We start from the raw sequence: 57,671 nt of genomic DNA, 5'->3' as shown, positions 1-57,671 counted from the left end.
TATAGTCGAGTAATGGAAATTGGTGGTATTAAAGATGATTTAGAGTATGATCTTGAAACGATTAAATCTAATATTGATAAAAATGATGTCCGTGTTATTAATGATGATATCGCTCAACAAATGAGAGATAAAATTGATGATGCTAAAAAGGCAGGAGATACTATTGGTGGTGTTGTGCAAACTGTTATTGAAGGTGTGCCAATTGGTATCGGCAGTTATGTCCATTATGATCGTAAATTAGATGGTAGAATTGCTCAAGGTGTCGTAAGTATCAATGCCTTTAAAGGTGTGAGTTTTGGAGAAGGATTTAAAGCGGCTGAAAAACCTGGTAGTGAAATACAAGACGAAATACTATATGATACAACCAATGGTTATTACAGAGGATCAAATCATTTAGGTGGATTTGAAGGTGGTATGTCTAATGGTATGCCTATTGTCGTCAATGGCGTTATGAAACCAATTCCAACACTATATAAACCTCTAAATTCAGTAGATATTAACACTAAAGAATCATTTAAAGCTTCTGTTGAACGTTCTGATAGTTGTGCTGTTCCAGCTGCAAGTGTTGTAGTAGAAAATGTTGTTGCATTTGAACTTGCAAAAGCACTATTAGAAGAATTCCAATGTAATCATATTGATCAATTAAAATCACAAATTGAAGAACGTCGCTTGTTAAATATAGAATACTAAGTTTTATTAAAATTTTAAAATTAGCCAGGTGATATCTATGAAATTACAAACTACGTATGAGACAAATAATTATCCCATCATCATAGAACATAACGCATTAAAGGATCTACGTCATTATATTGAAAATTATAAAGATATTATACTTGTTGTTGATAGCGAAATCGCAAACAAATGGGATGACACATTAGAATTTATTACATCTGAATACGATGCACACAAGCTGATGGTTCCATCAGGTGAAACCACAAAATCTCTAGCTTATTATGCCGAAAGTATTGAAACATTATTGAATAAAAATTTGACCAGAAATACGTGTATCATTGCAGTAGGAGGGGGAGCTACAGGTGATTTCGCTGGATTTATAGCTTCTACCTTATTGAGAGGCGTTGATTTTATTCAGGTACCTACGACGATATTAGCACACGATTCTAGTGTTGGTGGTAAAGTGGGCATCAATTCGAAACACGGTAAGAATTTGATTGGTGCATTTTATAGACCAAATGCGGTTATCTATGATTTGAATTTTCTTTCGACACTCCCTTATACAGAAGTATTGAGTGGTTATGCTGAAGTATATAAACACGCATTATTAAATAGTGCGAACGCAGTACGGGATATTGAAGCGCATTTTTATAATAAAGCTACGTTAGCCTCATTAGATGAAATTGAATATTATCTTTTTAAGGGCATAGAGACTAAGTTAAATATCATTGTAAAAGATGAAAAAGAATCAAACGTTCGTAAATTTTTAAACTTAGGACATACTTTTGGTCACGCCGTTGAATATAAATTTAAAATACCACATGGTCATGCAGTAATGATTGGCATCCTCTTCCAATTTATTGTGTCAAATCATATTTTAAATCAAAATTTTAATATTTCACATTACATCAGTTATTTAAATTCTCTAGAGTATCCATTAAATATTATCAATACCTTCGATTTTGATCCACTTTATGAGTTGATGTTAAGAGATAAAAAGAATGATCAACAAGGGGTGCAGATGGTTTTATTAGAAGGATTAGGTAACCCTGTGGTTAAACATGTTGATAAATCCATATTATTAGAGAGTTTTAATGCATTACAAACATATATTAAAAAGTAGGTGGCATATTTGGTTATTAGTAAAACAATTGATATAAAAGGTCCTCTGATTGGAGATATAGAAGTTCCTGGAGATAAATCAATGACACATAGAGCTATTATTCTTAGCTCATTAGCATCTGGCAAATCAACGATATATAAACCATTACTTGGTGAAGATTGTATTCGTACAGTTGAAATTTTCCGTCTGCTTGGTGTGGAAATAGATATATTAGAAGATAAAATAGAAATTAATTCACCTGGATATAAATTTTTCCAAACACCACATCAAGTACTCTATACTGGTAATTCCGGAACAACTACACGCCTAGTTGCTGGATTATTGTGTGGTCTTGGTATTGAAACAGTGCTATCAGGTGATGCTTCAATTGGAAAAAGGCCTATGGATCGAATTATGAAACCCTTAACCTTAATGAATGCAGATATTTCAGGTGTGAATAATAATTATACACCTTTAATAATCAAACCTGCTCAAATTAAAGGCATAGCATACCAAATGGAAGTCGCAAGTGCTCAAGTTAAAAGCGCAATATTATTTGCAAGCTTATTTGCAAACGAACAAACGACTATTTCTGAAATCGGTATTACGCGTGATCATACAGAAACGATGTTTGAACATTATCAAATTCCAATCACTACCAATGATAAAACGATTGAATTACCAGCAAATAGTATCGAACATATTACTGCCACTGATTTTCATGTACCTGGTGATATTTCTTCAGCTGCATATTTCATTGTTGCTGGCTTGATAACACCAGGCAGTGATATTACAATTCACAATGTTGGCATAAATCCAACACGTTCAGGTATTATTGATATCGTGACACAAATGGGTGGAAATATAACTTTATTCAATCAAACTAATGGTTCAGAACCTACCGCTTCAATACGTATACAGTATACGCCAAACATGAAACCTATTCATATCGAAGGTGATTTAGTACCTAGAGCAATTGATGAATTACCAGTTATTGCCTTACTTTGTACTCAAGCAAATGGCACAAGTATTATAAAAGAAGCGGAAGAATTAAAGGTCAAAGAAACAAATCGTATTGATACTACAGCAAACATGTTGAATTTATTAGGCTTTACATTGCAACCAACAAGTGATGGTATGATTATACATCCATCAAGATTGGAACAAACTGCCACAGTGGATAGTTTTACTGATCACCGTATTGGAATGATGCTTGCTGTAACTTCTTTATTAACCGATGATACATTAACGATTGATCAATTTGATGCAGTCAATGTTTCCTTCCCAGGTTTCTTAGCTAAATTTAAACAATTAGAAAAAGAGGGATAAAGTATGGAAGATATCTATAAACTTATAGATGATATCAACTTACAAAAACTAGACAACTTAGATACACGTGTAAATGACGCGTTAAGTTCTCCAAAAGATGATGCACTCTTTATACTTGGTGAAACACTATATAATTATGGATTAATGCCGCAAGGCCTTGAGGTGTTTCGTACACTTTATCATAAATATCCAGACGAAAGTGAACTGTTAATTTATTTTATTGAAGGGCTGATTGCGGAAGATCAAACGGATGAAGCATTAGAATATTTAAGTACTGTTGAACTTTCTACGGAACGTTTGATGTTAGAAGCAGATTTGTACCAACAATTAAATATGCTAGAAGTAGCTATTGATAAATTAGTAGAAGCTATTGATATTGAACCGAACGACCCAATCATCCATTTCGCATTGGCAGAATTACTTTATTTTGATGGACAATATTTACGCGCTACTTCGGAATATGAAACGGTACTAGAAACGGGAGAATATCAGATCAATAATGTTAATTTATTCTCACGTTTAGCTGATTGTAGCTTGCAAAGTGGAAATTATAGCGATGCAATTACGATGTTTGATGAAATCAGTGATGATGAAATGGATTCAGAAAGTTACTTCAAAAAAGCGATTGCTTATGAAAAAAATGATTTAACACAAGAAGCGATCAAATTAGTACAAACGCTATTATCAAAAGATCCAGATTTCCTACAAGGCTATTTTTATCTACAACAATTGTATGAAAACGAGCACAATCACGCGGATGCCATTGAAATTGGTAAAGAAGGGCTGCGATTGAGTCAATTTTATAAAGAATTAATGGTATCAACAGGGAGTATTCAAATCGAACACGGAGATGCTAATGAAGGTGTTCAATTACTACTACAAGCCTTAGATGTAGACAATGCTTATCAGGAACCACTTTTAATCTTAAGTGATTTCTATAGACAAGAAGAAGATTACGATTCAATTATTGGCTTACTACAATATGCAGATGAAGAAGATTTAGATCCAGTATTTATGTGGCATTTAGCACATGCACTAGGCCAAGAAGAGCGAGATAAAGAAGCCCAACATTTCTTTGAATTAGCTTATCCAACTATGAGAACGCAATCAGCATTTTTAAGTGATTATTATTTCTATTTAGTTGAAATTGGTTATATAGAACAAGCTCAACAAATCTTAAAACAATTACTGGAAATAGATCCATCTAATGAAACATGGCATGATGAAGCTGAGAGATTGCAATCATTCTAAAAAGTAAGGAAGGTGAGCACATTGACTGATACCTTACAACAAGTAAAAGCAAGTTTTATAGAATACGTATTATTCCAATATCGATTTAAATCTCGAATTAGTGTATGGGTATTAAATTTGATAAAATCCTCACCTGAATTATTACAAAAAATATACTTTGTAGATGAGCAAATTCCTAGTCATAATACTTTAGAAATTTCTGCAGTGAATACAGACAATATCGCCATAAAACTTAAAGTGCAGAATCAACAATATATTAACAATGAAAAAATATTTGACTATATCGCAAATCAAAACATCTATTTTGATATCAAATTATATTTAAATAATGAAGGTTCAAGAGATACAAGATTAGATGAATTATTGTTAACACAATTACTTCATTCTCCTTATTATGCTATATATATTCAAGACATTTATGGCTTGCCATTATCAAAACAAAGTGAATCATCTATTATCAAATATTTACAAGACAATATTGACTTAAGTTTACAATTACAAGATAAAGCTTTATTTTATCAATTATCTCAAATCCTTAATACATTTAAGTTGAGGAATCTTAATACATTATCGAAGGATTGACTATATGAACATTTATTCGCTTTGGCAACTTATCATTTATAATAAAGGGATGCTATATTTCTTATTAATATGTAATTTATTGGGAACGATTTATGGGTATATTTGGTATGGTTCACAAATGAGTCTTACACCATGGTATTTTATACCTTTTGTACCTGATAGTCCGACTGCATCATTATTTTTATGTATTGCTATTCTAGGGTTAATTGTTAACCAAAACATACCAATCATTGAAGCACTTGCTTTTGTCACATTAATCAAATATGGTGTATGGGCTGTAATTATGAATATTATTCTATTTATCCAATATGACATGATTACAATTACAGGTTGTATGCTGATACTTTCCCACGGCATTATGGCCATTGAAGCTTTTATATTTTATCCAAGATTTAAAGTGACTATGTTTTCGTTTTTCGTAGCGATGATATGGGTGTTCCATAATGACATTATCGATTATGTATTCATGCAATATCCATTTTATGATTTTATTGAAAGTCACATTGGGGCAATTGCATACTTAGCATTTTGGTTAAGTGTCATACCTTTAGTTTTATATTTAAGTTTAACTCTATTTAAAAAAGATAAAATATTTGACCATTATTAACGTCCACAGTAAAATGTTTATAAAGGAGTGAGGATTTTTGTCTTTTATTTATATGATTATATACTTTGTTATCTTAATGGTTCTGCCTCTATGGGCACAACACAAGGTTAAATCTAACTATGAAAAGTATTCTCAAGTAAGATCAACAAGTGGAAAAACAGGGCGTGAAGTAGCGCTTGAAATACTCCATTCAAATGGAATTTATGATGTAGATGTTGTCGAAGGTAAAGGATTTCTAACAGATCACTACGATCCTAGTAAAAAGGTACTTGTCTTATCACCAGCGAACTTCAATAGACCTTCTGTAGCTGGAACAGCAATAGCTGCCCATGAAGTAGGTCATGCTATCCAGCATGCTCAGGGTTACTTCTTCTTAAGGTTTAGAACATCATTAGTACCTTTAGCAAATATTGGTAGTTCTTTAGGTTACATGGCAGTGTTTGCTGGTATTGTTTTAACTAGTTTACAGAGTACATTGGGTTCAACTGCACTTTGGATTGGCGTTGCATTAATGTCATTTGCAGTACTTTTCTCAATTGTTACCTTACCAGTCGAATTTGATGCCAGTAGTAGAGCAATGAAACAAATCAAAAGTTTAGATATTGTTAATGAAAAAGAATATCGACATGCGAAAAAAGTATTATCTGCTGCTGCAATGACATACGTTGCATCAACTGCTGTAGCATTAGCAGAACTTGCACGTTTCATTTTAATCGCTAGATCAAGTGAATAATTTGGCCATGGGCATAGAACAGGAATCTAATTGATTTCTTCTTTTACTGTGGTAAGAATGACAATATTAGCAAAAGAGGTTGAGACAATAAATTTGTCCAGCCTCTTTTTTATGCTTGCAATAATTATCTTTTAATATAAATATTCATTATGTTCATTTTTTGTAAGGTTTATTATTATATGCTTTATGTGTATCATATTATCATTATATTCAATGCTCAGTTAACAATGAATAGCGTATAAAGGTTGCAGGAATAATGCATGAATCATAGAATTAGTCTATACTATAAAAGAAACTGTAAGAATGAGAGGCGTTTATCATGAAATCAATGAAAGATATGCAAATCGAAGTAGATGACTATATAAATCAATTTAAAACAGGCTACTTTTCACCTCTAGCAAATCTCGCAAGGTTATCAGAAGAAGTGGGCGAATTATCAAGAGAAATTAATCACTTTTATGGTGAAAAAAAGAAAAAAGATAGTGAAGCAGCAAACACAGTAAAAGCAGAACTTGGAGATAATTTATTTGTGCTACTATGTATTGCTAATTCTTTAGATATAGACATGACGGAAAGCTTTAATGAAACAATGGATAAATTTAATACACGTGATAAAAATCGTTTTGAAAGAAAATAGATTGACATTGATTAAGAAAGGATGTGCCACCTATGAAAATAGGAATTACATGTTACCCATCTATGGGTGGTTCTGGTATTATCGCTACTGAATTGGGTATCAAGTTAGCAGAAAGAGGACATGATATCCATTTTATAACATCAAATATACCTTTTAGAATTAGAAAACCATTACCAAATATTACATTTCATCAAGTTGAAGTGAATCAATATGCTGTGTTCCAATATGCACCTTATGATATCACCTTAAGTACAAAAATCGCTGAAGTAATCAATGAGTATGACTTAGATCTATTACATATGCATTATGCGGTACCACATGCTGTTTGTGGTATCTTAGCAAAACACATGTCAGGTAAAGATATTAAAATAATGACCACTTTACATGGCACTGATATTACTGTATTGGGATATGACCATTCATTAAAAAATGCGATTAAATTTGGTATAGAAGGTAGTGATATAGTAACAAGCGTAAGTAAATCACTAGCCGAACAAACAACTGATATTATTGAAACTGATAAAGCTATTATTCCAATTTATAATTTCGTTAGAGAAAATGAATTTCCTACAAAACATTCATTACCGACTGAATCTGATATCAAATTAAAAGCTTGTTACGGGATAAAACCTGAAGAAAAAGTGGTTATTCACGTTTCTAATTTTAGAGCCGTCAAACGTATTGATACAGTTATTGAAACTTTCGCAAAGATACACCAGCAATTGCCATCAAAACTTATTTTATTAGGTGATGGTCCTCAATTAATGGATATGAAAACAAAGGCACGTGAATTAAATATTGAAGATTCCGTGCTATTTTTAGGTAAGCAAAATTGGGTAAGTGAATTTTATCAAATATCAGATATAGTATTATTATTAAGTGAAAAGGAAAGTTTTGGTCTTACATTACTAGAAGCAATGAAATCAGGTGTACTTCCAGTGGGCTCAACTGCTGGAGGCATCAAGGAAGTAATTAAACATAATCAAACAGGTTTTCTAGTAGATGTCGGAGATAGTGAGAAAGCTAGTACGTATGCCTTACAATTGTTGAAAGATGATCAGCTTTATAAAAAAATGCAGCAGCAAATGTTGAAAGATGTTGCTGAACGTTTTTCTTCAGATTTAATTGCTGATCAATATGAATATTATTATAAAAAAATGTTAGAGGGTAATCATGACTAAAACATTATTCGAACAAGCAAAACCAATTTTAAAAACTTTACAATCTAATCAGTATCAAGCGTATTTTGTTGGGGGATCTGTCAGAGATTATCTAATGCATAAAACAATACACGATATCGATATTACTACGAGTGCAACACCTGAAGAAGTAGAAGCTATTTTTGAAAAGACAATTCCTATAGGTAGAGAACATGGTACAATCAATGTCGTTTATAATGGGGAACATTATGAAGTAACGACTTTTCGTGCAGAAGGTGATTATGATGATCATCGTAGACCTAACGAAGTATTTTTTGTGCGTGAATTATATGAGGATGTTAAAAGACGTGATTTTACAATGAATGCAATAGCCATGGACGCCGATTTTCATATTCATGACTATTTTAATGGGCAACAAGATATAAAAAATCGCATAATCAGAACTGTAGGTAATGCACAAGAACGTTTTAATGAGGATGCATTAAGAATCATTCGAGGGTTACGTTTTCAATCACAATTAGGATTCTCACTAGAAAATGAAACTTTTTACGGTATGCAATCACACATCAATGATATTGAACATTTATCCATTGAACGTATCGTGGTTGAGTTAAAGAAACTTACTTCTGGTAAGTATGTAGCCAATAGTTTTGAAAACTTACAACGTTTGAATGCATTTAATTACATTCCTTTTTTTAAACATTATAATCTAAATAATTTTATTTTGGATGAAGCCATTCCTTTCACTTTACTAGTAGCGTTATTGAAAGTACAGCAACCTTCAATAAAAGGCAATCTTAATGATCTGAAAATCAGTAATAATGACAAAAAATATATAAGCAAGTTAGAAAAGTTACTCAATCAATTACCCAATATTAAATCAAAATCAGACTTTAAAATACTTATTTATGATTATGGGGAGCAAGATATACAATCCATATTAAATTATATGGATTTACACATAAAAAACCATTTACCCTCTTTTTCACCACTCATTATAAATACACAGTCTGTAAAAGAAGTATCAAAACAACTACCAATTCAATCGAGAAAAGATATTGATATTAATGGTAAAGTTATCCTTGAGACAGTGAATAAACAAAGCGGTCCTTGGCTAAAAACGATATTGAGAGATATTGAGCTTGCGATTATCGATGGAGATGTTCAAAATATTAAATCAGAACTCATTAGGTGGGTGAAATCACATGTCGAAATACAGTAAAGACGTTATTCAAATCTTATATACAAATCAAGATGAATATATTTCTGGTCAATTTATCGCTGAACATCTTGCAATTTCTCGCACAGCAGTCAAAAAAGTAATCGATCAACTTAAGCAAGAAGGATGCGAAATTGAATCAATTAACCATAAAGGACATCGCTTAATTGAACTACCTGATAAATGGTATAGTGGGATTGTAGAACCTTTAATCGATGAACAAAAAATGTTTGATCATGTAGAGGTAATAACGCAAATAGATTCCACACAGTTACTCGCTAAGCAGAAATTAGTTGGCAATACAGATACTTTTTTAATTTTAAGTGATGAACAAACGAAAGGAAAAGGCCGTTTCAACAGGCCGTGGGATTCATCACGTGGTAAAGGGTTATGGATGTCTATTGTGCTGCGACCAAAAGTGCCATTTGAAATGATAACGAAATTTAATTTGTTTATGGCATTGGGTATCAGAGATACAATGCAACAATTTAGTAAAGAAAGCGTTACTATAAAATGGCCGAACGATATTTACATTGATGGAAAAAAAGCTTGTGGCTTTTTGACAGAAATGGTGGCTAATAGTGATGGTATAGAAGCGGTTATATGTGGTATAGGCATAAACATGAATCACTTGGCTGAAGACTTTCAAGGCGAGTTACAGTTAAAAGCTACGAGCCTGAGAATACATGCTAACCAAAAAATACATCGTTATCATTTTTTAGAACAATTAATAAATCAAATTGAAAAACGTTATCACCAATTCTTAACCCAGCCATTTTCTACTATACGAAACGAATATATTGAAGCTTCAAATATTTGGAATAGAACTCTAAAATTCACTGAAAATGCGCAACAATTTCAAGGTAAAGCTATAGATATTGATGAAGATGGCTATTTGATCGTCATAGATGACCAACAGATACAACACAAACTCATGAGTGCAGATATAGAACTTTAAATTATAAGAAAAGGAGGAATGAATATGACACAACCTTGTTACGCTGTTGTTGATTTAGAAACGACGGGTAATCAATTAGATTATGATGAAATTATTCAAATTGGTATTACTTTCGTTCGTGATAATAAAATAATTGGCACCTATCACTCTATGGTGAAAACAGATTTAGAAATTCCTCCTTTTATTCAAGCATTAACCTCAATTGAAGAAGAAATGCTAAATCAATCACCATATTTTCATGAAATTGCTGACGATATCTCTAAGCAACTTGAAGGTTGCATCTTTGTAGCACATAACGTGACTTTCGACTTAAATTTTATCAAAAAATCGTTTAAAAATTGCAATATCAAATATAAGCCTAAAAAGGTATTAGATACATTAGAGTTGTTTAAAGTCGCTTTCCCAACAGATAAAAGTTACCAATTAAGTGAATTAGCAGAATCGCATGGAATTACATTAAATAATGCTCACCGTGCAGATGAAGATGCTGCAACGACGGCACAACTCATGATCCTTGCTTTTAATAAATTTGAAGCGCTTCATTTAGACACTTTAAAGCAGCTTTATTATTTAAGTAAAAATTTAAAGTATGATTTACATGATATTCTTTTTGAAATGGCTCGAAACCATAATCATGAACCTCTAAATGAAGACTTCGACCAATTTGAACAGATTATTTATAAAAAACAAAAAGATTTTAAGGCACCTACTGCAAATTTTGATGGAACCTTAAAAGATCTATATACAGGTATTACTGAAAAATTAAATTTAACATATAGACCACAACAATTATATTTAGCCGAAATTATATTAGAACAATTGATGCATAGTGAAAAGGCTATGATTGAAGCGCCGTTAGGAAGTGGCAAATCATTTTCCTATCTATTAGCATCATTAATGTATAATATACAAACAGGGAAACATGTAATGATTTCTACAAATACAAAATTATTACAAAGTCAATTGTTGGAAAAAGATATACCTGCTCTAAAATCAGCTTTAAATTTTAAAATAAATGCTTCATTAATCAAAAGTAAAAGAGACTATATTTCTTTAGGATTAATCAGTCAAATTTTGAAAGATGAATCTAATAATTACGAAGTAAGTATTTTAAAAATGCAATTATTGATTTGGATTACAGAAACGCATACTGGAGATATTCAAGAGTTAGATTTAAAAGGCGGTCAGAAAATGTATTACGAACAAAAGTTAGAAACTTATGTTCCAGTGCGTAATGACATTAATTATTTTAACTTTATTAAACGCAACGCAAAAAATATTCAAATCGGTATTACTAATCATGCGCATTTAATTCACGCTTCACATGATAATACAATTTATCAATTATTTGATGATTGTATTATTGACGAAGCACATAGATTACCTGACTACGCTTTAAATCAAGTTACGAATGAGTTAAGCTATTCTGATGTTAAGTATCAATTAGGACTGATAGGTAAAACTGAAAACGAAAAATTGCTTGCAGCTATCGACTATTTAGAACAACAACGTATACTTGAAAAGTTAGATATACCACCAATCGATGTTTTTGGTCTTAAAACAAATATCAATGAAATACATGATTTAAATGAACAATTGTTTAGCACTATGTTTAATAGCATCCAACAATCAGAAATACATGATGATGAAGTGCATAAAGTTCATTTTGTATATCATTTCGATGTAACGCCGATTTTGAATGATTTGCATGCCATTATTCATAAATTAAATATGACTTTAGAATTCTTTAATGGTATGAGCCATAAAACAATTAAAACAGTAAGAAAACAATTACTTTATATCAATGATAAATTTAGAGCAATTGAAACTAGTTTGAAAAATAATCATATTAGTTATTTGTCTATTAAAAATATTAATCAAAAATCTACAATAAAATTAAATGTCAAAGATTATGATGTGAAGGAAATACTAACAAAACAAGTATTAGATAAATTTAATGCGCTAACATTTATTTCAGGTACATTAACCTTTAATCATTCATTTGAAAAGTTCAATCAGTGGTTTAATAAAGATATCGATTTTAATACTTATGAACTTGATACTAATACAGTATCTTCAAACCAGACAACAGTATTTATACCAAATGATATCGCTTCATATAATTATAAAAATATCGATGATTATGTGAGTTCTATTGTTAATTATGTTATAGAATATACAACAGTCGTTGAATCAAAATGTTTAATTCTTTTCACTAGTTATAAGATGATGCATATGGTACAGGAACTCTTGAATGAATTACCTGAATTTGAAGATTATGTAATACTCACGCAACAACAAAATCAAAACTATAAAATAGTTCAACAATTCAACAGTTTTTCTAAAGCTATATTATTAGGGACTGGAACATTTTTTGAAGGGTTTGATTTTCAATCAAATGGTATCAAATGCGTGATGATCACAAAACTACCGTTCATGAATCATAATAATACCAAATATTGGTTAATGGAATCTGAATTCACCTCCACATTCAAAGATTTTGTATTACCCGATGCTGTTACGCGTTTCAGACAGGGGTTAGGTAGACTTATTCGAAATGAACAAGATAAAGGCATAATCGTATCCTTTGATGATCGTTTAATTAAAAGTAATTACAAACAATTCTTTGAACAATCATTAGAAAGTTATCGCCAAAAAAAGGGTGATATAAAACAATTTTCAAGCTTACTTAAAAAAATTAAAAAAGAGACAATACATCATTAAAAGTTAACGCGCGCAACTAGAAGTTGTATCTTGATTTTGTTAAAATGTATAAGGATTAATAAAAGAAGACTACAAAAATATTAGGAGTTTGGTTATGAAAACAACGATAAAAGAAGCAAAACATTATATTAACCAAGAAGTAACGATAGGTGCTTGGTTAACGAATAAACGTTCAAGTGGTAAAATTGCATTCTTGCAGTTAAGAGATGGTACTGGCTTTATGCAAGGTGTCGTAGTAAAAGCTGATGTAGACGAAGATACTTTTCAATTAGCTAAGGATATTACGCAAGAAACTTCATTATATATTACTGGCATTATCTCAGAAGATAATCGTTCTGACTTAGGTTATGAAATGCAAGTAAAATCTATTGAAATCATCGCAGAAGCACATGATTATCCAATCACACCTAAAAACCATGGTACAGAATTCTTAATGGATCACCGTCACCTTTGGTTACGTTCAAAAAAACAACATGCAGTTATGAAAATAAGAAACGAAATTATTCGTGCAACTTATGAATTCTTTAATAATACTGGTTTTACCAAAATAGATCCACCTATTTTAACAGCTAGTGCACCAGAAGGCACAAGTGAACTATTCCATACTAAATATTTTGATCAAGATGCCTTTTTATCTCAAAGTGGCCAGCTCTATTTAGAAGCAGCTGCAATGGCTCATGGTAAAGTATTTTCATTTGGACCAACATTCCGTGCAGAAAAATCTAAAACACGTCGTCATTTAATTGAATTTTGGATGATAGAAGCTGAAAAAGCATTTTGTAATCATAACGAAAGCTTAGAAATTCAAGAGCAATATGTAGCTCACGTTGTTAAATCAGTACTTGAAAATTGCAAATTAGAATTAAATATTTTAGAACGTGATACTGAAAAGCTAGAAAAAGTTGCAACTCCTTTCCCACGCATCACATATGATGATGCAGTTGAATTCTTGAAAGAACAAGGTTTTGATGACATTGAATGGGGCGAAGATTTCGGTGCACCTCATGAAACTGCAATTGCAAATCATTACGATTTACCTGTATTTATTACAAATTATCCAACAAAAATCAAACCATTCTATATGCAACCAAATCCTGATAATGAGGATACTGTGTTGTGTGCAGATTTAATCGCACCTGAAGGATATGGTGAAATAATTGGTGGTTCTGAACGTATTAATGACCTTGCATTATTAGAACAACGTATCAATGAATTTGAATTAGATGCTGAAAGTTATAGTTACTATTTAGATTTACGTCGTTATGGCAGTGTACCTCATAGCGGGTTCGGATTAGGACTTGAAAGAACAGTTGCATGGTTATCAGGTGTAGAACATGTTCGTGAAACTGCACCATTCCCTCGTTTATTAAATCGTCTATATCCATAATATTATCAATACAAGTAACTACCGAAGCTACGTCCAGTCTATTTTATGGCTGGACTTTTTTATAATATTTATACAAGATAAGGAGGGGTGTATTTGAATATAGATATGCTAAAGAGTAGACCTGTTGTAATTCACAAAGAATTACTAGATCACTATAATGAATTAGGTATCAATGAGCGTGAATTAGTAATTTTGATAAAATTGATTCATGCCTCGGAAATGACCAATAAACAACCATCCATTGAATCTTTACAAAAAGGAACTTCACTAGATTCCAGAGAAATTACTGCCATTATACAAAACCTTATTCAACGCGATTTATTAGAATTAAACGTTAACAAAGATGAAGAAGGCAAATTCACTGAATATATGAATCTCGATCAGTTTTATTATAAACTAAATGATATTATGCAACATGTTAATGATAATAATGATCAAAAACAAACTGAACTTGAATTCAATAAGCTTTTTCAACAAATTGAACAAGCTTTTGGTAGACCGTTATCACCATATGAAATTGAGACATTAAACCAATGGTTAGATGTAGATAAACACGACTTAAGTGTGATTCAAGCAGCTTTAGACGAGGCAGAAAGTCAAAACAAAATGAGCTTTAAATATATTGATAAAATTCTATTAAATTGGAAAAAAAATAATGTGAAAACCATTGAAGATTCCAAAAAAATAAGCCGACAGTTTAACCAACCTAAAATGAAACACACAGTAAAAAAAGTGCCTAAATTTGATTGGCTAAATGAGGAGAATCAAGATGATAAGTAATAAAAAAGCTTTAGAAATGATTGACGTCATTGCGAATATGTTCCCAAACGCTGAATGCGAACTTGTACATGATAACCCATTTGAATTAACAATTGCAGTGTTATTATCAGCACAAACTACAGATATTTCTGTAAATAAACTCACTAAAAATCTTTTTAAAAAGTATAAAACACCTGAAGATTATCTAAATGTAGATATCTCAGAATTAGAAAATGATCTTCGTACTATTGGCTTATATAGAAATAAAGCTAAAAATATCCAAAAATTATGTGCATCATTATTAAATAAATTTGATGGCGTAATTCCTCAAACACATGCAGAACTTGAAAGTCTAGCTGGAGTGGGGCGTAAAACAGCAAATGTAGTGATGAGTGTTGCTTTTAATGAACCTTCGCTTGCAGTAGATACACATGTAGAACGTGTAGCTAAACGATTAGGTATTTGTAGGTGGAAAGATAATGTTAGACAAGTTGAAGATAAATTATGCAAAGTAGTACCTAGAGAACGTTGGAATAAAACGCATCATCAACTTATTTTCTTTGGACGCTATCACTGTTTAGCACGTAGCCCTAAATGTGATATATGTCCCTTATTTAATGAATGTAGAGAAGGGCAAAAAAGATATAAAGCCAGTTTGAAAGAAGTGTGACATAATTGATTTCAAAAGAAGATTTTATAAAATTAGAAGAACAAATAGATTTATTCTCGAAACAAAAAAAATTAAATTCTGAAGAAGCAAAGGTATTAATTGATGAATATTTTGATATGATTGAAACGTTTTTTAAACAAATCAATCACATTCACACTATTGATTTTGAGCGATTAACCGATTATCCAGTTGTACCAATGAATTTTAAAGAACGTTATCATTATATGATTGAGCGTAAATATCATTTTATGGGTTATAGTCAAATGAAGACACTTAAATCAGAATTAATTAAAATGAATGCATCATACCAAATACGTAGCAAAAATAAAGGCCATTAACACAAAAATTTAGCGTTAAAATGGAGTTACAAAACAATTTTGTGATGTCATCACAATCATATAGCAATATTTCAAACACAATACGTCATGAAACATCATTAATTCGTCTAGACTTATTCATAAGGTCAATAGATAGTAGAACTGAAATTAAAAAATCCCACTTCTCAATTTATTGAGTAAGTGGGATTTATGCATGAGCTACAATTCAGATAATCCTCTTATACTTTTTTCGATTATGGTCATCCTTGTCGAAATGTACGACGAAATCGTTTTAATAAAACTAGATTTCTGTCTCATTCTTTTTATTTAATTTCCAAAGCTTTTGGTGCACTTTGCTTATTAAATTTTTACTTGATATTTAATTTCTTATTCATACAATTCCATAAGATGTAAATCAGTAAAAAAACTCTATAAAATAAAGAAAACGCCAATTTCTATATAATTTCAATAGAAATTGGCGTTTATGTGTTCATAAGCAATGATGATAACTAAGCGCTTCTTGAGCATTGAAATAGATACTCAAAACTTAATTTAATAGTTATTGTGCTCTTGATAAACCAGTAGAATTATTTGCATTATTACTGCTTGAGCTAGCTGATGATGAATTGTTGTTATTATTGCTACCACCACTATTATTACTACTACTACTGCTGCTTCCACCTTGTCCTCGAGGCTTATTACTTGTTGTGTTGTCATCAGGATGTCCTGCAACAGATAGGCTATCTTTACTATCACCATTTACTGAGTCAGGTTTACTAAAGTCCTTGCCATCTCTTGGTGAGATATTGCTCATTACATCCTCGAATAAATATTGAGGATACTCTTGTTCGTCATGTCCAACAAATGAATTCACGCCGCCTTGTTTAACTTCTTTGAAGCCCATCCACACAGACATGCTGTATTTTGGCGTGAAGCCATTCATCCATACATCTTTTGCAGCATCATCAGGCAAGCCATATTGTTGGTAAGTTTGGTCACCATAAGTACCTGTACCAGTTTTTGCTGCAACGTTCACACCAGATATACCGTGGCCATATGCAGAACCATATGCTTCAAATGTACCTTTAAGTACTTCTGCTAACATATAAGAAGTGGAATCTTTCATTGCTTTCTTACTTGTATGATCGTAATTAATTGTTTCTCCATCTTCTTTTTCTACTTTTTTAATAGAATGTGCATTATTATATTCGCCACCATTTGCTATAGATGCAAATGCAGATGCTAATTGTGTAGGTGAGAATTCTGATGATGAACCACCTAATACTTCAGAAGGTCCTATATCTCCTTCATATTCTAAACCAACTTTATTAGCGAAATCTTTTGGTGCGTCATTTCCAGCGTTCTCTTTTGAAGATTGCCAAGCTTTTAATGCTGGTATATTGAAACTTTGACGTAAAGCGTCATACAATTTAACTTCGCCATGACCTTTAGTATCATAGTTTCTGAAAGTGACACCATCAACTTGATACGCTTCTTCATCTTGAATTGCGTGATTCGTAGCCCAATTCATATTTTCAATGGCAGGGCCATATGCTAAGAATGGTTTTAATGATGAACCAGTAGGGTGAGCATCTGTAGCTAAGTTTCTATCAACAATATCTTTATAATTTCTACCGCCAGATATTGCAACTAAACCACCAGATTTACTGTCTACAATAGAAGCACCAACTTGTTGGTCTTCATTTTTATAGTAACCACCATTATCTACACGATCTTGTAGTGTTTGTTGGACATCTTTGTCCATATTTGTGTAGACTTTGACACCACTATTAAGAATTTCACCTAAATCTTTACCTTTGAACACTTTATTATTCATTAATTCAGATTTTACGAAGTTAACGTAAGAATCATATTCAGGATTTGAACTTTTATCACTCACTTGACGATCTTCTGAATCACGTTTTACTAAGTTATCTTCTAATGATGTATTTTGTGCTTCTTCTTTTTGTTTCTTAGTAATACGATTATGATATTCCATTAAATATAAAACAGTATCTTTACGTGATTCTGCTTCTTTTGGATGATCATAAATATTATAAGTATTTGGAACTTGCGGTAAACCAGCTAAATATGCCGATTCAGCTAAATTTAAATCTTTCAAATCTTTATCAAAGTAATATTTAGCTGCAGCTTTCACACCATAAACACTGTCAGAATAGTAAATTTTATTTAAATACATCTCAAAAATTTCATCTTTACTATATTCTTGTTCGAGTCTATATGATAAATAAGCTTCTTGTGCTTTACGTGCTATTGATTTTTGATCCGTTAAGAACGAACGCTTAACTACTTGTTGAGTTAATGTTGATGCACCTTGCGAACCAAATCCACCCGTAAAGTTTTTAGCCACTGCACCAAACAAACGTTTATAGTCAAGTGCACCATGGTCATAGAAACGATTATCTTCTGTAGCTAAGACAGCTGATTTCATGCTTTTAGGTACTTCATCTAAATCAACATGTTCACGTCTTTGCCCATTATCAATCGTTTTAATCAAATCGCCATCTTTATCATATATTTTAGCAGGAATTGGATCTTGTAATTTTGATTCTGTAAATGCAGGTGCTTTCCAAGCATAATATGCAAATAACAAAATACCAATTAACGCTAGAACAATGAAGGCTATGATGAGAAACCCGATTATCTTAATAATCGTTCTTTTTATATTCCTATTCTTTTTTTCTCCGGACTTATCATTCTTATTTGAATCGGAAGTCCTTTTTTTCTCCGTCATACGCGGTCCTCACTTTCATCTAATATCAACTTATCAACTGCTTTGAGGTAATTCAATCTTGGTTGATACTGATAAGGAATATAGTAACCATTTTTTCTAATTTCTTCAACCGTAATCGACTTTTTAATTTCTTTTTTGTACCGATGCCAATAATATTTAAATTTGCTATAAGGCAACAAATAAACTTCATCTAATAATTTAAAGCGAATTAATAAAAAAACAATTCCTCCTTGGTCATAGCAAGCATTCATATGCACCACTTGGTGTTCATGCATGTTATTCAATGGAAAAGAAGTTTTATTTTTAGTTTCTTTCGCTTCAAAATCTAAATAGTGGGCTTTGTAAATACCATTGTAATCAGTAGTCGAAGGCGTTCGGAAATAAGCCTCATTAATTACCGCCTTACTTCTCATAGGATAATGAACATTAACTATTTGAACGGGGGTGGGCTTTTTATGTATAACAGCTTGTCCAAGTTTCAAATAGTGTGTGTTAGATAATTCAATATCACTTTCAAGTGACATGCCTCTGCCACCATAGTTTATTTTACTCTTTTCATCCTTATAAGTTCGTCCGACTTGAGACTTATTTCCGTAAAATGGTTTCCCATTTGGATAATTCATTGTTTTTCACCACTTTAATTTGGTTTCAAAAACTTTTTTCATTATACATGAAAATAATCTTTTTTTCCAAACTATGAAATATAAAGCAATGTATCTGTACATACATCAATATTTATTTTAACGTGCTTTTCTCAATTAAACAATAATTCCCTATAAATATACCTAGAATATGACATAAATGTTAGATGATTGTTTCACAAATGACTATCAAATTTATTTGTGGTAAATTTAATGTGTAGGAGGAAACTTCATGCAACAATTAATTACCCAGCTATTAAATGACGTCCAAATGATGCAAGATAGATATGAATCAGTCAAATCGAAAGATATAGACTATGATTTTTACAAAGATGTTGTGCCGTTTACGAGTTACATAGATAAGCTGTTAGAAACACTTAGCACATTTGAGCCTAAAATACTACAACTATCTTATATGAATAAGAAAAAATTTGATTTACTTATTTCAAATATTGAATCATTGTCAGTAGAATGTCATTTTAAAAGAACTAGCCGTAAATTATTCACAGAAAAAGTTAAAGCAGTACAATACGATTTAAGTTATATACAAAGAAGTGATGTTACATTATGATAAAGACAATTTATGTGACTGGCTATAAGTCATTTGAACTTAATATCTTTAAAGATGATACACCTGAAGTTTCTTATTTGAAAAAATTTATAGCACATAAATTAAAATCATTGATTGAAGAAGGACTTGAATGGGTATTAATACAAGGACAGATGGGTATAGAATTATGGACTGCTGAAGTAGTAATTGATTTAAAAGAGACCTATCCTGAACTTAAACTCGGTGTGGTCACACCATTTTTTGGTCATACTGATAGATGGAATGAACAAAATCAAGCAAAATATAATCACATCGTACAACATGCTGATTTTGTAGATAGCGTATTTCATACATCATATGTAGGGCCACATCAATTTAAACAAACAGATCAATTTATGCTCGATCATACGGATCAATCATTACTGATATATGATGAAGAACAAGAAGCTAGTCCAAAATACTTTAAACAAATGTTAGTTGATTTTATGGAAAAAACAAATTATACTTGTGACATTGTTTCGTTCGATGAATTAACGGAATTTATCAACGATTTGCAGTGGTCTCAAGAACAAAGTTTCGAATGAGGTGGAAAAATATGTCAGATGTTTCATTAAAACTATCAGCTAAAGATATTTATGAAAAAGATTTTGAAAAAACTATGACACGTGGTTATAGAAGGGAAGAAGTAGATGCTTTCTTAGACGACATCATTGCAGATTATCAAAAGATGGCAGATTTAGATAATGAAGTTGTTAAACTTTCCGAAGAAAATAACAAATTAAAAAAAGAACTAGAAGAATTGAGATTGCGTGTGGCTACTTCAAGACCACAAGAGAATAAAAACTTTTCAACAAACGGTAATGCTACAAGCAATACTACTAATAATAACAACGTCGATATTCTAAAAAGAATTTCAAACCTAGAAAAAGCTGTTTTCGGTAAATAATATAACTAGCTATCATAACAAATAACGATGTTTGCGTAGTTGTTATTGCGTACATAAAGATAAGTTTTGGTTTTTCCAAAACTTATCTTATTTTTATTTGTTCTAGTCTTTGAAAAATGATATACTCTTAAAGATGGTGTTTTGGGTAATCGCTATAGCGATATAGAGGAAAGTCCATGCTCACACAATCTGAGATGATTGTAGTGTTCGTGCTTGATGAAACAATAAGTCAAGGCATTAAATTGACGGCAACGAAATAACCTAAGTCTTTAGATATGGTTAAAATAGTTTGAAAGTGCCACAGTGACGTAGCTTTTATAGAAATATAAAAGGTGGAACGCGGTAAACCCCTCGAGTGAGCAATCCAAATTAGGTAGGAGCACTTATTTAACGGAATTCAACGTATAAATAAGGTATACTTTTAAAGTATATAGACAGATGGTTACCACCAGCGTACGAGTGTAACTAGTACACGTTGGCAGTACAAAGGTACAAAACATGGCTTATAGAAACATCATTACTAGACCCCAAGCTCTCCCACTTAGGAGAGCTTTTTTAATGTTTAAAATTCACATAAAACTTTAATATGAACTTAAACAGAAGTTAAGTCATATCTATTTAAAATAACTTTTGATAAAATTAAATTAAATCAATTTAAAAAAGGAGCAAAACAATGTATCAATTATTAGCTGTATGCCCAATGGGGTTAGAAGCAGTTGTTTCTAAGGAAATCCAAGATCTTGGTTATGCAACAACAGTAGAAAACGGCAAAATCTTTTTCGAAGGCGATGAAACAGCAATAGTTAAATGCAATTTATGGCTAAGAACTGCCGATAGAATAAAAATTGTTGTTGGCCAATTTAATGCAAAAACATTTGATGAATTATTTGAAAAAACAAAAGAACTCCCATGGGAATCGATTATTGAAAAAGAAGGAAACTTTCCTGTACAAGGTCGAAGTGTAAAATCCACTTTATTTAGTGTGCCAGATTGCCAAGCAATCGTTAAAAAAGCAATTGTTGAACGTTTAAAAACTGCTTATCAAGAAAAAGGGTGGCTAGATGAATCAGGTGCTAAATATCCAGTTGAAGTAGCTCTATTAAAGGATAAAGCACTATTGACAATAGATACCTCTGGATCAGGTCTAAACAAACGTGGTTATAGGCTTGCCCAAGGTGAAGCTCCTATAAAAGAAACGCTTGCTGCTAGTTTGATTAAATTAGCAAATTGGACAGGTGATACACCATTGATTGATCCATTTTGTGGTTCTGGAACGATTGCGATTGAAGCATGTTTAATAGCACAAAATATTGCACCTGGTTTTAATCGAGATTTCGTTTCAGAAACATGGGATATTATGCCTGATGGACTATATGATGAATTGAGAGATGAAGCTGATCAACAAGCTCATTACGATAGACCTTTAGAGATCTATGCATCAGATATTGACCCAGAAATGATAGAAATAGCGCGTAGAAATGCTGAGGAAGTCGGCTTATCAGACATTATTAACTATAAAGTTCAAGATGTTAACACCTTATCAATAGAATCAGAAGCACCAATTGCATTAATTGGCAATCCACCATATGGTGAACGTATTGGTGATAGAGCAGAGGTTGAAGAAATGTATCGTTATATCGGTCAATTAATGCAAGGACATCCTTATTTATCAACTTATATTTTAACAAGTAATAATGAATTTGAATTTTTAGTTAATAAAAAAGCTACAAAAAGAAGAAAGCTATTTAATGGTTATATCGAGTGTACTTATTATCAATATTGGGGGAATAAAAAACCTAAAAAATAGACTGCATGAATCAATCAGAAAGAGGTGCGACAAATGAATAACGAGTTTAAAAAAGGCATAATTTTTGCTTTTGGTGCATACATTTTATGGGGGATTTTACCAATATATTGGGATTTAATAGAAGATATTGGTGCATTTGAAATATTAGCTTTTAGAATTATACTATCAATGATATTTATGCTGATAGTGGTAATAATCACCAATAATACAACACCATTTAAACGCGATTTACAACAGCTCATTGCAAATCCAATACAACTCATTGCTATCATAGCTGCTGGCTATGTAATAACAATTAATTGGGGTACTTTTATATGGGCAGTTACGAATGGTCATGTATTACAATCAAGTTTAGGCTATTATATTAATCCACTCGTAAGTATTCTATTAGCGTTAATTTTCCTCAAAGAGCGATTTAATAAATTAGAATGGATTGCTATTGGATTTGCAGTTATCGGCGTTTTGTATATGACTATAAGAGTCGGTGTATTCCCAAGTATTTCATTACTATTAGCATGTTCATTTGGTATTTATGGTTTAATTAAAAAGATCGTACCAATAGATGCAATTAGTAGTATTACAATAGAATGTATTGTTACTGCACCAGCAGGCATTATATATCTATGGTACATATGGCAACAAGGTAGTTTAACATTCGGTTATAATACCTCATCTTTTTGGTTGATTTTCTCAGGAGCTGTAACTGCAATTCCTCTGATACTTTTCTCAGCTGGTGCACGTAGAATTCCATTGTCACTTACTGGCTTCATACAATACATTGGTCCTACAATTATGTTTGTATTAGGTATTTTCTTATTTAAGGAACCATTTAGTGTCGACCAATTTATCACGTTCATCTTTATTTGGGTTGGCATTGTAATATATAGTATTTCACAGTATGTAAAAATTAAAAAAAATAATAATCCTGCTATTCACTAAATGGTAAAGATTACGTCCCTAAGATAACTTCATACAAAGTTGTTTTTAGGGATTTTATTTTATCTCGAAATTAATCAAAACATGTTTACATATCATGTAGCTCATTTTATTATATTCATTATCGTAAATATATCATTAGTATAAATCATGCATTTGTAGTATTGTAAAATTAGATATAAAGAAAAGCATTCAAAAAATTATTATATATACTAAAATTTTTAATCATATATTATAATGGAGTGATTATATGACGAGAGTATTAATACTAGGGGCAAATGGAGCAATTTCTAAAGCAGCTATTAATTCTTTTTTAGAAAATACCTCATATACGCTGAGACTGTTTTTAAGAGACGCGAATAGACTACCTGATTATGCATCAGATCGCATTCGTGTTCGTGAAGGAGACGCTACAAATTTTGAAGATGTTAATAGTGCAATGGAAGATGTAGACATTGTATTTGCTAGTCTTTCTGGTGAATTAGATAAAGAAGCAAGTACTATTGTTAAAGCTATGGAACAGAATCAAGTTAACCGTCTAATATTTGTAGCTGCGCTTGGCATTTATAATGAGGTTCCAGGTAAATTTGGTGAATGGGTAAATGAGCAAATCCATAGTTACTTACCAATTTATAAAAAAGCAGCTGACACCATCGAAAGCTCAAAGCTCAATTATACGATTTTAAGACCTGCTTGGTTATCAGATATTAACGAAATTGATTATGAAATTACTCATAAAAATGAACCATTTAAAGGGACAGAAGTTTCCAGAAAAAGTGTTGCTGCTGTTGCAGTACAAATTGCCAAAAATCCTGAACTTTATTTAAACGATAACATTGGTATTAGCAAACCTAATACTGATTTTAGTAAACCAAGATGGAAATAAAATTTTAAAATCAATAACATTTTTATAATGATTGCAAATGCCACCAATTAAGGTGGTATTTTTAATTTTAAATTAAATCACTATCAATAACTTTGTAACAGTTCTTTACTTTCACTAATAAATAAGTACTAAATACAATTTAATTTTGCTAACTTACTTTAGACCCACAATAATTTGTTATACAATAGAACTTAATTACATATAAGTAATAAAGGGGATACATAACATGTCTAAAACGAAGCAACTCGATATTCTATATAAACTAAAAAAAGAAGTTGAAAAATCAGATAATCACAGACTTGTACATATTATAAATCAAGTCATTAAGAAAATATTTTTAGAGCAATATACAGCTACATTTGTTGGTCATTTTTCAGCAGGAAAATCAACGCTCATCAATATGCTACTGGAAGAAAACATTTTACCAAGTTCTCCAGTACCTACAACTAGTAACACAGCAATCGTTTCTGTATCAGATGAACCAGGTATTATAGCAAATTTGAATAACCAAAAATATACTTTATTAACAAACTACGATGAAGTCAAACAAATGAATCGCGAAAATATTGATGTTGAATCTGTAGAAATTAAATTCCCATCTGATAAATTTAATAAAGGATTCACACTCCAGGATACACCTGGTGTTGATTCTAATGTATCGACACACCAATCTAGTACTGAAGAATTTATGTATACAAGTAATGTTCTATTTTACACTGTAGACTATAACCATGTTCAATCTGCAATGAATTTTCAATTTATGAAACAGCTTAATCATGCTGGTGTACCAGTAGTTTTTGTTATCAATCAAATAGATAAACATCATGAATCAGAGATTCCATTCGCCACATTTAAACAACGCGTTGAAAAATCGATTGATGAATGGGAAATCAAACTAGATCAAATATTTTATGTTTCTAAATTTGAACATGAACACAACCAAATTCAAGCATTATCAGACTATCTCATTGATAAAGATCAACATAGAGAATCAATGTCAGATTATGTGGAACGTACTATCAATTTTATTACAGACGAACAGTTATCATTTATTCAACATGAAATTCAAGCAATTTTAACAGAGCTAGATATATTTGAAGCAGATTTTGACCAAGCATATTTAAACTTCCAACAACATCAGCAAGTGAGTGAAGAAGCAAAATTACTAAATAACCCTGATCAATTGTATGATTTCTTAAAACAAAAACGTAAAGCAATTCTCGACAATGCATATGTAATGACACACGATACTAGAGAAAAAATAAGAACTTATTTGGAAAGCCGAACTAAAGATTTTAAAGTAGGTGGCTTATTCAATAAAAAGAAAAAAACATTAGAAACACAACAAATTAGACTTCAAGAACTACTTGAGCAATTACAAGAAAAGGTAAATCAAGAAATACGTCAACCTTTGAGAGAAGATATGTCATTTTTAACTCGATTTATTAATTCTTCCGAAGTAAATGATGCTATTTTAAACCAACATTATCAAATCCCTTCAAAACTCGTGGATGATTTGTATCAAATGCAAATATCTATTAGTAATCAATATGTCTTAACATTTTCAGATGATTTAATGAAATCGATCAAACAACATATTACTAAAGAAACTGAACCATTATTTGAAAAAGCAATAAACCATTCTCAAGCAAACGATATTGGTACAGAAGAAGTAGATGATTATAATGATTATGTTAAATTTATGGAGCTACGTAATTTAAGAGAATCGCTTGAAACACAAAATTATAGACACTACTATATTCATATTGATGATTCACTAGATAAATTAATAGACAGGGAAAAAATCACTTATCAAGCTAAACCGGAAATTGCAGAAACTAAAAAACAAAATCAACCTAATACTACTAAAACAAAATCAACGAATACTTCAATTCAAGATATAAAACGTTCTTTAGATTTAATAAAAAATATTCCATTATTTGAACAAACTAAACAAGATATCAATGATGCTTTAAATCGCCTTGATAATAAAATTATTAAAATAGGGGTTTTCGGAACATTCAGTGCCGGAAAAAGTAGTTTAATCAATGCGCTACTTGGTGATGCGTATCTTGTAAGCTCTCCAAATCCTACAACAGCTGCAATGACAGAATTGACATATGGTGAGAAAAGTCAAATTACACTTAAATCATCAGAACAAATATTAGAAGAATTAAACCAATTATTTGAAGTGGAAAATAAATCTTTTGATTCAATTGAAGCATTTTTAAATCAAAATACACATAAGTTAACAGCATCTTTAGAAAAAAACAAATTAGCATTTATCAATGCAATTCACAAACATTACACGGTGTACCAAGAAATGTTAGAACAAGGCGTAACGCATACCATTGAACAGGACGAAATTAGAAAATGGAGTGCAGAAGATGAATACGCAACCTTTGTAAATACAGTTCACTTAAGATTACCCATTGATTGGTTAAAAAATAAAGTTATCGTAGATTCACTTGGGTTACATTCCAATAATCAACGTCATACAAATGAAACAGAAAAGATTTTAACTTCTTCAGATTTAATACTTTATGTGAGTTATTTTAATCATTCTTTCACAGATAATGACAAACGCTTTATTGAACATATGAAAGAAATGAACCAATTAAGTGAAAATCAAGCATTTAAAATGATTATAAATGCCACTGATTTAGCTGAAACCGAAGAAGATCTGAATGCAGTTATAAACTATGTAAGTGATGCACTTAATCATGTAAATATGAATTCTGATATTTTTGCAGTATCAAGTCGTAAAGCATTGAATACAGGTGACTCAGGGATTGATAAATTAAAAAATAGTATAGACTATTTTACTCAAGTTGAGTCAAAAGATATATTGCAACAACAAATGACTAAACAATTAGCAAATATTTCAGAAGCATTTGATCAAATGATAGAAGATGCACATCATAATCAATCAAAAATTAAGCAACGTAAAAATAAACTCAAACAGTACCAGCAACAAATAATACTGAATAATAATATATTACAAATTGCAGTACAACGTGCTTCAAATGAAGTTGAAGATCAAATTTATCACTTAAATGAGCGTTTAAAAATTCAATTACTAGATGAAGTTAAATCAATTTATAACGGTCAAATGACACAAAGTAATAACTTCAATGAAGAAAAACGTCTTTCCACAAAACAATACTTAGATCAAATTCATCAGAGATTATATTTAGAACAATCCTTACTTGTAGAACGAATTAAAAAGTATTTCATTCAACAAATACATGAAGAAATCGCACCTTTAAAACAAAAATTGGAACAATTACACATTTTCATCGAACCAGAATTTAATAAAAGTAATCTGGAACTAGACGATCCATATTTAAAAATTGAATTAAGCCAAATGATCTCTGCTTTGCCCAAATCATTAACTAAAAAGAACATTTTGCAACCAAAAATGCAAAATGAAATTCAAACTACAATAACTCAAAACACACTTGTGCAACTTAAACCTTGTATTGCTGATTTAAGGAAGGCATTAATTGAAATTGTAAATAAACTGAATAATGATGCAGAAATGAAATTCAATCAGTACGAAAAAGAGTTACACACACAAATTAAACAACTTTTAGCTTTTAATATAGATGATTCATTAATAAAACAACTTCAAGAAACAAATAGCGAATTAAAAGCGCAGTTGTTAACTTAGAAAGAGGTACGCACAATGTCAAAAAAAATATTATTAATAGATGGTATGGCATTACTATTTCGTCATTTTTACGCAACGAGTTTACACAAACAATTTATGAGAAATTCATCTGGAACTCCTACGAACGGCGTTCAAGGATTTGTACGCCATGTATTTACCGCAATAAATGAAATACAACCCTCACACGTGGCTGTGTGTTGGGATATGGGGAAATCTACGTTTCGAAATGAAATGTTTGACGGTTATAAGCAAAATCGTCCGGCGCCACCAGAAGAATTGATACCACAATTTGATTATGTCAAAGAAATATCAAATCAATTTGGTTTTGTAAATATTGGTGTTCAAAATTATGAAGCTGATGATGTTATAGGGACTTTAGCGCATGCGTATTCACAACAAAATCAAATTTATGTAATCACCGGTGATAAAGATATTTTACAATGTATTAATCCAAATGTTGAAATTTGGCTAACTAAAAAAGGATTCAACATTTACAATCGCTATACCTTAACCAGATTTCAAGATGAATATGGCCTAGATCCATTACAACTCATAGATGTTAAAGCATTTATGGGAGATAGTGCTGATGGCTATCCTGGCGTTAAAGGAATTGGAGAAAAAACAGCTATAAAACTCATTCAAAATCATGGTTCAGTTGAAGCAGTGGTTGACGCTTTAAATGAATTAACACCTGGTCAACGTAATAAAATAGAAGATAACTTATATAATTTAAAACTTTCTAAATCATTAGCTAAAATTCATACAGAAGTACCAATAAATACTTCTGATTTATTAAGTGATATGAAATTTGGAACTGATTTAGCTGAAATACTAAATATTTGTAAAGAGTATGAACTCTATGTATCTGGAAAATATTTAGCCTCACATTTTAGTTAAATAAAATACATTCTTAAAGTTAACAATCCTGGGACATAAAGTTGTTGGACAAATGAAAAAGACAATTTCTATTAAATTTATATAGAAATTGTCTTTTTCATTAATTTTTGATTATAGTTAGCATGTTGAGCTACTACTTTTCTTATATTAAGTACCATTAATGCAAAGCCAAGTTCTCTTTTGACGTGTTTGCATTCATTAAATACATTTTTTAGCGATTATTTCAACGATTTCTTTAACATGTCGTGACAAATATAATATGAATGCGTCGTATTTTGGTGAGACGCTTGAGGGAGTAGGACAAGTTGAAGACTACAGTTTGAGATTAGTGTTTAAGAAAGCGAGTCAACAATACGAAGTATTGAATAAAAAGAAGCGCTCAAATGAATTGAATCAACTCACTTGAATGCTATTTTAAAGGGTTAATATTCCAAACTCCCTAATAATTAATATCGAATGCTTTTAATCATGCATACTTGCCTAAGATATAATTTACATAATAATTGCTCATACAATTGTTTTGGACAATTTGCATTAAAAAGGTGTTATAAATGCAAAAGATTAGTTATTAACACCAACAACTAAAAAGTTAATGTCTTAAGATTTTAAATAGAAATACGCTCTTTATAACTTACTAGTTATCTATCATTGAGACATTATTTTTGACAATAATTTATTGTTTTAACGCTTTTTTTCAGCCGTTTTTGTGATTTTATATAAGGCATTTTTAGCATGATGATTTGCTTCTTTATTTTGATTTCTTGGAACCCATTTAACAAATAATAAATCAAAAGACGATTCTAATATTTTTATTTTATGGTAGTAATTTATGAACTGTTTATTTTTCACTTGTCCTTTGTTCATACTATCTTCTATTAATTTCGAATCAGTGTATACGAGTGCTATAGTGATTCCATGATGTTTTGCACATTCCAATGCAAATACAAAAGCTGCCCATTCTGCGCTATGATTATCTAAAATTCCTAAATCAAAGTCATAATGAAATCGTTCTTGCTCAGTAATAATAACTATAGAGCATGCGCTTTGACCCGGATTACCTGCTGTCGCTGCATCAAAATATATTTTCGCCATAAATTCACCTTCAAATTTAATAAGTTAATTTTATATTAACAAAAGAGCATAAATAAGCATAATCATGTAGATATATTTTTCTTGGAAATTATATCAAAATAACGTAAGCTATTACAGTTAATAAAAATGCACAAAATTAATATATACAAAGGATGATCTTAATTGAAAAACATGTTTATTATTCATGGCTATCAAGCCAGTACAAAAAGTCATTGGTTTCAATGGTTAGCCTCACAGATGAAGCCATATGGTTATAATGTTGAAATTGTATATTTACCAAATTCCGATCATCCTGAACTCGATTCATGGTGTCAGGCCATTGATAATAACATACAAAATAAATTGAATTCAGAAACAATTATCGTTGCGCATAGTTTAGGCGTCATTTCAATATTACATTATTTAACTTCTTTTAAGGCTAATTCAAAAATAAAAGGGCTTTTTCTAATTTCTGGTTTTAACGAAAAATTGTCCAACATACCTGAACTAAATCAATATATAGATAACACCTGTATTAACATCAATAATTTAAACGCACGTCACATTATTACAATTGGTGCTACAAATGATCCAGTAGTGAATATAGACGCGACTGATTGGTTATCAAGTCAATTAAATGTCAAAACACATTATATTAATCATAATGGTCACTTTTTAGAAACTGAGGGGTATCACACCTTCAATTACTTAAAAGATAAGATAATGGAAATTTTATAATTATATTAAAATACTTAAAATATAAAAACCCGTATATGAATTTGAAATTCATTTACGGGTTTTTTCATAAGTTATATTAAAACACTTTATTAAAAATTAATAACCTTCATCTAACTTCTGGATCTTTCCTCTTCGGTACATTGATTTAGCCCAATAACCAAAAGGAACATTAAATATAGTAGAAATTATTTTTAACAAATACGTTGTAATAAAGATTTCAAGTACCGCTTCATTTGGCATTGCGCCTAAAAAGGCAATGATAACAAATAGTGCAGTATCTACTATATTACTTAAAATCGTACTACCATAAGCTCTTATAATAAATGTTTTATCAGAACTGAACACCTTTTTGATTAATGAGAAAAGCAAAACATCTAAATGTTGTCCGATGATATATGCTATAACAGAACCTAAAGCAATCCTTGGAACAATATTAAAAATAGATTCTAATGCTTTTTGTGTATTGTCTACTGGAGAAGGTGTGAAATGAAGTGAAAATTGCATCACTATAATCATTACCAACGTTGAACAAAAACCCAGCCAAACTGCACGTTTAGCTATTTTACGCCCGTAGATATCATTTAAAATATCAGTTGCTAAATAGATTGATACAAACATAACATTTCCCAGTGTTGCTGAAATAGTAAAAATATCGATTGTTTTAATAACTTGAATATTGGCTATAATAGTGCCAATAGCGATCCACGCAATCAAACCATGTTTACCAAACAAACGATACATAGTAACCAATAATATGAAAGTTACTAAAAAAGTAATAACGCCAAATATTTCATTAAACAATTTAATTCCTCCTAAATTTTGATAATGCGGGTGTTTAGAAACCGCAAAATAAACAACTACATTATTTTACTAAAAAATTGTAAAAAAGCAAGTTCAAATTACAAATAATTATCAAATATTTTCACTGATACTGTATTTCAAATTAATGATTAAACAATCATTGTTACAAATGATATAATGTCATCAAGTCTCAAATCTTATAATAAATTAGTTAATTGGGTACTTATAATTCATTTTTAGAAATACAGGAGCGTGAAGCGTATTCTAACCTATTCTGAAAAAGAGGCAATTGACGCCATAGACCAATTGATGAACACATATTGTAAAGCGTGTTTATTAAAGCGTCATGTTAAAAATACAAACGGTAAAACACAAGCACATCATTTTTGTATAAATGAATGTTCAGTAGGTAAACAAATAAAACAAATCGGTAATGAATTACAATAAAAAGGAGCATACGATTATGGAAATATTAAATGTGGCTACAACACCAAATCCAAATACGATGAAAATTGATTTAAAATTAGATAGTGGTGATAACAAACCTAATACGTATACAAAAGTTAAAGAAGACCAACCAGATTTCATCAACGCAGTATTAGAAGTTGATGGTGTCAAATCTATATTTCAAGCAATGAATTTTATCTCAGTTGATAAAAATTCAGATGCAGATTGGGATACACTTTTACCAAATATAACAAAAGCTTTAGAAGAAATATAAAAATAAGGAGGGTGCCTTTATGGAAATTGTACGTGTTGAGCCTACACCAAGTCCCAATACAATGAAAATTGTATTGAGCGAAAAAAGAGAGGATAGCCAATCTAATACTTATTCATCAATTGCAGAAGGGCAGCCTGGTTTTATCAATGATGTTTTAGAAATTGATGGTGTTAAATCTATATTTCATGTGATGGACTTTTTAGCTGTAGATAAAAAACCAAAATTTGATTGGGAAGATGTTTTACCTAAAGTAACAGCAACATTAAAAGACGAACACGAAGTAACTTCCGAAACGCCACCAGATGAACATTTCGGTGAAATAAAAGCAGAAGTTTTAACGTTCAAAGGTATTCCTTATCAAATTAAACTAACGACAAGTACAGAAGAACAACGTAAACAATTACCTGAAATATATGTCGACAGCATGTTAGCTGCCCAGAAAGATGATGACAACGTTGTGTTTCAACGTAAATGGGAAGATTTAGGTATACGCTATGGTGAGCTCTCCGAGGTTATGGAGGATGTCGTGGAAGAGATAACAGCTATCTATCCCAAAGATCAATTACAAAAACGCGTGGAAGAAGCCTTAGCATCTGACATTACAGTCCCTGAAACCAAATACAAACATGTAACCTTGGAAACATATCAATCAACTGAAAGTTGGAAAGAACGTTTAAGAATGCTAAAATCATTCCCAACACCTACGATTGAAGATTTACCGTTACTCGGTGAAGTTGTGAGTGATGAACAGAAAACACCATTAAGACGTGAAGCTATCATACTTCTTGGAATGATTGAAGACGAAATTGTACTTCCTTATCTCTATAAAGGGTTAAACGATAAAAGTCCTGCAGTAAGAAGAACTGCTGGTGATTGTTTAAGTGATTTAGGTTTCAAACAAGCATTACCAGAAATGGAAAAAGCATTAGATGACCCTCACAAAATAGTCAGATGGAGAGCTGCTATGTTTATTTTTGATGAAGGTGGACCAGAACAATTAAAATCACTACGCAAACATGCTGATGATTCAGCATACGAAGTGAAACTTCAAATAGAGATGGCTATAACAAGAATTGAAAATGGTGATGAAGCATTAGGTTCCGTTTGGAAGCAAATTGCTAATAGGAATAATGTCTAAAGAAACTATCATTTAATTAAAATAGGAGTGTTATAAATGAATGCTTATGAAGCATATATGAATGAACTTGCTACACAAATGAGAAGCGAACTAACTAATCATGAATTTAACAGTTTAGAAACTGCAGATGATGTCGATGACTTTATGAATAATGTATCTGAAGATGATACAACATTTGTCGTGATTAATTCAACTTGTGGCTGTGCTGCAGGATTGGCAAGACCTGCTGCAGTTACTGTTGCAGAACAAAACGAAAAAAAACCAACCCATAAAGTTACTGTATTTGCAGGTCAAGATAAAGAAGCAACTGAAGCAATGCGCGCTTTCATTCAACAAGTACCATCTAGTCCATCGTATGCCTTGTTTAAAGGAAAAGAATTAAAACATTTCATGCCAAGAGAGCATATAGAAGGTAGAGATATTCAAGATATTTGTATGGATATTAAAGACATATTTGATGATTATTGCAGTTAATCAATTAGACCAAGGCTGAGATATAAATTAATGTCTCAGCCTTAAATTGGTTTAATGCTAAATACATAATTTCGACCTTATCATGCATTTCATTAATGAACATATTGAGGTTGTTTTGACTGATATAGTTGGCCATCCCAAAGTAAGATCAACTATTTAATAAGTTGATCTTACTTTGGAGTGTTTATCACAACATTTAGAGTAATAGACTTATGTTACTAAGCCTTTCAAAACACAAATCATTAATTGAATACATAAATATAATGCTCAAAGTCCAATTATAATTTTATTTTACTAGTGGTTTTTTCTTTAAATTATTGGTATTTTAAAATATGATTAAATAAAAATAACTTTACTGTTGAAAGGCGTGTGTTCGACATGTTAAATACATTTGATCAATCCTATCATGATCTTTGTAACGAAATATTAGAAATAGGAAAACAAAAAGAAGACCGTACAAATACAGGTACGATTTCAAAGTTTGGACATCAATTAAGATTTGATTTGTCAAAAGGTTTTCCATTGCTAACAACTAAAAAAGTATCATTTAAATTGATTGCAACTGAATTGCTATGGTTTATCAAAGGTGATACAAATATTAAATATTTACTTCAATATAATAATAATATATGGAATGAATGGGCGTTTGAAAATTATATTAACTCAGTTGATTATAAAGGACCAGACATGACAAATTTTGGTCATAGAGCACAAACAGATGAGGCATTTAATGAAAAATATAAAGAAGAAATGCGTAAATTTAAAGAGCAAATTTTAAACGATGAATCTTTTGCTAAAAAGTATGGTGATTTAGGTAATGTTTATGGCAAACAATGGCGCGATTGGGAAGATAAAAATGGCAATCACTTTGATCAGTTAAAAACTGTTATCGAACAAATTAAAAACAACCCAAATTCAAGACGCCATATTGTTTCAGCATGGAATCCCACTGAAATTGATACTATGGCATTACCACCTTGTCATACAATGTTTCAATTTTATGTCCAAGATGGCAAATTAAGCTGCCAATTATACCAAAGAAGTGCAGATATCTTTTTAGGTGTACCATTTAACATAGCTAGTTACAGTTTACTGACACATTTAATCGCTAAAGAATGTGATTTAGAAGTAGGAGAATTTATACACACATTTGGCGATGCTCATATTTATACGAATCATATAAACGCCATTGAAACACAATTATCTCGTAGTAGCTATGCACCACCACAACTCAAAATAAATTCAAATGACTCTATCTTCGACATTAATTATGAAGATTTAGAAATTGTTAATTATGAATCACACCCAGCAATTAAGGCACCAATAGCTGTATAAATAATAAAATATTTAATTTCAATGATGATTTAATATATACTTTAAAATGAGAACGTTTTACTTACTGAAATCATACTACTATTTACTATTAGGAGGAAAATTATGACACTTTCTATACTGGTTGCTCACGATCAGCAACGTGTTATTGGAGTTAATAATCAACTACCATGGCATTTACCAAATGATTTAAAGCATGTTAAAAAACTATCAACTGGTAATACACTTGTTATGGGCCGTGCAACATTCGATTCTATAGGAAAACCTCTTCCTAATAGAAAAAATGTAGTACTAACAAGAAATACATCATTTGCCCATGATGGTGTTGAAGTTATCCATTCAATTGACGAAATATATAATTTATCTGGTCATGTTTTCATTTTTGGTGGTCAAACATTATTCGAAGCAATGATTGATAAAGTCGATGATATGTATATTACTGTTATTGAAGATAAATTTAATGGTGATACATTCTTTCCACCTTACACATTTAAAGACTGGGAAGTGGAATCTTCTATTCCGGGAAAATTAGATGAAAAAAATACCATTCCCCATACATTTCTACATTTAGTGCGTAAAAAAACAACATAGGAGGAAATATTATGAAAATGAAAATTGTAACTGATTCAACATCAGATTTATCTCATACTTATTTACAAGATAATGATATACATGTCATTCCACTTAATTTAACTATTGATGGCAAGTCATATGTAGATCAAGTGGACATTTCCTCTGAAGAATATATTAAAAAGTTGGAAGAAAATGCTGATGTAAAAACGAGTCAACCAGCAATTGGAAATTTTATCGAATTATATGATGAATTAGGCAAAGATGGTTCTGAAATCATTAGTATTCACATGACATCAGGGCTTAGTGGCACTTATCAGACTGCGTTACAAGCAAGTCAAATGACAGATAGCAAAGTAACTGTTATAGACTCAAAATCTATTTCATTTGGATTAGGGTATCAAGTCCAGCATGTAGTTGATTGGAATAACCAAGGGCTTTCATCAGAAGAAATTGTTTCAAAAATAACAGATTTACAAAGTAATATAAAATTATACGTCGTGATTGGTCAATTAAACCAGTTAATCAAAGGCGGTAGAATCAGTAAAACTAAAGGATTAATTGGTAATATGATGAAAATTAAACCAATTGGAACACTTGACGATGGTAAAATTGAATTAATTCATAATTCTCGTACTCAAAATGCTAGTATTCAATTTCTTAAAAAAGAAATCAGCACTTTTTTAGGTGATAAAAAAATTAAATCAATAGGTATCGCGCATGCAAATATTTTAGAATTTGTGGATAAAATTAAAAAACATTTTACTGAAGAATTTAATGTCACTGAATATGATACAAATGTTACAACTCCTATAATCTCAACACACACTGGAGAAGGTGCAATAGGTCTAGTTGTTTTAAAATCATAAACTAATTTATAATAAATTAAGGTTCATTTTAATTATGCTTTCATTTGTTAAATTTTCAAAACAATTTAATAGCTTATCTCTGAAATTAATGATAACTTAATGACAAGATAAAAAAAGGAGGTATACCATGGCATATGCGACATTAGCTGGAGGTTGTTTCTGGTGTTTAGTAAAACCATTCACATCTTATCCAGGCATTGAAAATGTTGTTTCTGGCTATAGTGGTGGACATGTTGAAAATCCTTCTTATGAAGATGTTAGCCGTGGACAAACCGGTCATGTAGAAGCAGTACAAATCACATATAACTCTGAAATCACTACCTTCGAAAACATTTTGGATGTTTATTTTAAAACTTTTGATCCTACGGATAACGGCGGTCAATTTTTTGATAGAGGCGAACATTATCAACCAGCTATTTTTTATCATAATGAAGCGCAAAAAAGGGCTGCAGAAGCAAAAATTCAAGAGTTAAATGAGCAGGCAATATTCAACAACCCTGTAATTACACCCATAAAACCATACAAAAACTTTTATGCTGCTGAATCATATCATCAAGATTATTATAAAAAGAATCCACTACATTATGAGCAATATCAGCGTGGTTCTGGTCGTAAAAGTTTTATAGAAAAGCATTGGGGGAAACAATATGATTAAAAAAAATAAAAACGATTTAACCGAAATAGAATATTTGGTAACACAAGAAGACGGAACTGAACCTCCTTTTCAAAATGAGTATTGGAATCATTTTGAAAAAGGGATTTATGTTGATAAAATTTCTGGTAAACCTTTATTTACTTCAGAAGAAAAAATTGAATCAGACTGTGGTTGGCCTAGTTTCTCAAAAGCTTTAGATGATGAAGAAATCATAGAGCTTGTTGATAAAACATTTGGTATGGTACGGACAGAAGTACGCTCTGAAGATGCAAACAGTCATTTAGGACATGTTTTCAACGATGGTCCAACTGAAAGCGGTGGTTTAAGATATTGTATTAACTCTGCTGCCGTTCAATTCATACCATATGACAAACTAGAAGAATTAGGCTATGAAGATTTAATACCACATTTTGAAAAATAAGGAGCGAACAAGACATGTTTAAAAAATTATTTGGTAAAGGTAAAGAAGTCGACAAAGAAACAAGTGTATATGCACCTATTACAGGAGAGTATGTAAAAATAGAAGATATTCCAGATCCAGTCTTTGCACAAAAAATGATGGGAGAGGGATTCGGAGTGAATCCAACTGACGGTGAAGTTGTTTCTCCAATCAATGGTAAAGTAGATAATATTTTCCCAACAAAACACGCTATTGGTTTACAAGCTGATAATGAACTTGAACTACTTGTTCATATCGGTTTAGATACAGTACAACTGGATGGAGAAGGTTTCGAAGTATTAGTTGAAAGTGGCGATATTGTTAATGTTGGAGACCCGCTACTACGTTTTGATTTAGATTATATTAAAGAAAATGCTAAATCAGTTATTTCACCGATTATTGTTACAAACTCAGACAACACATCATCAATTGCAATTGCCGACGATGTAACTTCAGTAACTAAAGGTGAAACTAAAATTATAGATGTGACAATGAACTAATGAAAGATCATTCATTTTATCAATTTGCATTAACAGCACGTGGTCGAAAAGATGAAAAAGGCGAATTAGCAGAAGAAATTTTTGATGATTTGTCTTTTCCACGACAGGAAAAAGATTTTCATGCACTATCAGATTACATTGAAATGCAAGGAAGTTACACCGTTTCAATGTCTGTTTTCGATAGTTTATATGAAGAATATACTGAATGGTTAAAATTTTAGTCTTAGTTTATATTTGAGCGAATATAGTAAAGTATATTAAAATAATAAAGTATCATAGAGAGCTGGGATTAATCTTTAATGATTCAATCCCAGCTACTTTTATTTTCAAATCAATAAAATTTTGATTTGAATTATACATATATTTAGGAAGTGATAAAATGTCGGAAAGATCAGACATGGAAAATGAAAACAACGAAGAAACTAAAACTGACGATGCAAATAACAACCAGCCCACTAAAAAATTGAGCTTTAAACGTAAAAATTTTATTTTAACAATCATAAGTATTGTGCTCATAACAGCAATTTTAACAGTCTTTGCAACCATAGCAATCATGCATTGGACAAGTGGACTGGATGGAAGTCAAAAAACAGAAATGAAAAAAGTTGAAGATGTCTATCGTATTTTAAATAAAGAGTATTATAAAAATACTGATTCAGAAAAAATATCTGAATCTGCAATTAAAGGGATGGTTAAAGATTTAGATGATCCATATTCAGAGTATATGACAAAAAAGGAATCTAAATCGTTTAATGAAGATGTCTCAGGTGATTTTGTTGGTATCGGTGCTGAAATGCAAAAAAAAGGAGATGAAATTCAAATAACAAGTCCGATGAAAAACTCCCCTGCGGAAAAAGCTGGCATTCAACCTAAAGATGTAGTGACTAAAGTAAATGGTAAGTCTATTAAAGGACAACCACTTGAAGCTATTGTCAAAAAAGTGCGAGGAAAACAAGGAACAAAAGTTACACTAACAATTGAAAGAGCGAATCAAGCACACGAAATCACTATTAAAAGAGATAAGATACACGTTAAGAGTGTAGAATATGAAAAACATGGAAATACTGGTGTGTTTACAATTAATAAATTCCAAAGTAGTACATCAGGTGAGTTAAAATCTTTAATTATTAAAGCACATAAAGATGGAATTAGAAAAATTGTTCTCGATTTACGTAATAATCCCGGTGGATTACTTGATGAAGCTGTAAAAATGGTGAATATTTTCATAGATAAGGGTAAAACTGCAGTTCAACTTGAAAAAGGCGATCAGAAAGAACAAATAAAAACATCGAACGACGCTACCAAAGAAGCTAAAGATATGGATGTTTCAATTTTAGTAAACAAAGGGTCAGCCAGTGCATCTGAAGTATTTACAGGTGCAATGATGGATTATAATAAAGCCAAAGTATACGGTTCAAAAACTTTTGGTAAAGGTATTGTACAAACAACACATGAATTTGACGACGGTTCGTTATTGAAATTTACGAATATGAAATGGCTAACACCAAAATCCCATTATATTCATGGAAAAGGTATTACACCTGATACAAAAATTAAAGAACCCGAATATCAATCATTAAATGTCATACCTAATACACAAACTTACCAATTGGGTGATGAAGACAAACATATAAAAACAATAAAAATAGGTCTATCTGCATTAAACTATGAAACTAATAATAACTCTAAAAACTTTGATAACGATTTAGTAGAGGCAGTTAAATCATTCCAAAAAGATAATAATTTAACAGTTAACGGAAAGTTCGACAAACAAACCAATGATAAATTCACTCAAGCTTTAGTTAATAAAGCTAATAAAGAAGATACTGTGTTAAAAACTTTATTAAATAAATTAAATTAAAGAGGTGAAACTGCCATGATAAGATTAGGTACTATAAATGATTTACCAACTATTTTAACGATTGTAGAAGAAGCAAAATCAATAATGAAACAAGAAAATAATACACAATGGGATGAACAATATCCATTAAAATCACATTTTAAAGAAGATATTAGTAAAGACTCACTATTTGTACTAGAAGAAAATGAGATAATTTATGCTTTTATAGTTGTCGACCAACAACAATCTGAATGGTATGATGAACTGGCATGGCCAATTGATAGAAAAAATGCATACGTTATTCACAGATTAGCAGCCTCATCAGAATATAAAGGCGCTGCAACAAAATTATTTGATTTTGCTGTTAACCTTGCGTTAAAAGATAATGTACATGTAATGTTAACTGACACTTTTGCATTGAATAAACGTGCTCAAGGATTATTCCAAAAATTTGGCTTTATCAAATTAGGTGAAGTAAATATTGATTATCCTCCTTTCGATAAAGGAGAACCATTCTATGCCTATTATAAAAAATTAGAAGAATAGAGGTAATAATATGACAAAAATCGCATTTACGGGTGGCGGTACTGTTGGACATGTATCTGTAAATCTTAGTTTGATTCCAACAGCTTTAGAAGAAGGACATGAAGCTTTTTATATTGGCTCAAAAAATGGTATGGAACGAGAAATGATTGAATCTCAATTACCAGAGGTTCCATACCATAAAATTTCAAGTGGTAAATTAAGACGATACATCTCTTTCGAAAATATCAAAGATATTTTTAAAGTTTTAAAAGGTATATTCGATGCAAGACGAATATTAAAAAAAGAACGACCTGACCTATTATTTTCAAAAGGGGGTTTTGTATCTGTGCCAGTAGTTATTGCTGCTAAATCTTTAAAAATTCCAACAATCATACATGAGTCTGATCTAACACCAGGTTTAGCAAATAAAATTGCTTTAAAATTTGCTAAAAAGATTTATACGACCTTTGAAGATACATTGCAATATCTTCCTAGTGACAAAGCAGATTTTGTAGGTGCTACAGTCCGTGAAGATTTAAAAAGTGGTGATAAAAATAGAGGCTATCAATTAACAGAATTTAAAGATGATAAAAAAGTTTTATTAATCATGGGAGGTAGCCTTGGAAGTAAAAAGTTAAATGATATAATTAGAGATAATTTAGATGCATTATTAAAAAATTATCAAGTCATTCATTTAACTGGTAAAGGATTGTTAGACCAATCCTTAACGAATAAAGAAGGTTATGTTCAATTTGAATTTGTTAAAGACGATTTAACTGACTTATTAGCGATAACAGATACAGTTATTAGCCGTGCTGGTTCAAACGCTATTTATGAGTTCTTAGCATTAAGAATTCCAATGCTTTTAATTCCTTTAGGTCTTGACCAATCTAGAGGTGATCAAATTGACAATGCGAAAAATTTTGAATCTAAAGGTTTTGGAAGAACGATTCCAGAAGACACTTTAACTGAACATAAACTTATCGATCAGTTAAAAGATATTGAAACACACCGTGAATCAATCATCACTCAAATGCAAACATACAAAGAAAGTTTTACACGCCAAGATTTATTTCATAAAATTGTTAAAGATGCAAATAACTAATAATAGGGAGGATACGCAATGAGTCGTTGGAAAAGAATAAGTCTACTCATTATTTTTACATTAATTTTTGGCATTATTGCATCCTTCCATGAATCTAGATTAGGAAAATGGATAGACAATGAAGTTTACGAATTTATATATTCTTCTGAAAGCTTCATAACTACCACATTTTTCTTAGGAGTAACTAAAATCGGTGAAGTATGGGCAATGGTTTGTTTATCATTATTACTCATTGCCTATTTAATGCTAAAAAAGTTAAATATAGAGGCACTTTTCTTTGCTATAGCTATGAGTTTATCAAGTACTTTAAATCCATTATTAAAAAATATATTTGATAGAGAACGACCTACATTATTAAGACTTATAGATATCTCTGGTTTTAGTTTTCCAAGTGGACACGCCATGGGCTCAGCTGCTTTCTTTGGCAGTACGATTTACATTGCTAATCGTGTCTTAAAAGGGAAAACAAAAGGGATAATGATAGGTCTTTCAGCACTATTTATTATTTTAATTTCATCATCAAGAGTATATCTAGGTGTGCATTATCCTACAGATATCATTGCTGGTATTATTGGTGGTGCTTTTTGCGTCGTTTTATCAACATTGATATTAAGACACAAGTTAAAAATATAATTAATAATTATACTTTGAGCAGTTAAATCATATTAAAATAGAGAAAAAGGCAATTTCTATACAAAAATAGAAATTGCCTTTTTTAAATTCGTCTGAAATAATTTTATCTCAAACTTAATTTAATTGTGTCAAAAATTATTATAAAAACCGATTTTACACTGCAAAACCGGTTTTTATATATACGTTGTTTTACAACGTTAGTCTTTTACGGGCATATAAAAGGGGATATTTACGAAAATGATCATTCCTACTAAAACAAATATGTGTGGGGGGAATGTCTATGTAGTATTGATAATCATTTTCAATTACATTATACAATACTGAGAATAATTGTCAATTAGATTTTAAAAATTTTTCTAATCTTTTATTTCAACATTGTTACACTTAATTATATTCACTATCTTATTGCATTTTTAATACCCTGTTACTTTCTATAAACAGTTATTTCATATATTATATATTTTGAGGTGTAAGCAATGACAAAAATTTTAATTGTTGAAGATGAACAAAATCTTGCTCGTTTCATTGAACTAGAATTAGAACACGAAAATTATGTAGTAGATATTGAATATGATGGCAAACCTGGGTTAGAAAAAGCTTTAACCAATGATTACGATTTAATTTTGTTAGACTTGATGTTACCTAATATTAATGGTTTAGAAATTTGTAGACAAGTAAGACAAAATAAAGCCACTCCTATAATTATTATCACAGCTAAAAGTGACACTTACGATAAAGTAGCAGGATTAGATTATGGGGCAGATGATTATATAGTAAAACCATTTGATATTGAAGAATTATTAGCAAGAATTAGGGCAATGTTGCGTAGACAGCCACAAAAAAACATCATAGACATGCAAGGCATTATTATAGATAAAGATGGCTTTAAAGTCACTGTAGATGGTAATACATTAGATTTGACGAAAACAGAATATGATTTATTGACCTTATTGGCTGAAAATCGTAATCATGTATTACAGCGAGAGCAAATTATCGCAGATGTGTGGGGATATGATTCAGAAGTTGAAACAAATGTTGTTGATGTATATATACGCTATTTAAGAAATAAGCTAAAACCATATGGCAAAGATAAAATTATCGAAACTGTACGTGGTGTGGGGTATGTGGTTAGAAAATGAAACAGCGTAAACTAAAAACCAAGTGGATGATTATCACAACAACCATTACATTTTCAACAATTTTTATATTTAGTTTAATTATTATATTCTTTCTAAGTAATGCATTACGTCACAATGAACTTAGCGAAGCAGAAAGAAGTTCATCTGATATCGTTCAACTATTCGAAACGAAACAATTGAATGATATTACGCCATTAGATTTAAATGCATCGTTAGGTAATTTTCAAAAAGTGATTCTTTTTGATAAAAAAGGTGAAAAACAAATAGAAACTTCAAATGATAACAATATCGTTTATTCACCCAATTTCAAACCAAAAGAAATCAATACTGCTTTGATAAAAAAGTATCATAACAACGATTATTTAATTATTACAAATCGAATTAATACGCAACACTTTAAAGGATATAGTGTAATCATTCATTCTTTAGAAAATTATAATGCACTTGTTAATTCGCTATATTTTATTGCACTCATATTTGGCATTATTGCTACTTTTATCACTGCAATGGTAAGTTACTTCTTTTCTGCACAAATTACAAAACCTTTAATCTTAATGTCTAATAAAATGCAGCAAATTCGTCGTGATGGTTTCCAAGAAAAAGTTGATCTAGTTACAAATTATGAAGAAACAGATAATTTAATTGTTACCTTTAATGAAATGATGTTTCAATTGGAAGAGTCGTTTAATCAACAGCGACAATTTGTTGAAGATGCTTCTCATGAACTACGAACACCATTACAAATTATTCAAGGACACTTGAATTTGATACAGCGTTGGGGTAAAAAAGATGCAGCAATTCTTGAAGAATCTCTCGATATATCCTTAGAAGAGATGACTAGAATCACAAAATTAGTTGAAGAATTATTATTATTAACAAAAGATAATAACAACAGTAAAGAAAACGAAACAGAAAGCGTAGAAATTAATCAAGAGATAACTTCTAGAATTAAATCTTTAAAACAGCTACATCAAGATTATATTTTTGAATTTGAACCGTATCATAAACCGCTTAATATAAAAATAGATCGTTATCAATTCGAACAAGTATTAGTTATCTTCATTGATAATGCTATGAAATATGATCAAGTTAATAAATATATTCAAATTCAGACAAATCTGCGAAACAAACAAATATCAATAGAAATCACTGACCACGGTGTTGGTATTCCAAAAGAAGATATAGATTTTATTTTCGATAGATTCTATAGAGTAGATAAATCTCGTTCTAGAAAATTAGGAGGAAACGGTTTAGGTTTATCGATTGCTAAAAAAATCATTGAATTAAATCATGGGACGATTCATGTAGAAAGTGAAGTAGGAAAATACACGACATTTAAAATCACATTTTGATTTTAAACCGGTTACTAATTCGACGGAAAATATGTTACGCTATAAAATGAAAATACAATTAGCAGAGCCAAATAAAATCAGGTTCTGCTTTTTTCATATAACTAGTTATTGACACTTTAATTTGGTTATATTTAATGCTATTATTGATTTGTAAGCGTTTTAACTATTTTGTGGAGGGTGTAATATGAGCAACGAAAGTCAGGTTACCCAGGCACCTGTAAATTTCGGGGCAAATCTTGGATACATTTTAGATTTATATGATTTGTATTTGAATGATCCAGCTTCAGTCCCTGAAGATTTACAAGTCCTATTTAGTACAATCAAAAACGGTGAAGCAAACATCGCAACAAATACAGCTGAAGGTCAACAAACTGCGACTAAAGCTGATAGCACGATTAAACGTGTTATGCGTCTCATAGATAACATACGTCAATATGGGCATTTATTGGCAGATATTTATCCAGTTAACAAACCTGTAAGAGAAAATCTTCCTAAATTAAATATTGAAGATTTTAATTTGGATAGAGAAACATTAGAATCAATTTCAGCAGGTATCGTATCTGAACACTTTAAAGATATTTACGATAATGCTTATGAAGCTATTGTTCGTATGGAAAAACGTTATAAAGGCCCTATTGCATTTGAATATACACATATCAATAACAATAGGGAACGAGTATGGTTAAAACGTAGAATAGAAACACCATACAAAGCAACATTAAACGATAATCAAAAGATTGAATTATTTAAAAACTTAGCACATGTAGAAGGCTTCGAAAAATATTTACACAAAAATTTTGTGGGCGCAAAACGTTTCTCCATAGAAGGTGTAGATACACTAGTTCCTATGTTACAACAGACATTAAGACTTGCTAGTGATGAAGGCATTCAAAACATACAAATCGGTATGGCCCACCGTGGTAGATTAAATGTACTCACACATGTGTTAGAAAAACCGTATCAAATGATGATCTCAGAATTCATGCATACTGATCCAATGAAATTCCTACCGAAAGATGGCAGTTTAGAATTAACTTCAGGTTGGTCAGGAGATGTGAAATACCATCTAGGTGGTGTCAAAACTACAAATTCATATGGCAGTGAACAACGTATTTCTCTTGCGAATAACCCAAGTCACCTTGAAATAGTTGCACCAGTTGTTTTAGGTAAAACACGTGCAAATCAAGATGATACTGATAAATCTGGAGCTGTTCACACTGATTTCCATAAATCTATGCCGATATTAATACATGGTGATGCTGCGTACCCAGGGCAAGGTATTAACTTCGAAGCCATGAATTTGGAAAATTTAGATGGCTATTCAACAGGCGGTACACTTCACATCATCACTAATAATAGAATTGGCTTCACAACTGAGCCAGAAGATGGTCGTTCCACAACGTATTCATCTGATGTTGCAAAGGGTTACGATGTACCTATCATGCATGTTAATGCAGATAATGTTGAAGCAACTATTGAGGCAATTGAAATTGCTATGGCGTTTAGAAAAGAATTTCATAAAGATGTTGTCATTGATTTGGTTGGATATCGTCGATATGGACACAATGAGATGGATGAACCATCCATTACCAATCCGTTACCATACCACAATATTCGAAAACATGACCCTGTTGATGTACTTTATGGTCATCAATTAGTTCAAGATAATATTATTTCTGAAGATCAAATGAATCAAATCTTTGATGAAGTTCAAAAAGAACTCCGTGCCGCTCATGATGAAATAGATAAAAACGACAAGATGGATAATCCTGATATGCAAAAACCAGATAGTCTTGCAGAACCACTCCAAAGTGTCGATGTGGATGTAAGTTATGAACAACTTAAAGAAATTAATGATGCAATGCTATCATATCCATCTAACTTTAATGTTCTAAAAAAATTAAATAAAGTCTTAGAGAAAAGAAGAGAACCTTTTGAGAGTGAAGACGGATTAGTTGATTGGGCTCAAGCAGAACAATTAGCCTTCGCAACAATCACTCAAAAAGGTACACCTATTCGTCTAACTGGACAAGATAGTGAACGTGGTACATTCAGTCACCGTCACGCCGTACTTCACGATCCTGATTCAGGTGAAGAATATATCCCACTGCACAATGTCCCAGGACAAAAGGCAACTTTTGAAGTGCGTAACTCACCACTATCAGAAGCAGCGGTTGTTGGTTTTGAATATGGTTATAATGTGCAAAATAAAGACTGCATGACAATTTGGGAAGCACAATATGGAGATTTTTCTAATATGGCTCAAATGATATTCGACAACTTCTTATTTAGTGCTAGAGCCAAGTGGGGCGAACGTTCAGGTTTAACACTATTCTTACCTCATTCATTTGAGGGGCAAGGCCCTGAACATTCTTCGGCACGTCTAGAAAGATTTTTACAATTAGCTGGAGAAAATAACGCTACAGTAGTTAACTTATCAAGCTCAAGCAACTACTTCCATTTACTGAGAGCTCAAGCTGCTAGCTTAGGTACACAATCAATGAGACCACTAGTGGTAATGTCTCCTAAGAGTCTCTTACGTAATAAAACGGTTGCTGATCCAATCGATAAATTTACATCTGGAAAATTTGAACCAATTTTACCAGAAGAACACGATAAGGATGCTATTAAAAAAGTTATCCTAGCTTCAGGTAAAATGTTTATTGATTTAAAAGAATATTTAGCAAAAAATCCAAACAATTCAATTTTATTAGTTGCCGTGGAAAGATTGTATCCATTCCCAGCTGAAGAAATTGAAACATTACTAAATGAACTACCTAATTTAGAAAATGTAGCTTGGGTACAAGAAGAACCTAAGAACCAAGGCGCTTGGTCGTTTGTTTATCCATATCTAAAAGAATTAACAACTGATAAATATGATTTAAGTTATCATGGCCGTATTCAACGTTCAGCTCCTGCTGAAGGTGATGGAGAAATACACAAACTTGTTCAAAATATGATAATCGAACAAAGCACAAAATTTAACTAGGGGGAAGTTAAGCATGCCAGAGGTAAAAGTTCCAGAATTAGCAGAATCCATTACAGAAGGTACCATTGCAGAATGGTTAAAACAAGTCGGTGATAGTGTAGATAAAGGTGAAGCTATCCTTGAATTAGAAACAGACAAAGTAAACGTCGAAGTTGTTTCTGAAGAAGCTGGCGTATTGCAAGAATTACTTGCAAATGAAGGTGATACTGTAGAAGTTGGTCAATCTATCGCTGTTGTAGGCGAAGGAAGTGGCAATAATAATTCAGAAGCACCAAAACAAGACAATTCTGAATCACAAGCATCTGATAATAAGAAAGAATCAGAGCAATCACAATCAGAATCAGCATCTCAAAAGGATAATGATAGCGCTACTGACGATTCGCAAGATAAAGGACAACGTGTGAATGCGACACCATCTGCACGTAAATATGCACGTGAAAAAGGCATTGACTTATCAGAAGTAACAACACAATCAAATGACGTTGTTAGAAAAGAACATGTTGATCAAACACAAAATAATAAAAATGAACAAGCTGCACAATCATCAACAAAAGAAGAACCTAAAAAACAAGCAGCTCAACAAAATCCAACAAAACCAGTTATCAGAGAAAAAATGTCTCGCCGTAAGAAAACAGCTTCTAAAAAATTATTAGAAGTATCTAATAATACAGCGATGTTAACAACATTTAATGAAGTAGACATGACAAATGTGATGAACCTACGTAAACGTAAAAAAGAACAGTTCATTAAAGATCATGATGGCACAAAACTCGGATTTATGTCATTCTTTACAAAAGCATCAGTAGCAGCTTTGAAAAAATACCCTGAAGTAAACGCTGAAATTGATGGTGAAGACATGATTACTAAACAATACTATGACATCGGGGTTGCAGTATCTACAGATGATGGTTTACTAGTACCATTTGTAAGAGATTGTGATAAGAAAAACTTTGCCGAAATTGAAGATGAAATCGCTAATTTAGCTATCAAAGCGCGTGATAAAAAATTAGGTTTAGATGACATGGTAAATGGTTCGTTTACTATTACCAATGGCGGTATCTTTGGTTCAATGATGTCTACACCTATTATTAATGGTAGCCAAGCTGCGATTTTAGGTATGCACTCTATTATTACACGTCCAATTGCTATCGATGCAGATACAATTGAAAACCGTCCGATGATGTACATTGCGTTAAGTTATGATCACAGAATCATCGATGGTAAAGAAGCAGTAGGTTTCTTAAAAACTATTAAAGAATTAATTGAAAATCCTGAAGATTTACTATTAGAATCTTAATCCACAACACAAAATAGTTTACTAACCCTAATACAACGGCGTTCAGCGTCGTTGTATTTTTATGTATTTATGCATTTTTTAATAAAATTCAAATGCGCGCTTTAGTATAATTTTATTGGTGTAAGTCATTGTAAAATTTGAATATAAAACAAAAGCACCTATAATTTAGGTGCATTCAGCCTGCCGACAAAGCCTCCGACTTTGTCGGCAGTTTCTTTTATGCACGCTTTCCGCTGGCACTTCCTTAACCTGTAGTCTTCGGCTAGTGCTATTCCCGCAGGAGTCGACATAAATCACTGCCAATACCATATGCGATACCTAAAGAAAAAAATATTTTTTCAGAACATAATATTTCATCTACGATGAACATTATGATATTTATATTTGTCCTGAAGTTGAAAGTGTATCTTAATATATCTAATGATTCAATATGTCTAAGGTGATTTAGATATAGTTGAAAATTGAAGATTTGTGGACACAGAAAAAATCAATATAAAATGCGAAGTCAAACAACAGAGAGAAGATTGCGTGATGCAAAAGAACAGCATAGTATGCGATGAGCGTGATATAGAGGACTTGACAAAGTTTCTATGGATACCACGCTAATTTGTGTTACTATGAATATTAAAAAATCGTAATGCAACTAGTAAAAGTACAAGTTATGGTCTGAAAGACTACTACTATTTTTGAAATAACTATATAAATAGAAAATAAACAAATCCTTCGCAAATTAAAGCGAAAGACTTGTCTTATTTCTTAAAACACCCAAATAATTTAGGTACTTTTGTTTTATATGAAGGATAATATTACTAATAATAAAGCACAAGTTAAGCAGATGTAGCCAGTGACACTAGAATTTTGTTTTAAAAATATATAACTCAAAATAAAAATAGATAAACTTAGACTTAAAATAGATAATCGAACAGATACATGAATGATATTAAAGCTTATGAAAATATGAAAAACAAATAATATTGTAGCTATTATTAACAATATTATTTCAAGTGGTTTTAAATCTTTCATTTGAGGATTGCCCATAATATTGTCCTCCCTAAATTCAACAAATTAAACATATCCATATTATCAAACATGAAAAGTTATAAAAACAGTCATTTCAATCAATTTATGTTATTACATATTAATAATGAATAGTCATATGTAATCGTACAGCTACGTCGTGTTGATTTATATATTGATGGAACATATTTCCATTAAATTTAATAGCTTCATTTTTATGAATAACAAAAGTTTCCCCATCTAATATAAGTGTTAAGGTACCTTCATAAACTGTGATATATTCCATAGTATTTGATCCATGGGGTGATCCATTCATTCGTCCTTCATCTTCAATAATAACCATATAGCTTTCAAATTTCTTTTCAATATCAAACTTAAAAAGAGGATATACTTTGTATTTATTATCTTCTGAGTTTAAACGTTGTATTTCATTTAAATTTATTTTCTGTATAACATTACCATTTTCTTGTGTTAATTCTGTAAAAGATATTTTTAAACCATTTGCTATCTTCCATAATGTAGTGATAGATGGAATAGATATCTTACGTTCTATTTGTCCCAACATTGTTTTACTTACACCAGTGGCTTCAGATAATTGTTCTAACGAATATCCATTTTGTTTTCTATATAATTTTAAATTTTCAGCAATAATATCATTTATTTCTCTCATCAATTTTACACCTCTATTTACAATATAACGTACAAAGCATATACTTTAAAGTCCGAACATTATAACGTAATTTCAGACGTTATAATGTTTTTTGAGAATAGGGGGGCTTACAATGTTAACAATATCTATGCTTATATATGCCGTTGTAGCAAGCTTCACACCTGGACCAAATAATATTATGGCATTATTTTTTTCTCAAAATTTTAATTTCAAAAGTAGTTTGCGATTTTCAATTGGTGTAGGATTAGGTTTCCTATTTTTATTATTACTATCTAATATATTTAACACAACAATGCATGCTGTTTTCCCTAAAATTGAATTATTGATGAAAATATTTGCATTTATATATTTACTTTATTTAGCTTTTAAAATTTCCATGAGTTCTATTTATAGGACGAAACAAACTTTTAATCACAAGCTAAGTGGTTTGAAATCTGGTGTAATGCTACAATTCATTAATCCTAAAGGAATCATTTATGCTTTAACAGTGATTTCCACTTTTATTACACCAGTTTATACACATTGGCTAGAACAATTACCATTTATTATTTTATTGGCTGTTATTGGATTTTTTGGCACTTTGAGTTGGGGTGTTTTAGGCACCTTATTTAAATCATTTATAGCAAAACATGAGCGCTTATTTAATTTTGTCATGGCTGGTTTATTAGTTTATGTTGCTCTGAATATTTTAATGCATTAGTAATAAGATAATTTTACGTTAATGATTATCATATTGCTGTAAAAATTCGCGCGGACTACAACCATATGATGTTTTAAATCTTCTGTAAAAATTCGAATAATCAGTAAAACCACAATTCGTTGCTACTTGTTGTGGATTTTCTCCTTTTTTTAATAATCTTTGCGCATGTCGTAAACGTAAATTTAGTAAATAACGATAAGGTGGATAACCAACCAGTTTTGTGAATTGTTGTGTTATTTTATGTCGACTTACAAAGAACTTATTTTCAAGTTGCTCTAATGAAATATCTTCACTGTAATGCAATTCCATATAATCTAATACCTGTCTAACTAAGTGACTAGATGGGTCATCACTATAATCAACGATACCTTCATTTTCTATTGCTGTTCTATTAAGTATGATTAAAAACTGTGTCAGTAAAGATCTAGCTGCTAAATCTTTACCAAAAGCTTGATTGTCTTGTTCATTAATTAGACCTTGTAACAAATAATATAATTCTCTTTTTTGATATTCCGATAACTCCAATAGATATTTAAATTTAGATGAATATTTATCAAAACACACGCTCAAATCACAATTTTCTACAGAAAGTTCATTTAATATTTTGGCATCAAACCTCAATCCAATACGCTCTGCATGCCCATCCATTTGTTCATCCAAACGATGAAATTCATACGGTGGAATAATAAGCATTGATCCAACCTCTAAATTAAAAGATTGACCTTCTATGGTATAACGTAAATTTCCAGATAATGAAAAAAATATTTCATAATGATCATGATAGTGTAATTCATTTCCAAAATGGCCATCACTTATTCTGTGCCATGCGGCGTATTTACCTTCAAAAGGTAATGAAATTGTATCAAATTGATGGACAAATTCTTCTCTATTTTTCATGAACATATCCCTCCTGCTCAAAAAACATACTTTTTCCCATGATTTACAATGTTGTTAATTTTCCCTCAAATTATAATTATATTATAACACTAAAATATAATTATTTTTGAAAGGAAGAATGAATATGACATCTACACAAATTGGCGTTCAAATGATGATGCTCAAACAAAAAGTACAAGAAGAAGGATTATATAACGTACTGAAGAAAGTCAGCGATTTAGGTTATAATGCGGTCGAGATTTCTCAAATCGACATGAATTCACAAAACATTGAAGAAATGCAACAAGCCATTAATGATTTCGGTATGAATATTGCAGCAATGTCCTGTGGTGTAGAGGATATATCTGCTAAACAAAAATATCCTGGAGATACTTTGCAAAATGATTTCGATAAAATTGTAGCAGACTGTAAAGCTGTAAACTGTTCTATATTGAGAATAGGTATGTTACCAATTAACTATATGGGCTCTAAAGAAAGCACCTAACAATTTGCTGAAATCTGTGAAACTTATGCTAAAAAGCTTAAAGAAGAAGGAATAGATTTATACTATCATGCGCATAATTTAGAATTTGTTCAATACAATGGACAGTTTATGCTTGATTTAATGAGAGACAATACTCATTATTTAGGTTTCGAGTTAGATATACATTGGATTTGGAGAGCAGGGCTGAATCCCATAGAGGTCATACCAAAATATGCGAATCGTATTCGTGCTATACATCTTAAAGGTTATCGTGTAGGCGAAATAGATATGTCGCAATATCCTGGTGAAGGTCATGAAAAATTATATTATATGTTGCATATGATTACTCAATTTGCTGAATTAGGAAAAGGTACTTTACCGCTTAAAGATATTATTGAAATTGGACGTGAGAGTGGCAGCGAATATTTCTTTGTTGAACAAGACGAACTATACGGCGAAGATCCATATGATTGTTTAACAATTAGCCGTAACCATTTATATGATTTAGGTTATAAATCTTGGTTTTAACATATGCTTTTAAATAAGAAATATGTGCTTATTTATCACCGAATAAGTAAGCGCTACCAAAAATAATAAGGATGTTGATACGATGCTTAAAAATATTGAGATCTCTGGATTTCCAGATGAAATCGCTTCAGATTTTCAGACACAGTTAAAAACGGTAAATGAGTTAGGAATGAGCTATATTTCCTTGCGTGGTATTAATGATAAAAACATTGGCGATCACTCAGTAGAAATGATTAAGAAAGATGTACTTCCTCGCTTAAAGCAATGGGATATTGACGTTTCTTCTATAGGTTCACCAATAGGTAAAATTTATATAAACGATGAAGATGCATTCAAAAAACAATTAGCAACACTCAAAACATTATGTGAAATAAGTCAATTGCTCAATTGTCAGTATATTAGAATATTTAGTTTTTACATTCCTAAAGAGGACAATTTTGATGCTTATAAAGGTATTGTGATTTCAAAATTAAAAGAATTTGCAAAAATCGCTGAGCAATACAATATTATACTGTTACATGAAAATGAAAAAGATATTTTCGGTGATATTGCTCGCCGATGTAAACTTATTCTTGATGAAGTAAACTCTCCATATTTCAAGGCGATATTTGATTTTGCGAACTTTGTCCAATGTGGAGAAGATACACAAGACTGTTATGACTTACTTTCAGACGACATAGCGTATATACACATTAAAGATGCAGTATATAAAGATAATTTTAATGTACTTTGTGGTACAGGTGATGGTCAGATTGAAAGTATCTTAACACAATTTTTTGAATCAGGTTATCAAGGTTTCTTAACACTTGAACCTCACCTTGTGGTTTTTGATGCTATTAAAGACTTAGAATTAGAACATTCAACTGAAACAATTCAAAATTCTGCTGAAAAAGATGGCGCAGAAGGATACAAAATGCAATATGAAGCACTTTTAAAAATATTATCTAATATCAATAAAAAGGAGAGTACACAATGAAAAAAATTCGTTTAGGCATTATTGGTTTTGGCGCTCAAGGTAGTACGTATGCTGAATTTATTAAAGCTGGTAAAATACCACAAATCGAAATTGGTGCGATTTGTGACATCGATACTGAAAAGAAAAGTGAAGTAGAAAAAAAGTACCCTAATGTACCATTTTATAATGATTATATCGCTATGCTAGAAAGTGGGGATGTTGATGCAATTGTCACAACCGTTCCTCATTATCTGCATACTGATATAGGTAAAGAAGCCTTAAAACGAGATATTCACGCTTTACTTGAAAAGCCGGCTGATATTTATGCTGACAAAGTAAAAGAAATAAGTGAATTAGCAGCATCCAAACCACACTTAACATTTGCTATATTCTTTAATCAACGCACAAATCCACTTTATCAAAAAGTAAAATCACTCATTGACGCCGGTGAAATAGGAAATATTCGTCGCACGAATTGGATTATTACTACTTGGTGGCGTCCTCAAGCTTACTATGATCAAAGTTCATGGAGAGCAACTTGGTCAGAAGAAGGTGGAGGCGTTTTAGTAAACCAAGCACCACACCAAATTGATTTATTACAGTGGCTATGTGGTATGCCAAAATCTGTGTTTTCAAATATTAAATATGGCTATCAGCGTGATTTAGCAGTTGATGATGATGTTACAACCATACTAGATTATGGAAATGGTGCGACAGGTGTGTTCATTACATGTACCCATGACATCATTGGCACCGACCGTTTAGAAATCACAGGTGATAAAGGGAAAATATTAGTTGAAGATAGTAAAACAATAACATTGACACGTTTGAAAGCATCCGAGACACAAATGAATCGAAATATGTCTTGGAAAGAAGCAGATGAAATTTTTAAAGGCAATGGTTTAGAAAATATTTATGAATAAGAAACATTTGAATTTGAAAGTGTATGGGGTGAACAACATATGAATGTATTAGAAAATTTCGCTGCTAATATCATTGACGGTACGCCTCTAATTGCACCTGGAAAAGATGGTATAAACGGCGTGAATCTAGTAAACGCTATTTATTTATCAAGTTGGACAGGTAAAGAAGTAACAGTTCCAGTAAATCCTTCAGAATTTAAGGATGCATTAAATAAACAAATTCAAAACGAAGCACATTAAAAAAGTTTAAAATCGGAGCTGGTAATATGTTGAAAATTGGAATTATAGGACTAGGTGATATTTCAGCAATACATCTAAACACGATAGAGACAAATTCCAATGTAAAATTAGTTGCTGCATGTGATATAGATAAAGCCTTGCAAGCTAAAGTACCCAACGCTCTTTTTTTTACAGATTTTGAAGATATGTTGGAGGAAGTAGAGCTAGATTGTGTACATATATGCTTGCCGCATCATTTGCATGTATCTGTGACTGCTGCCTGTGTAGAAAAAGGTATACATGTTTTGCAAGAAAAACCTTTATCAATCAATGCTAAAGAAGGATTAAAATTAATACAATTAGAACAAAAAAATCCAGATACTAAAATATGTGTGTGTTTTCAAAATAGATTCAATGATACATTTCAAACTTTACAACAAATAGTAAAAAGCAACAAATTTGGTGACATTATTGGTATAAAAGGAATCGTTACTTGGTTCAGACCCAAATCATATTATACTGATAAACCATGGCGCGGTAAATTAGATACCGCTGGAGGAGGCGTATTAATTAACCAAGCCATTCACACGTTGGATTTAATACAATTACTTTGCAGTCCTGTTGATACACTTAAAGGCAATGTATCACAGTTGTTAGATTATCATATCGAAGTAGAAGATACTGCTTCTGCTCATATAAAATTTAAAAATGGAGCAAATGGTATGTTTTTTGCAACTAATGCTAATTTTGGAAATTCAAGTATTGAGCTTCAAGTCATTTTTAAAAATGAAAAGTTTACAATTAAAGATAATATACTTACACGTGTCAATAAAGAAGGTTACAAAATCCATATTATTGAGGATAAAAAGCTACCAGGTACAAAATCGTATTATGGACCAAGCCATGGGAAACTCATAAATCAATTCTACGAATCAATTTATGAAAATACCCAAAATTATGTACACGTAAATGACGCATTACCATCTATTGCAATCATTGATGCGATACAAAAATCTTCACAAACAAATGAGACAATTCATTTTACTAGTGTTTAACATACAAATTAAATTTTGATTTATTGTGGAACATGGCCATTAGCGATTAAAAGCATACTTATTCAATTTAATTAATGAACCGGATAGAAATCTTTTGATATTGATTTCTGTCCGGTTTTATTATCCTTTGATTTATTGTAAATAGTAATTTTATAAACTATAATAAACATTACCAAATTAAGGAGTAATCACGATGCCTACAAATAAAGTTATCTTAGATTTAGCGATTTCATTGGATGGATATATAGAAGGACCGAATGGAGAAGTTGATTGGTGCATCATGGATGAAGAAATGAACTTCAATCATTTTTTAGATCAAATTGATACCATTATATATGGTAGGAAAAGTTATGATTTATGGGGCGAATTTATGCCAAATTTAAAGGACGATCAATTTGGGGATAAAACGATGTGGGACCAAATTCATAGCAAGCATAAATTCGTGTTTACTAACCAACATTATAACGATAAAGATCGAACAAAATATATTAATAGTGACGACATCAGTGGAATGGTTTTTAAAATTAAAGAGCATAGCAATAAAGATATTTGGCTCTATGGCGGCTCAAAAATTATTACAACTTTTATAAACCTTAACCTAATTGACGAATATAGACTTTCAATCCACCCAGTCATTTTAGGTTCTGGCAAACCACTTTTTGAACATATTCAAAATCGTGTAAACATAGCTTTGTGTGACACACATGTTTATAAAAGTGGGGTAGTACAAATGATTTATCAAAAACTAGATGAAAAATAGAGTAGAGATATTAATCTCATGTTCAAAATAAAGGACGCATCCGTAGTATGAACTGCACCCTGTCAAGTAGACAGTGAAAAAAACAAAATGTTTATGGC

The 57,671-nt window shown here is 31.1% G+C and carries 56 protein-coding genes, 1 other RNA gene and 2 pseudogenes (1 of these 59 running past the window's edge); 52 read left to right on the top strand and 7 right to left on the bottom strand.

All coding sequences use genetic code 11. The annotated features are described in order from the left end of the window. The 16 genes from aroC to CD032_RS01045 all read left to right on the top strand — a co-directional run. Positions 1 to 690, top strand: the 3' portion of a protein-coding gene (gene aroC, locus CD032_RS01120; protein ID WP_019468919.1) for a chorismate synthase. The gene continues 477 nt to the left of window position 1, outside the view; 690 of the gene's 1,167 nt are visible here — the last part of the coding sequence; the start codon falls outside the window, past its left edge; the stop codon is at positions 688 to 690. Positions 691 to 727: 37 nt separating this feature from the next. Then, positions 728 to 1,795: a 3-dehydroquinate synthase gene (gene aroB / locus CD032_RS01115; RefSeq protein WP_019468920.1), complete on the top strand. Its 1,068-nt coding sequence runs from the start codon at positions 728 to 730 to the stop codon at positions 1,793 to 1,795. 9 nt (positions 1,796 to 1,804) lie between these two features. After that, a complete protein-coding gene (aroA, locus tag CD032_RS01110) occupies positions 1,805 to 3,103 on the top strand; it encodes a 3-phosphoshikimate 1-carboxyvinyltransferase (RefSeq protein WP_040029881.1) in 1,299 nt (432 codons plus the stop codon). Positions 3,104 to 3,106: 3 nt separating this feature from the next. Further along, the gene (locus CD032_RS01105; protein WP_019468922.1) at positions 3,107 to 4,354 is read left to right on the top strand and encodes a tetratricopeptide repeat protein; all 1,248 of its coding nucleotides are present in this window, start codon (positions 3,107 to 3,109) and stop codon (positions 4,352 to 4,354) included. A gap of 21 nt (positions 4,355 to 4,375) precedes the next feature. Further along, positions 4,376 to 4,936 carry a YpiB family protein gene (locus tag CD032_RS01100; protein WP_019468923.1) on the top strand — a complete coding sequence of 187 codons (561 nt, stop codon included), beginning with the start codon at positions 4,376 to 4,378 and terminating at the stop codon, positions 4,934 to 4,936. A 4-nt stretch (positions 4,937 to 4,940) separates the two neighbouring features. After that, positions 4,941 to 5,543: a DUF1405 domain-containing protein gene (locus CD032_RS01095; protein WP_019468924.1), complete on the top strand. Its 603-nt coding sequence runs from the start codon at positions 4,941 to 4,943 to the stop codon at positions 5,541 to 5,543. Between the two features lie 37 nt (positions 5,544 to 5,580). Then, positions 5,581 to 6,276: a zinc metallopeptidase gene (locus CD032_RS01090; RefSeq protein ID WP_019468925.1), complete on the top strand. Its 696-nt coding sequence runs from the start codon at positions 5,581 to 5,583 to the stop codon at positions 6,274 to 6,276. A gap of 319 nt (positions 6,277 to 6,595) precedes the next feature. Further along, positions 6,596 to 6,913, top strand: a complete 318-nt coding sequence (locus tag CD032_RS01085; protein WP_019468926.1) for a nucleotide pyrophosphohydrolase — start codon at positions 6,596 to 6,598, stop codon at positions 6,911 to 6,913. Positions 6,914 to 6,945: 32 nt separating this feature from the next. Continuing rightward, complete coding sequence (gene bshA, locus CD032_RS01080; protein WP_019468927.1) at positions 6,946 to 8,094, top strand: N-acetyl-alpha-D-glucosaminyl L-malate synthase BshA; 1,149 nt, start codon at positions 6,946 to 6,948, stop codon at positions 8,092 to 8,094. Continuing rightward, positions 8,087 to 9,295 carry a CCA tRNA nucleotidyltransferase gene (locus tag CD032_RS01075; protein ID WP_103211118.1) on the top strand — a complete coding sequence of 403 codons (1,209 nt, stop codon included), beginning with the start codon at positions 8,087 to 8,089 and terminating at the stop codon, positions 9,293 to 9,295. The genes bshA and CD032_RS01075 overlap by 8 nt, the downstream gene beginning before the upstream one ends. Next, on the top strand, positions 9,279 to 10,250 hold the full coding sequence (locus tag CD032_RS01070; protein WP_019468929.1) for a biotin--[acetyl-CoA-carboxylase] ligase: 972 nt from the start codon (positions 9,279 to 9,281) through the stop codon (positions 10,248 to 10,250). The genes CD032_RS01075 and CD032_RS01070 overlap by 17 nt, the downstream gene beginning before the upstream one ends. Positions 10,251 to 10,274: 24 nt before the next feature. Next, positions 10,275 to 12,974: a helicase C-terminal domain-containing protein gene (locus tag CD032_RS01065; protein WP_103211117.1), complete on the top strand. Its 2,700-nt coding sequence runs from the start codon at positions 10,275 to 10,277 to the stop codon at positions 12,972 to 12,974. A gap of 94 nt (positions 12,975 to 13,068) precedes the next feature. Further along, on the top strand, positions 13,069 to 14,361 hold the full coding sequence (gene asnS, locus CD032_RS01060; RefSeq protein WP_040029878.1) for an asparagine--tRNA ligase: 1,293 nt from the start codon (positions 13,069 to 13,071) through the stop codon (positions 14,359 to 14,361). 105 nt (positions 14,362 to 14,466) lie between these two features. Continuing rightward, positions 14,467 to 15,141 carry a DnaD domain-containing protein gene (locus CD032_RS01055; RefSeq protein ID WP_390325498.1) on the top strand — a complete coding sequence of 225 codons (675 nt, stop codon included), beginning with the start codon at positions 14,467 to 14,469 and terminating at the stop codon, positions 15,139 to 15,141. Further along, on the top strand, positions 15,131 to 15,790 hold the full coding sequence (gene nth / locus CD032_RS01050; protein ID WP_019468933.1) for an endonuclease III: 660 nt from the start codon (positions 15,131 to 15,133) through the stop codon (positions 15,788 to 15,790). The genes CD032_RS01055 and nth overlap by 11 nt, the downstream gene beginning before the upstream one ends. A 5-nt stretch (positions 15,791 to 15,795) precedes the next feature. Then, a complete protein-coding gene (locus tag CD032_RS01045; protein ID WP_019468934.1) occupies positions 15,796 to 16,128 on the top strand; it encodes a YpoC family protein in 333 nt (110 codons plus the stop codon). Between the two features lie 538 nt (positions 16,129 to 16,666). Here the strand turns inward: CD032_RS01045 and CD032_RS01040 are convergent. Beyond that, positions 16,667 to 18,862, bottom strand: coding sequence for a transglycosylase domain-containing protein (locus CD032_RS01040; RefSeq protein WP_019468935.1), 2,196 nt, complete (start codon positions 18,860 to 18,862; stop codon positions 16,667 to 16,669). Then, a complete protein-coding gene (gene recU / locus CD032_RS01035) occupies positions 18,859 to 19,485 on the bottom strand; it encodes a Holliday junction resolvase RecU (protein WP_019468936.1) in 627 nt (208 codons plus the stop codon). Before recU ends, CD032_RS01040 begins: the two co-directional genes overlap by 4 nt. Before the next feature lie 250 nt (positions 19,486 to 19,735). Between recU and CD032_RS01030 the strand changes: the two genes are divergently transcribed. The 9 genes from CD032_RS01030 to CD032_RS00990 all read left to right on the top strand — a co-directional run bounded on the left by CD032_RS01030 (position 19,736) and on the right by CD032_RS00990 (position 29,198). Beyond that, positions 19,736 to 20,074 carry a DUF1798 family protein gene (locus CD032_RS01030; RefSeq protein WP_019468937.1) on the top strand — a complete coding sequence of 113 codons (339 nt, stop codon included), beginning with the start codon at positions 19,736 to 19,738 and terminating at the stop codon, positions 20,072 to 20,074. After that, positions 20,071 to 20,637: an SLOG family protein gene (locus CD032_RS01025; protein ID WP_019468938.1), complete on the top strand. Its 567-nt coding sequence runs from the start codon at positions 20,071 to 20,073 to the stop codon at positions 20,635 to 20,637. Before CD032_RS01030 ends, CD032_RS01025 begins: the two co-directional genes overlap by 4 nt. Positions 20,638 to 20,648: 11 nt before the next feature. Then, positions 20,649 to 20,999 (top strand): cell division regulator GpsB, encoded by a 351-nt coding sequence (gpsB, locus tag CD032_RS01020; RefSeq protein ID WP_019468939.1) that lies wholly within the window; start codon positions 20,649 to 20,651, stop codon positions 20,997 to 20,999. 137 nt (positions 21,000 to 21,136) lie between these two features. Continuing rightward, positions 21,137 to 21,510, top strand: an RNA gene (rnpB, locus tag CD032_RS01015) — RNase P RNA component class B. Between the two features lie 162 nt (positions 21,511 to 21,672). Then, positions 21,673 to 22,806: a THUMP domain-containing class I SAM-dependent RNA methyltransferase gene (locus tag CD032_RS01010; protein ID WP_019468941.1), complete on the top strand. Its 1,134-nt coding sequence runs from the start codon at positions 21,673 to 21,675 to the stop codon at positions 22,804 to 22,806. A 33-nt stretch (positions 22,807 to 22,839) separates the two neighbouring features. Continuing rightward, on the top strand, positions 22,840 to 23,745 hold the full coding sequence (gene rarD, locus CD032_RS01005; RefSeq protein ID WP_046467740.1) for an EamA family transporter RarD: 906 nt from the start codon (positions 22,840 to 22,842) through the stop codon (positions 23,743 to 23,745). 247 nt (positions 23,746 to 23,992) lie between these two features. Beyond that, the gene (locus CD032_RS01000; RefSeq protein WP_019468943.1) at positions 23,993 to 24,628 is read left to right on the top strand and encodes an SDR family oxidoreductase; all 636 of its coding nucleotides are present in this window, start codon (positions 23,993 to 23,995) and stop codon (positions 24,626 to 24,628) included. 226 nt (positions 24,629 to 24,854) lie between these two features. Beyond that, positions 24,855 to 28,301, top strand: a complete 3,447-nt coding sequence (locus CD032_RS00995; RefSeq protein ID WP_103211116.1) for a dynamin family protein — start codon at positions 24,855 to 24,857, stop codon at positions 28,299 to 28,301. Positions 28,302 to 28,316: 15 nt separating this feature from the next. Continuing rightward, on the top strand, positions 28,317 to 29,198 hold the full coding sequence (locus CD032_RS00990) for a 5'-3' exonuclease (RefSeq protein WP_019468945.1): 882 nt from the start codon (positions 28,317 to 28,319) through the stop codon (positions 29,196 to 29,198). Here CD032_RS00990 and CD032_RS13220 read toward each other — a convergent pair. Both CD032_RS13220 and CD032_RS00985 read right to left on the bottom strand, forming a co-directional pair. Further along, positions 29,195 to 29,380 (bottom strand): annotated as a pseudogene (locus CD032_RS13220) (IS5/IS1182 family transposase); the annotation flags it as partial. The gene CD032_RS00990 and the pseudogene CD032_RS13220 sit on opposite strands and share 4 nt — an antisense overlap. Before the next feature lie 499 nt (positions 29,381 to 29,879). Further along, positions 29,880 to 30,290: a ribonuclease HI family protein gene (locus tag CD032_RS00985; RefSeq protein ID WP_019468946.1), complete on the bottom strand. Its 411-nt coding sequence runs from the start codon at positions 30,288 to 30,290 to the stop codon at positions 29,880 to 29,882. 171 nt (positions 30,291 to 30,461) lie between these two features. Here CD032_RS00985 and CD032_RS00980 point away from each other — a divergent pair, with 171 nt between their 5' ends. Beyond that, on the top strand, positions 30,462 to 31,007 hold the full coding sequence (locus tag CD032_RS00980; RefSeq protein ID WP_231912236.1) for an RBBP9/YdeN family alpha/beta hydrolase: 546 nt from the start codon (positions 30,462 to 30,464) through the stop codon (positions 31,005 to 31,007). A 96-nt stretch (positions 31,008 to 31,103) separates the two neighbouring features. Here CD032_RS00980 and CD032_RS00975 read toward each other — a convergent pair whose 3' ends face one another. Beyond that, a complete protein-coding gene (locus CD032_RS00975) occupies positions 31,104 to 31,808 on the bottom strand; it encodes a queuosine precursor transporter (protein WP_103211114.1) in 705 nt (234 codons plus the stop codon). Positions 31,809 to 32,060: 252 nt separating this feature from the next. Here CD032_RS00975 and CD032_RS00970 point away from each other — a divergent pair, with 252 nt between their 5' ends. The 19 genes from CD032_RS00970 to sucB all read left to right on the top strand — a co-directional run bounded on the left by CD032_RS00970 (position 32,061) and on the right by sucB (position 49,386). After that, entirely contained in the window at positions 32,061 to 32,255 is a 195-nt protein-coding gene (locus CD032_RS00970) for a zinc-finger domain-containing protein (protein ID WP_019468949.1), read from the top strand. Between the two features lie 16 nt (positions 32,256 to 32,271). Next, positions 32,272 to 32,529: a NifU N-terminal domain-containing protein gene (locus tag CD032_RS00965; RefSeq protein ID WP_019468950.1), complete on the top strand. Its 258-nt coding sequence runs from the start codon at positions 32,272 to 32,274 to the stop codon at positions 32,527 to 32,529. A gap of 19 nt (positions 32,530 to 32,548) precedes the next feature. After that, positions 32,549 to 33,667: a conserved virulence factor C family protein gene (locus tag CD032_RS00960; protein ID WP_019468951.1), complete on the top strand. Its 1,119-nt coding sequence runs from the start codon at positions 32,549 to 32,551 to the stop codon at positions 33,665 to 33,667. Positions 33,668 to 33,703: 36 nt separating this feature from the next. Then, the gene (gene brxA, locus CD032_RS00955; RefSeq protein WP_019468952.1) at positions 33,704 to 34,141 is read left to right on the top strand and encodes a bacilliredoxin BrxA; all 438 of its coding nucleotides are present in this window, start codon (positions 33,704 to 33,706) and stop codon (positions 34,139 to 34,141) included. 378 nt (positions 34,142 to 34,519) lie between these two features. Beyond that, the gene (locus tag CD032_RS00950) at positions 34,520 to 35,476 is read left to right on the top strand and encodes a thymidylate synthase (RefSeq protein WP_019468953.1); all 957 of its coding nucleotides are present in this window, start codon (positions 34,520 to 34,522) and stop codon (positions 35,474 to 35,476) included. Between the two features lie 102 nt (positions 35,477 to 35,578). Next, positions 35,579 to 36,064, top strand: a complete 486-nt coding sequence (locus tag CD032_RS00945; RefSeq protein ID WP_019468954.1) for a dihydrofolate reductase — start codon at positions 35,579 to 35,581, stop codon at positions 36,062 to 36,064. Positions 36,065 to 36,072: 8 nt separating this feature from the next. Further along, positions 36,073 to 36,912 (top strand): DegV family protein, encoded by an 840-nt coding sequence (locus CD032_RS00940; RefSeq protein ID WP_040029872.1) that lies wholly within the window; start codon positions 36,073 to 36,075, stop codon positions 36,910 to 36,912. A gap of 127 nt (positions 36,913 to 37,039) precedes the next feature. Beyond that, positions 37,040 to 37,567, top strand: coding sequence for a peptide-methionine (S)-S-oxide reductase MsrA (gene msrA, locus CD032_RS00935; protein ID WP_019468956.1), 528 nt, complete (start codon positions 37,040 to 37,042; stop codon positions 37,565 to 37,567). Then, positions 37,560 to 37,988: a peptide-methionine (R)-S-oxide reductase MsrB gene (msrB, locus tag CD032_RS00930; RefSeq protein ID WP_103211113.1), complete on the top strand. Its 429-nt coding sequence runs from the start codon at positions 37,560 to 37,562 to the stop codon at positions 37,986 to 37,988. Before msrA ends, msrB begins: the two co-directional genes overlap by 8 nt. A 14-nt stretch (positions 37,989 to 38,002) precedes the next feature. Further along, a complete protein-coding gene (locus CD032_RS00925; RefSeq protein ID WP_064263952.1) occupies positions 38,003 to 38,506 on the top strand; it encodes a PTS sugar transporter subunit IIA in 504 nt (167 codons plus the stop codon). Beyond that, positions 38,506 to 38,727 carry a YozE family protein gene (locus CD032_RS00920; RefSeq protein WP_019468959.1) on the top strand — a complete coding sequence of 74 codons (222 nt, stop codon included), beginning with the start codon at positions 38,506 to 38,508 and terminating at the stop codon, positions 38,725 to 38,727. Before CD032_RS00925 ends, CD032_RS00920 begins: the two co-directional genes overlap by 1 nt. Before the next feature lie 158 nt (positions 38,728 to 38,885). After that, complete coding sequence (locus tag CD032_RS00915) at positions 38,886 to 40,367, top strand: S41 family peptidase (protein ID WP_103211112.1); 1,482 nt, start codon at positions 38,886 to 38,888, stop codon at positions 40,365 to 40,367. Between the two features lie 15 nt (positions 40,368 to 40,382). Continuing rightward, positions 40,383 to 40,892 (top strand): GNAT family N-acetyltransferase, encoded by a 510-nt coding sequence (locus CD032_RS00910; protein ID WP_019468961.1) that lies wholly within the window; start codon positions 40,383 to 40,385, stop codon positions 40,890 to 40,892. 10 nt (positions 40,893 to 40,902) lie between these two features. After that, positions 40,903 to 41,976 carry an undecaprenyldiphospho-muramoylpentapeptide beta-N-acetylglucosaminyltransferase gene (murG, locus tag CD032_RS00905; protein ID WP_019468962.1) on the top strand — a complete coding sequence of 358 codons (1,074 nt, stop codon included), beginning with the start codon at positions 40,903 to 40,905 and terminating at the stop codon, positions 41,974 to 41,976. 18 nt (positions 41,977 to 41,994) lie between these two features. Further along, positions 41,995 to 42,609 carry a phosphatase PAP2 family protein gene (locus CD032_RS00900; RefSeq protein WP_019468963.1) on the top strand — a complete coding sequence of 205 codons (615 nt, stop codon included), beginning with the start codon at positions 41,995 to 41,997 and terminating at the stop codon, positions 42,607 to 42,609. Between the two features lie 476 nt (positions 42,610 to 43,085). Beyond that, positions 43,086 to 43,748 (top strand): response regulator transcription factor, encoded by a 663-nt coding sequence (locus CD032_RS00895; protein WP_019468964.1) that lies wholly within the window; start codon positions 43,086 to 43,088, stop codon positions 43,746 to 43,748. After that, entirely contained in the window at positions 43,745 to 45,100 is a 1,356-nt protein-coding gene (locus tag CD032_RS00890) for a HAMP domain-containing sensor histidine kinase (protein WP_019468965.1), read from the top strand. The genes CD032_RS00895 and CD032_RS00890 overlap by 4 nt, the downstream gene beginning before the upstream one ends. Before the next feature lie 184 nt (positions 45,101 to 45,284). Next, complete coding sequence (locus tag CD032_RS00885; RefSeq protein WP_019468966.1) at positions 45,285 to 48,089, top strand: 2-oxoglutarate dehydrogenase E1 component; 2,805 nt, start codon at positions 45,285 to 45,287, stop codon at positions 48,087 to 48,089. A gap of 13 nt (positions 48,090 to 48,102) precedes the next feature. After that, entirely contained in the window at positions 48,103 to 49,386 is a 1,284-nt protein-coding gene (gene sucB / locus CD032_RS00880; protein WP_019468967.1) for a dihydrolipoyllysine-residue succinyltransferase, read from the top strand. 1,138 nt (positions 49,387 to 50,524) lie between these two features. On the opposite strand, the gene CD032_RS00870 is transcribed toward sucB, so the two are convergent. Continuing rightward, a complete protein-coding gene (locus tag CD032_RS00870) occupies positions 50,525 to 51,073 on the bottom strand; it encodes a helix-turn-helix domain-containing protein (protein ID WP_019468969.1) in 549 nt (182 codons plus the stop codon). Positions 51,074 to 51,185: 112 nt separating this feature from the next. Here CD032_RS00870 and CD032_RS00865 point away from each other — a divergent pair, with 112 nt between their 5' ends. Beyond that, on the top strand, positions 51,186 to 51,773 hold the full coding sequence (locus CD032_RS00865) for a LysE family transporter (RefSeq protein WP_019468970.1): 588 nt from the start codon (positions 51,186 to 51,188) through the stop codon (positions 51,771 to 51,773). Positions 51,774 to 51,791: 18 nt separating this feature from the next. Here CD032_RS00865 and CD032_RS00860 read toward each other — a convergent pair whose 3' ends face one another. Then, entirely contained in the window at positions 51,792 to 52,670 is an 879-nt protein-coding gene (locus tag CD032_RS00860; RefSeq protein ID WP_103211111.1) for an AraC family transcriptional regulator, read from the bottom strand. 124 nt (positions 52,671 to 52,794) lie between these two features. Here CD032_RS00860 and CD032_RS13215 point away from each other — a divergent pair, with 124 nt between their 5' ends. From CD032_RS13215 to CD032_RS00835, 6 genes and pseudogenes are all read left to right on the top strand, one after another. After that, a complete protein-coding gene (locus CD032_RS13215) occupies positions 52,795 to 53,154 on the top strand; it encodes a hypothetical protein (protein ID WP_019468972.1) in 360 nt (119 codons plus the stop codon). A gap of 108 nt (positions 53,155 to 53,262) precedes the next feature. Beyond that, entirely contained in the window at positions 53,263 to 53,661 is a 399-nt protein-coding gene (locus tag CD032_RS13210) for a sugar phosphate isomerase/epimerase family protein (protein ID WP_019468973.1), read from the top strand. Positions 53,662 to 53,743: 82 nt separating this feature from the next. Continuing rightward, positions 53,744 to 54,637, top strand: a complete 894-nt coding sequence (locus CD032_RS00850; protein ID WP_019468974.1) for a sugar phosphate isomerase/epimerase family protein — start codon at positions 53,744 to 53,746, stop codon at positions 54,635 to 54,637. Continuing rightward, a pseudogene (locus tag CD032_RS00845) lies at positions 54,634 to 55,779 on the top strand (Gfo/Idh/MocA family protein). The gene CD032_RS00850 and the pseudogene CD032_RS00845 overlap by 4 nt, the downstream one beginning before the upstream one ends. 26 nt (positions 55,780 to 55,805) lie before the next feature. After that, positions 55,806 to 56,813 (top strand): Gfo/Idh/MocA family protein, encoded by a 1,008-nt coding sequence (locus tag CD032_RS00840; RefSeq protein WP_019468977.1) that lies wholly within the window; start codon positions 55,806 to 55,808, stop codon positions 56,811 to 56,813. Between the two features lie 193 nt (positions 56,814 to 57,006). Then, positions 57,007 to 57,573 carry a dihydrofolate reductase family protein gene (locus CD032_RS00835; protein ID WP_019468978.1) on the top strand — a complete coding sequence of 189 codons (567 nt, stop codon included), beginning with the start codon at positions 57,007 to 57,009 and terminating at the stop codon, positions 57,571 to 57,573. Positions 57,574 to 57,671 lie beyond the last annotated feature (98 nt).

Source organism: Staphylococcus cohnii subsp. cohnii, assembly GCF_002902365.1.
Lineage (GTDB): Bacteria > Bacillota > Bacilli > Staphylococcales > Staphylococcaceae > Staphylococcus > Staphylococcus cohnii.
The sequence above is the reverse complement of the archived record's forward strand: the minus strand, read 5'-3'. Positions and strand labels throughout refer to the sequence as shown.

Coding starts and splice junctions, on each gene's coding strand:
- CD032_RS00925 (WP_064263952.1), top strand. CDS start 38,003: ATGTTTAAAAAATTATTTGGTAAAGGTAAAGAAGTCGACAAAGAAACA.
- CD032_RS00995 (WP_103211116.1), top strand. CDS start 24,855: ATGTCTAAAACGAAGCAACTCGATATTCTATATAAACTAAAAAAAGAA.
- CD032_RS01070 (WP_019468929.1), top strand. CDS start 9,279: ATGTCGAAATACAGTAAAGACGTTATTCAAATCTTATATACAAATCAA.
- CD032_RS00960 (WP_019468951.1), top strand. CDS start 32,549: ATGGAAATTGTACGTGTTGAGCCTACACCAAGTCCCAATACAATGAAA.
- CD032_RS00895 (WP_019468964.1), top strand. CDS start 43,086: ATGACAAAAATTTTAATTGTTGAAGATGAACAAAATCTTGCTCGTTTC.
- CD032_RS00900 (WP_019468963.1), top strand. CDS start 41,995: ATGAGTCGTTGGAAAAGAATAAGTCTACTCATTATTTTTACATTAATT.
- CD032_RS00860 (WP_103211111.1), bottom strand. CDS start 52,670: ATGAAAAATAGAGAAGAATTTGTCCATCAATTTGATACAATTTCATTA.
- CD032_RS01075 (WP_103211118.1), top strand. CDS start 8,087: ATGACTAAAACATTATTCGAACAAGCAAAACCAATTTTAAAAACTTTA.
- CD032_RS00920 (WP_019468959.1), top strand. CDS start 38,506: ATGAAAGATCATTCATTTTATCAATTTGCATTAACAGCACGTGGTCGA.
- CD032_RS13215 (WP_019468972.1), top strand. CDS start 52,795: ATGACATCTACACAAATTGGCGTTCAAATGATGATGCTCAAACAAAAA.
- CD032_RS01105 (WP_019468922.1), top strand. CDS start 3,107: ATGGAAGATATCTATAAACTTATAGATGATATCAACTTACAAAAACTA.
- CD032_RS01040 (WP_019468935.1), bottom strand. CDS start 18,862: ATGACGGAGAAAAAAAGGACTTCCGATTCAAATAAGAATGATAAGTCC.
- recU (WP_019468936.1), bottom strand. CDS start 19,485: ATGAATTATCCAAATGGGAAACCATTTTACGGAAATAAGTCTCAAGTC.
- CD032_RS00910 (WP_019468961.1), top strand. CDS start 40,383: ATGATAAGATTAGGTACTATAAATGATTTACCAACTATTTTAACGATT.
- CD032_RS00950 (WP_019468953.1), top strand. CDS start 34,520: ATGTTAAATACATTTGATCAATCCTATCATGATCTTTGTAACGAAATA.
- bshA (WP_019468927.1), top strand. CDS start 6,946: ATGAAAATAGGAATTACATGTTACCCATCTATGGGTGGTTCTGGTATT.
- rarD (WP_046467740.1), top strand. CDS start 22,840: ATGAATAACGAGTTTAAAAAAGGCATAATTTTTGCTTTTGGTGCATAC.
- CD032_RS00980 (WP_231912236.1), top strand. CDS start 30,462: ATGTTTATTATTCATGGCTATCAAGCCAGTACAAAAAGTCATTGGTTT.
- CD032_RS01065 (WP_103211117.1), top strand. CDS start 10,275: ATGACACAACCTTGTTACGCTGTTGTTGATTTAGAAACGACGGGTAAT.
- CD032_RS00890 (WP_019468965.1), top strand. CDS start 43,745: ATGAAACAGCGTAAACTAAAAACCAAGTGGATGATTATCACAACAACC.
- CD032_RS00990 (WP_019468945.1), top strand. CDS start 28,317: ATGTCAAAAAAAATATTATTAATAGATGGTATGGCATTACTATTTCGT.
- CD032_RS01000 (WP_019468943.1), top strand. CDS start 23,993: ATGACGAGAGTATTAATACTAGGGGCAAATGGAGCAATTTCTAAAGCA.
- CD032_RS00835 (WP_019468978.1), top strand. CDS start 57,007: ATGCCTACAAATAAAGTTATCTTAGATTTAGCGATTTCATTGGATGGA.
- msrA (WP_019468956.1), top strand. CDS start 37,040: ATGGCATATGCGACATTAGCTGGAGGTTGTTTCTGGTGTTTAGTAAAA.
- CD032_RS00945 (WP_019468954.1), top strand. CDS start 35,579: ATGACACTTTCTATACTGGTTGCTCACGATCAGCAACGTGTTATTGGA.
- CD032_RS00870 (WP_019468969.1), bottom strand. CDS start 51,073: ATGAGAGAAATAAATGATATTATTGCTGAAAATTTAAAATTATATAGA.
- murG (WP_019468962.1), top strand. CDS start 40,903: ATGACAAAAATCGCATTTACGGGTGGCGGTACTGTTGGACATGTATCT.
- CD032_RS00915 (WP_103211112.1), top strand. CDS start 38,886: ATGTCGGAAAGATCAGACATGGAAAATGAAAACAACGAAGAAACTAAA.
- brxA (WP_019468952.1), top strand. CDS start 33,704: ATGAATGCTTATGAAGCATATATGAATGAACTTGCTACACAAATGAGA.
- sucB (WP_019468967.1), top strand. CDS start 48,103: ATGCCAGAGGTAAAAGTTCCAGAATTAGCAGAATCCATTACAGAAGGT.
- CD032_RS01025 (WP_019468938.1), top strand. CDS start 20,071: ATGATAAAGACAATTTATGTGACTGGCTATAAGTCATTTGAACTTAAT.
- msrB (WP_103211113.1), top strand. CDS start 37,560: ATGATTAAAAAAAATAAAAACGATTTAACCGAAATAGAATATTTGGTA.
- asnS (WP_040029878.1), top strand. CDS start 13,069: ATGAAAACAACGATAAAAGAAGCAAAACATTATATTAACCAAGAAGTA.
- CD032_RS00985 (WP_019468946.1), bottom strand. CDS start 30,290: ATGGCGAAAATATATTTTGATGCAGCGACAGCAGGTAATCCGGGTCAA.
- CD032_RS00865 (WP_019468970.1), top strand. CDS start 51,186: ATGTTAACAATATCTATGCTTATATATGCCGTTGTAGCAAGCTTCACA.
- CD032_RS00885 (WP_019468966.1), top strand. CDS start 45,285: ATGAGCAACGAAAGTCAGGTTACCCAGGCACCTGTAAATTTCGGGGCA.
- CD032_RS01085 (WP_019468926.1), top strand. CDS start 6,596: ATGAAATCAATGAAAGATATGCAAATCGAAGTAGATGACTATATAAAT.
- nth (WP_019468933.1), top strand. CDS start 15,131: ATGATAAGTAATAAAAAAGCTTTAGAAATGATTGACGTCATTGCGAAT.
- CD032_RS01055 (WP_390325498.1), top strand. CDS start 14,467: ATGCTAAAGAGTAGACCTGTTGTAATTCACAAAGAATTACTAGATCAC.
- CD032_RS00965 (WP_019468950.1), top strand. CDS start 32,272: ATGGAAATATTAAATGTGGCTACAACACCAAATCCAAATACGATGAAA.
- gpsB (WP_019468939.1), top strand. CDS start 20,649: ATGTCAGATGTTTCATTAAAACTATCAGCTAAAGATATTTATGAAAAA.
- CD032_RS13210 (WP_019468973.1), top strand. CDS start 53,263: ATGCTTGATTTAATGAGAGACAATACTCATTATTTAGGTTTCGAGTTA.
- CD032_RS00850 (WP_019468974.1), top strand. CDS start 53,744: ATGCTTAAAAATATTGAGATCTCTGGATTTCCAGATGAAATCGCTTCA.
- CD032_RS01095 (WP_019468924.1), top strand. CDS start 4,941: ATGAACATTTATTCGCTTTGGCAACTTATCATTTATAATAAAGGGATG.
- CD032_RS00840 (WP_019468977.1), top strand. CDS start 55,806: ATGTTGAAAATTGGAATTATAGGACTAGGTGATATTTCAGCAATACAT.
- aroB (WP_019468920.1), top strand. CDS start 728: ATGAAATTACAAACTACGTATGAGACAAATAATTATCCCATCATCATA.
- CD032_RS01030 (WP_019468937.1), top strand. CDS start 19,736: ATGCAACAATTAATTACCCAGCTATTAAATGACGTCCAAATGATGCAA.
- CD032_RS01010 (WP_019468941.1), top strand. CDS start 21,673: ATGTATCAATTATTAGCTGTATGCCCAATGGGGTTAGAAGCAGTTGTT.